This window comes from Mycobacterium sp. 1274761.0, assembly GCF_001668615.1.
Taxonomy (GTDB): Bacteria; Actinomycetota; Actinomycetes; order Mycobacteriales; family Mycobacteriaceae; genus Mycobacterium.
The window spans coordinates 1-57671 of the sequence record NZ_LZMC01000058.1 but is presented as its reverse complement, the minus strand read 5'-3'; the positions used below and the strand labels follow the sequence as shown (position 1 = coordinate 57671).

General features: G+C 65.1%; 46 protein-coding genes, 1 tRNA gene and 2 pseudogenes (1 of these 49 running past the window's edge). 21 read left to right on the top strand and 28 right to left on the bottom strand.

What is annotated here, in order from left to right; genetic code table 11:
• Nucleotides 1-758, top strand: the 3' portion of a protein-coding gene (locus A5651_RS11865; protein WP_066980138.1) for a phosphotransferase family protein. 376 nt of this gene lie to the left of the window's left edge; only the last 758 of its 1134 coding nucleotides appear in the window; its start codon lies off the left edge, out of view; the stop codon is at nt 756-758.
• A complete protein-coding gene (locus A5651_RS11860) occupies nt 758-1903 on the top strand; it encodes a hypothetical protein (RefSeq protein WP_066980135.1) in 1146 nt (381 codons plus the stop codon). Before A5651_RS11865 ends, A5651_RS11860 begins: the two co-directional genes overlap by 1 nt.
• An 83-nt stretch (nt 1904-1986) precedes the next feature.
• Here the strand turns inward: A5651_RS11860 and A5651_RS11855 are convergent, their stop codons facing one another.
• Genes A5651_RS11855 through A5651_RS11845 form a run of 3 tightly spaced genes read right to left on the bottom strand, consistent with a single transcriptional unit; the run spans nt 1987 to nt 4867 of the window.
• Nucleotides 1987-2352 (bottom strand): DUF4345 domain-containing protein, encoded by a 366-nt coding sequence (locus tag A5651_RS11855; protein ID WP_082943717.1) that lies wholly within the window; start codon nt 2350-2352, stop codon nt 1987-1989.
• A gap of 10 nt (nt 2353-2362) precedes the next feature.
• Entirely contained in the window at nt 2363-3847 is a 1485-nt protein-coding gene (locus A5651_RS11850; RefSeq protein WP_066980132.1) for an NAD(P)/FAD-dependent oxidoreductase, read from the bottom strand.
• A 39-nt stretch (nt 3848-3886) separates the two neighbouring features.
• On the bottom strand, nt 3887-4867 hold the full coding sequence (locus tag A5651_RS11845) for a TIGR03617 family F420-dependent LLM class oxidoreductase (RefSeq protein ID WP_066980336.1): 981 nt from the start codon (nt 4865-4867) through the stop codon (nt 3887-3889).
• 28 nt (nt 4868-4895) lie between these two features.
• Between A5651_RS11845 and A5651_RS11840 the strand changes: the two genes are divergently transcribed.
• The 3 genes from A5651_RS11840 to A5651_RS11830 all read left to right on the top strand — a co-directional run bounded on the left by A5651_RS11840 (nt 4896) and on the right by A5651_RS11830 (nt 8076).
• Nucleotides 4896-6257 (top strand): flavin monoamine oxidase family protein, encoded by a 1362-nt coding sequence (locus A5651_RS11840; protein ID WP_066980129.1) that lies wholly within the window; start codon nt 4896-4898, stop codon nt 6255-6257.
• Nucleotides 6258-6265: 8 nt separating this feature from the next.
• Entirely contained in the window at nt 6266-7237 is a 972-nt protein-coding gene (locus tag A5651_RS11835) for an NADPH:quinone oxidoreductase family protein (protein WP_066980125.1), read from the top strand.
• Between the two features lie 86 nt (nt 7238-7323).
• Nucleotides 7324-8076, top strand: a complete 753-nt coding sequence (locus A5651_RS11830; RefSeq protein WP_066980339.1) for an endonuclease/exonuclease/phosphatase family protein — start codon at nt 7324-7326, stop codon at nt 8074-8076.
• Here A5651_RS11830 and A5651_RS11825 read toward each other — a convergent pair.
• The 4 genes from A5651_RS11825 to A5651_RS11810 form a co-directional block, all read right to left on the bottom strand.
• A complete protein-coding gene (locus tag A5651_RS11825; protein ID WP_066980333.1) occupies nt 8057-8476 on the bottom strand; it encodes a hypothetical protein in 420 nt (139 codons plus the stop codon). The two genes, A5651_RS11830 and A5651_RS11825, sit on opposite strands and share 20 nt — an antisense overlap.
• Before the next feature lie 74 nt (nt 8477-8550).
• On the bottom strand, nt 8551-9303 hold the full coding sequence (locus A5651_RS11820) for a S9 family peptidase (RefSeq protein WP_066980120.1): 753 nt from the start codon (nt 9301-9303) through the stop codon (nt 8551-8553).
• 3 nt (nt 9304-9306) lie between these two features.
• Nucleotides 9307-10206: an NAD(P)-dependent oxidoreductase gene (locus A5651_RS11815; RefSeq protein WP_066980117.1), complete on the bottom strand. Its 900-nt coding sequence runs from the start codon at nt 10204-10206 to the stop codon at nt 9307-9309.
• Between the two features lie 20 nt (nt 10207-10226).
• Nucleotides 10227-11099 carry an alpha/beta fold hydrolase gene (locus A5651_RS11810; protein WP_066980112.1) on the bottom strand — a complete coding sequence of 291 codons (873 nt, stop codon included), beginning with the start codon at nt 11097-11099 and terminating at the stop codon, nt 10227-10229.
• Nucleotides 11100-11156: 57 nt separating this feature from the next.
• Between A5651_RS11810 and A5651_RS11805 the strand changes: the two genes are divergently transcribed.
• The 4 genes from A5651_RS11805 to A5651_RS11790 all read left to right on the top strand — a co-directional run bounded on the left by A5651_RS11805 (nt 11157) and on the right by A5651_RS11790 (nt 13657).
• On the top strand, nt 11157-11396 hold the full coding sequence (locus A5651_RS11805) for a DUF6480 family protein (RefSeq protein ID WP_066980109.1): 240 nt from the start codon (nt 11157-11159) through the stop codon (nt 11394-11396).
• A 53-nt stretch (nt 11397-11449) separates the two neighbouring features.
• On the top strand, nt 11450-11683 hold the full coding sequence (locus tag A5651_RS11800) for a CsbD family protein (RefSeq protein WP_066980326.1): 234 nt from the start codon (nt 11450-11452) through the stop codon (nt 11681-11683).
• Nucleotides 11640-12731, top strand: coding sequence for a M42 family metallopeptidase (locus tag A5651_RS11795; protein WP_231988661.1), 1092 nt, complete (start codon nt 11640-11642; stop codon nt 12729-12731). Before A5651_RS11800 ends, A5651_RS11795 begins: the two co-directional genes overlap by 44 nt.
• A 482-nt stretch (nt 12732-13213) precedes the next feature.
• A complete protein-coding gene (locus tag A5651_RS11790) occupies nt 13214-13657 on the top strand; it encodes an STAS domain-containing protein (protein ID WP_369803942.1) in 444 nt (147 codons plus the stop codon).
• A 7-nt stretch (nt 13658-13664) separates the two neighbouring features.
• Here A5651_RS11790 and htpG read toward each other — a convergent pair whose 3' ends face one another.
• The 8 genes from htpG to A5651_RS11745 form a co-directional block, all read right to left on the bottom strand.
• The gene (gene htpG / locus A5651_RS11785) at nt 13665-15593 is read right to left on the bottom strand and encodes a molecular chaperone HtpG (RefSeq protein WP_066980105.1); all 1929 of its coding nucleotides are present in this window, start codon (nt 15591-15593) and stop codon (nt 13665-13667) included.
• 185 nt (nt 15594-15778) lie between these two features.
• Complete coding sequence (locus A5651_RS11780; RefSeq protein WP_066980102.1) at nt 15779-16126, bottom strand: hemophore-related protein; 348 nt, start codon at nt 16124-16126, stop codon at nt 15779-15781.
• Between the two features lie 220 nt (nt 16127-16346).
• Entirely contained in the window at nt 16347-19289 is a 2943-nt protein-coding gene (locus A5651_RS11775) for an RND family transporter (protein WP_066980100.1), read from the bottom strand.
• A 10-nt stretch (nt 19290-19299) separates the two neighbouring features.
• Nucleotides 19300-22182, bottom strand: coding sequence for an RND family transporter (locus A5651_RS11770; protein WP_066980096.1), 2883 nt, complete (start codon nt 22180-22182; stop codon nt 19300-19302).
• Nucleotides 22179-22598 (bottom strand): MmpS family protein, encoded by a 420-nt coding sequence (locus tag A5651_RS11765; protein WP_066980094.1) that lies wholly within the window; start codon nt 22596-22598, stop codon nt 22179-22181. Before A5651_RS11765 ends, A5651_RS11770 begins: the two co-directional genes overlap by 4 nt.
• Before the next feature lie 944 nt (nt 22599-23542).
• Complete coding sequence (locus tag A5651_RS11760; RefSeq protein ID WP_066980091.1) at nt 23543-24331, bottom strand: alpha/beta fold hydrolase; 789 nt, start codon at nt 24329-24331, stop codon at nt 23543-23545.
• Between the two features lie 505 nt (nt 24332-24836).
• Nucleotides 24837-25556: an alpha/beta hydrolase fold domain-containing protein gene (locus tag A5651_RS11750; protein WP_231988660.1), complete on the bottom strand. Its 720-nt coding sequence runs from the start codon at nt 25554-25556 to the stop codon at nt 24837-24839.
• A 512-nt stretch (nt 25557-26068) separates the two neighbouring features.
• Nucleotides 26069-27256 (bottom strand): cytochrome P450, encoded by a 1188-nt coding sequence (locus tag A5651_RS11745; protein WP_066980081.1) that lies wholly within the window; start codon nt 27254-27256, stop codon nt 26069-26071.
• Nucleotides 27257-27435: 179 nt separating this feature from the next.
• On the opposite strand from A5651_RS11745, the gene A5651_RS11740 reads away from it, so the two are divergent.
• From A5651_RS11740 to A5651_RS11725, 4 genes and pseudogenes are all read left to right on the top strand, one after another.
• Nucleotides 27436-28206 (top strand): SDR family NAD(P)-dependent oxidoreductase, encoded by a 771-nt coding sequence (locus tag A5651_RS11740; RefSeq protein WP_066980078.1) that lies wholly within the window; start codon nt 27436-27438, stop codon nt 28204-28206.
• 91 nt (nt 28207-28297) lie between these two features.
• A complete protein-coding gene (locus tag A5651_RS11735) occupies nt 28298-29041 on the top strand; it encodes an SDR family NAD(P)-dependent oxidoreductase (protein WP_066980318.1) in 744 nt (247 codons plus the stop codon).
• A gap of 44 nt (nt 29042-29085) precedes the next feature.
• A pseudogene (locus tag A5651_RS26420) lies at nt 29086-29397 on the top strand (ferredoxin); the annotation flags it as partial.
• A gap of 22 nt (nt 29398-29419) precedes the next feature.
• Complete coding sequence (locus A5651_RS11725; RefSeq protein WP_066980073.1) at nt 29420-30283, top strand: SDR family NAD(P)-dependent oxidoreductase; 864 nt, start codon at nt 29420-29422, stop codon at nt 30281-30283.
• A 164-nt stretch (nt 30284-30447) separates the two neighbouring features.
• On the opposite strand, the gene A5651_RS11720 is transcribed toward A5651_RS11725, so the two are convergent.
• A complete protein-coding gene (locus A5651_RS11720) occupies nt 30448-31116 on the bottom strand; it encodes a TetR/AcrR family transcriptional regulator (RefSeq protein WP_066980070.1) in 669 nt (222 codons plus the stop codon).
• Between the two features lie 103 nt (nt 31117-31219).
• Between A5651_RS11720 and A5651_RS11715 the strand changes: the two genes are divergently transcribed.
• Nucleotides 31220-31783 (top strand): nuclear transport factor 2 family protein, encoded by a 564-nt coding sequence (locus A5651_RS11715; RefSeq protein ID WP_066980067.1) that lies wholly within the window; start codon nt 31220-31222, stop codon nt 31781-31783.
• A 242-nt stretch (nt 31784-32025) separates the two neighbouring features.
• Here A5651_RS11715 and A5651_RS11710 read toward each other — a convergent pair.
• From A5651_RS11710 to A5651_RS11695, 4 genes are all read right to left on the bottom strand, one after another.
• Nucleotides 32026-32102: transfer RNA gene (locus tag A5651_RS11710), tRNA-Met, on the bottom strand.
• 15 nt (nt 32103-32117) lie between these two features.
• Entirely contained in the window at nt 32118-36035 is a 3918-nt protein-coding gene (locus tag A5651_RS11705; protein WP_231988659.1) for a diguanylate cyclase domain-containing protein, read from the bottom strand.
• 58 nt (nt 36036-36093) lie between these two features.
• Nucleotides 36094-39102, bottom strand: a complete 3009-nt coding sequence (locus tag A5651_RS11700) for a UPF0182 family protein (protein WP_066980064.1) — start codon at nt 39100-39102, stop codon at nt 36094-36096.
• A 79-nt stretch (nt 39103-39181) separates the two neighbouring features.
• A complete protein-coding gene (locus A5651_RS11695) occupies nt 39182-40204 on the bottom strand; it encodes a PDZ domain-containing protein (protein WP_066980061.1) in 1023 nt (340 codons plus the stop codon).
• A 64-nt stretch (nt 40205-40268) separates the two neighbouring features.
• On the opposite strand from A5651_RS11695, the gene A5651_RS11690 reads away from it, so the two are divergent.
• The 3 genes from A5651_RS11690 to A5651_RS11680 are packed head-to-tail and all read left to right on the top strand — an operon-like array spanning nt 40269 to nt 43957.
• Nucleotides 40269-41660, top strand: coding sequence for a zinc-dependent metalloprotease (locus A5651_RS11690; RefSeq protein WP_369803941.1), 1392 nt, complete (start codon nt 40269-40271; stop codon nt 41658-41660).
• A 59-nt stretch (nt 41661-41719) separates the two neighbouring features.
• The gene (locus A5651_RS11685; RefSeq protein ID WP_066980058.1) at nt 41720-42574 is read left to right on the top strand and encodes a TOMM precursor leader peptide-binding protein; all 855 of its coding nucleotides are present in this window, start codon (nt 41720-41722) and stop codon (nt 42572-42574) included.
• Nucleotides 42575-42616: 42 nt separating this feature from the next.
• Complete coding sequence (locus A5651_RS11680) at nt 42617-43957, top strand: AarF/ABC1/UbiB kinase family protein (RefSeq protein WP_066980055.1); 1341 nt, start codon at nt 42617-42619, stop codon at nt 43955-43957.
• Nucleotides 43958-44065: 108 nt separating this feature from the next.
• Here A5651_RS11680 and A5651_RS11675 read toward each other — a convergent pair whose 3' ends face one another.
• The 3 genes from A5651_RS11675 to A5651_RS11665 all read right to left on the bottom strand — a co-directional run bounded on the left by A5651_RS11675 (nt 44066) and on the right by A5651_RS11665 (nt 46953).
• Nucleotides 44066-44341 carry a WhiB family transcriptional regulator gene (locus A5651_RS11675; RefSeq protein ID WP_066980052.1) on the bottom strand — a complete coding sequence of 92 codons (276 nt, stop codon included), beginning with the start codon at nt 44339-44341 and terminating at the stop codon, nt 44066-44068.
• A 144-nt stretch (nt 44342-44485) separates the two neighbouring features.
• Nucleotides 44486-44653, bottom strand: coding sequence for a hypothetical protein (locus tag A5651_RS11670; RefSeq protein ID WP_156662844.1), 168 nt, complete (start codon nt 44651-44653; stop codon nt 44486-44488).
• 104 nt (nt 44654-44757) lie between these two features.
• On the bottom strand, nt 44758-46953 hold the full coding sequence (locus tag A5651_RS11665) for an ATP-dependent DNA helicase UvrD2 (protein WP_082943714.1): 2196 nt from the start codon (nt 46951-46953) through the stop codon (nt 44758-44760).
• 99 nt (nt 46954-47052) lie between these two features.
• On the opposite strand from A5651_RS11665, the gene mrx1 reads away from it, so the two are divergent.
• Complete coding sequence (mrx1, locus tag A5651_RS11660; RefSeq protein WP_066980046.1) at nt 47053-47301, top strand: mycoredoxin Mrx1; 249 nt, start codon at nt 47053-47055, stop codon at nt 47299-47301.
• 32 nt (nt 47302-47333) lie between these two features.
• On the opposite strand, the gene nudC is transcribed toward mrx1, so the two are convergent.
• The gene (gene nudC, locus A5651_RS11655; protein ID WP_066980043.1) at nt 47334-48263 is read right to left on the bottom strand and encodes an NAD(+) diphosphatase; all 930 of its coding nucleotides are present in this window, start codon (nt 48261-48263) and stop codon (nt 47334-47336) included.
• An 8-nt stretch (nt 48264-48271) separates the two neighbouring features.
• Nucleotides 48272-49366: a TrkA family potassium uptake protein gene (locus A5651_RS11650; RefSeq protein WP_066980040.1), complete on the bottom strand. Its 1095-nt coding sequence runs from the start codon at nt 49364-49366 to the stop codon at nt 48272-48274.
• 46 nt (nt 49367-49412) lie between these two features.
• On the opposite strand from A5651_RS11650, the gene A5651_RS11645 reads away from it, so the two are divergent.
• Nucleotides 49413-49808, top strand: coding sequence for a hypothetical protein (locus A5651_RS11645; RefSeq protein ID WP_066980306.1), 396 nt, complete (start codon nt 49413-49415; stop codon nt 49806-49808).
• On the opposite strand, the gene A5651_RS11640 is transcribed toward A5651_RS11645, so the two are convergent.
• Both A5651_RS11640 and A5651_RS11635 read right to left on the bottom strand, forming a co-directional pair.
• Complete coding sequence (locus tag A5651_RS11640; RefSeq protein ID WP_066980037.1) at nt 49805-53068, bottom strand: ATP-dependent DNA helicase; 3264 nt, start codon at nt 53066-53068, stop codon at nt 49805-49807. The two genes, A5651_RS11645 and A5651_RS11640, sit on opposite strands and share 4 nt — an antisense overlap.
• Nucleotides 53065-56196, bottom strand: coding sequence for an ATP-dependent DNA helicase (locus A5651_RS11635; RefSeq protein WP_066980034.1), 3132 nt, complete (start codon nt 56194-56196; stop codon nt 53065-53067). The genes A5651_RS11640 and A5651_RS11635 overlap by 4 nt, the downstream gene beginning before the upstream one ends.
• Nucleotides 56197-56259: 63 nt before the next feature.
• Here A5651_RS11635 and A5651_RS11630 point away from each other — a divergent pair, with 63 nt between their 5' ends.
• Together A5651_RS11630 and A5651_RS11625 are read left to right on the top strand one after the other, a co-directional pair.
• A complete protein-coding gene (locus A5651_RS11630) occupies nt 56260-57057 on the top strand; it encodes an alpha/beta fold hydrolase (RefSeq protein ID WP_066980031.1) in 798 nt (265 codons plus the stop codon).
• 2 nt (nt 57058-57059) lie between these two features.
• The gene (locus A5651_RS11625) at nt 57060-57356 is read left to right on the top strand and encodes an MGMT family protein (RefSeq protein ID WP_066980028.1); all 297 of its coding nucleotides are present in this window, start codon (nt 57060-57062) and stop codon (nt 57354-57356) included.
• Nucleotides 57357-57439: 83 nt separating this feature from the next.
• On the opposite strand, the pseudogene A5651_RS11620 reads toward A5651_RS11625, so the two are convergent.
• Nucleotides 57440-57671: pseudogene (locus A5651_RS11620) on the bottom strand (TIGR02569 family protein); the annotation flags it as partial.

Below are 57671 nucleotides of genomic sequence, written 5' to 3'. Positions count from 1 at the left end.
TGGGCACTCCCTTTTTCCTGATGGACTACGTGTCCGGGGTGGTGCCACCCGACGTCATGCCCTACACCTTCGGCGGCAACTGGTTCGCCGACTCCCCCGCCGAATCGCGAAGGGCGTTACAGGACAACACGGTCGACGTGCTGGCGAAGCTGCACGCGATCCCCGACGCCGAAACCGTCTTCGGATTCCTCGGCGACGATGACGAGCCGAATGCGTTGCGCCGCAACCTGAACTGGCTGCAGTCATGGTATCGCTTCGCCGTGCCTGACATCGGGAGCTCCCCGCTCGTGGAGCAGGCGCTCGGTTGGCTGGAGGCGAACTGGCCCGCCGACGTGGCCGCGTCCAAGCCGGTGCTCATCTGGGGCGATTCACGGGTCGGCAACGTGCTCTACGAGGACCTCAAGCCGGTCGCCGTGCTCGACTGGGAGATGGCGACCCTCGGGCCCCGCGAGATGGACGCCGCGTGGATGATCTTCGCGCACATGGTGTTTCAGGAACTCGCCGGGCTGGCCGGGCTTCCAGGACTGCCCGACTTCATGCGGGAGGACGACGTAAAGGCCACCTACGCCGAGAAGACCGGTGTCGAACTGGGCGATCTGCACTGGTTCTACGTCTACTCCGGGGTGATCTGGGCCTGTGTGTTCATGCGGACCAGCGCCCGTCGCGTCCGCTTCGGCGAAATCGAGAAGCCCGACGACGTCGAATCGCTGTTCTATCACGGCGCCCTGCTGCGGCGCCTCATCGGAGGTGAAGTCTGATGCTGGGTCCCATGGACGAGTTTCCCGTCCACCAGATCCCCCAGCCTATCGCGTGGCCGAGCAGCTCGGACCGCAACTTCTACGACCGGTCCTACTTCAACGCGCACGACCGCACCGGCGACATCTTTTTGATCACCGGCATCGGTTACTACCCGAACCTGGGTGTGAAGGATGCGTTCGTGCTCGTGCGGCGTCGGAGCCGCGCTGGCGGCGACATCGAGCCAAGCGATGTGCAGACGGCAGTGCATCTTTCGGACGCCATCGATCAAGACCGGCTGAACCAGAACGTGCTCGGATACCGCGTGGAGGTCACCGAGCCGTTACACCAGTTGCGCATCGTCATGGACGAGACCGAGGACATGGCCGTCGACCTGACGTGGACCGGGCTGTACGAGGTCGTTCAGGAACAGCGCCACATTCTGCGGTCGGGCACCCGAATCACGTTGGATGCGCAGCGGTTTGCGCAAGTGGGTTCGTGGAGCGGCAGCATCACGATCGACGGCGAGGAGATCATCGTCGACCCGTCGGTGTGGATCGGCACGCGGGACCGCTCATGGGGCATAAGGCCCATCGGCGAGCCCGAACCGACGGGACGGCCGGCCGATCCCCCGTTCGAAGGCATGTGGTGGCTCTACGTCCCGATGGCGTTCGACGATTTCTCGATCGTGCTGATCATTCAGGAGGAGCCGAGCGGGTTCCGTTCGCTCAACGACTGCACGCGGGTATGGAAGGACGGCCGCGTCGAGCAGCTGGGCTGGCCGCGGGTGAAGATCCACTACACCTCCGGCACGCGCATTCCGACCGGCGCGACGATCGAGGCCACCGCAGCCGACGGCACGCCGGTCCGCTTTGACGTGGAATCGAAGCTGCCCGTGCCGATCCACGTGGGCGGCGGCTATGGCGGTGACTCGGACTGGATCCACGGCACGTGGAAGGGCGAGAAGTTCACCGAGCGGCTCACCTACGACATGACCGACCCCGCCATCGTCGGACGTGCAGGCTTCGGCGTCATCGACCATGTCGGCCGCGCCGTGTGCACCGAAGGCAACGGCACGCCTGTCGAGGGTTGGGGTCTGTTCGAGCACGGCGCGCTGGGCCGTCATGACCCGTCGGGTTTCGCCGACTGGCTCACCGTCGCGCCGTAACTCGCGAAAAACGACTTTTGCAGAGGTCTTCTCGCACTTTCTCTACAAAAGTCGGATCTCGGCGTCAGGTGTCATCGCTGGGGCTAGGCGAGTGCGACCAGCGCTCCTCCGCCAATCACCTCGATGAGAAAGTAGAACCAGTTCGGGTAGAACGGTGTGCGCGCATCGACGATCGCAGACACGATGCGGCCCAATGCCATTCCGACGAGTGCCACTCCGACGGCGAGCACAATGCCCTTCTGCACGTCGCCGTCGCGGAACCCCGCATATCCCAGCACTGCTGCCATCGCCAAGCCGAATCCACCGTAGACGGCCCGCACCTCCGATCGCGCCACCGGCGAATTCAGTGTTACACCGAACGGCCGAAACAGTGCGGCGGGTGCCGCCAGCGCATAGACACCCATGCCGAGGAAGAACACTGCGATCACCAGAAGGACCGCAACAGTCACAGCAGAACTCCTAAGCCGATTGGGCGGACTTGGCTTTGACGCGACCGAACACCATCGACTCCTCGATCCGGTCGAACCGGTGATCGATGGCGTCCAGCACGTAGTTGTGCCTCACATTCCATGGCCGCCGGGTTCCCGACTTCGGCAGCGCATGCAGGGAACGTTGAACGTAACCCGCGTTGATGTTCCACGCCGGCTTCTCCGCCATCGGCTTGTCCCCCAGGTGCGGATATGCGTGGGTGTAGCCGTGAGAATCCATGTAGGCCAACAGCTTCGCGACCGCCCGCGCGGTGAGGTCGGCCCGCAGCGTCCACGAAAGGTTGATGTAGCCGACGCACCATGCGGCGTTGGGTACGTCCTCGAGCAGGTGTTCCTTGAAGACGAACCGGTCCTGCGGTTTGACCTCTGATCCGTCGATCTTCAGCATGACACCACCCAACGCCTGTAACTGCAACCCGGTCGCGGTGATGATGACGTCAGCGTCGATTCGCTCGCCTGAGCGCAACACGATGCCGCCACTGTCGAAGTGGTCGATATGGTCGGTCACCACGTCGGCGCGGCCGGCGCTGATGGCTCCATAGACGTCATTGTCGAGAATCAGGCACATGCGCTGATCCCACGGGTCGTACTTCGGCTTGAAGTGGAGATCGACGGGATACCCGTCGGGAAGGTTGCTTTCGGCGTTTCTCCGCAGCATCCACCGAATCAATCCCGGCGTCTTGCGCGACAGTGCATACACGAGCATGACGAATCCGGCATTGAACCAACGCACGACTCGATAGGCAGCGGATGTTGGCAACACCCTTCGAATCCCTTGCACAATCGGATGTACCCGCGGCGACGACAACAGATATGTCGGCGAGCGCTGCAGCATCGTCACGTGGCCTGCCTTCTCCGTGAGCGATGGAATCATGCTCATCGCCGTGGCGCCGCTCCCAATCACCACTACCCTTTTGCCGGTGTAATCCAGTGATTCGGGCCAGAATTGGGGGTGTACCACCTCGCCCCTGAAGTCCTCAATGCCGGGAAACTCCGGCTTGTACGGCTCGTCGTAGTTGTAGTAGCCGGTGCCGAAGAACAGGAAGCGGCCGCGATAGGACTTCGCAGACCCGTCGGCCTCTACTTGCACCGTCCAGGTGTCGGAGCCCCAATCCCAGTCAGCCGACAGGACACGGGTGTTGAAACGGATATGCTCCTCGATCCCGTATTTGCGCGCAGCTTCGACCAGATACTCGCGGATGTCGGACCCGTCGGCGATGTTCTCGTCTCGGGTCCATGGCTCGAACGGGAAGCTGAGCGTGAAGATGTCGCTGTCGGACCGGATGCCCGGATATCGGAAAAGGTCCCAGGTCCCGCCGATGCGCGCCCGCCGCTCCAACACCGCATACGACAGGTTCGGGTTCTTCTCGTGGATGCGGTAGGCCGCGCCGATCCCGGAAATGCCCGCACCGATGATCAAGACGTCGAAATACTCTGCCTGCACGGCCTCGGACATCTGACCTCCTTTGGTCCGCCCGAGTACCACGATAGGCAATCAACTGCCGAGTGCGTCAACGATCTCCGACAACGCCTGCGGGGCGATGGGGCCTGGCTGGTAAAGGCAGGTTTGGTCCGATATGCCGGCCACTCGATCGCGGATATGAGCCGCCACCTCGGCCGCGCTGCCGCACGCTGCAATGGTGTGCAGCACGTCGTCGTCGATGAGTCTGCCCATCTCCGCCCAGCGGCCCTGTTTGGACAGGGCGTTGAGCTCCGACTGCAGCTCGCCCCACCCGTGGATCTCCAGCACCGGACGGTAGGCGGGCGTCGAACCGTAGAAGCCCAGCAGGCGGCGTGCAGCGGTGTGGTGTTGATCGTTTTCACCAATCGACACGATGATCTCCGGGATGACGGCGAATTCATTGAGCGACTTACCCGCCGCTGCCAGGCCTTTACGCACCGCGGGCATGGTCACCTCGTGCAGGAACTGCTTGCTGCCGAACGGCATGACCAGCAGGCCGTCGGCGTGCTCCGCGGTAGCGCGGGTGAGCCGCGGGCCCAGCGCGCCGACGTAGATCGGCGGCGGCCCGTAGGGGTTCTCGCCGGGGCTGAAGGTGGGCGTCATCAGCGTGTGGCGGTAGTACTCGCCACGAAAGTCGAGCCGCTCGCCGGTCTCCCAGGCCGAGAAAATGGCCCGCAGCGCGGCGACCAGTTCGGTCATCCTCGCCACCGGCTTGTCGAAGTCGGCACCGAACCGCTTCTCGATCTGCGCGCGGATCTGCGTGCCCAGCCCGAGCGCGAACCGGCCTTTGCTGAGCAGCTGGTGGTCGATCGCCTGATGGGCGAGGTGAATGGGGTTGCGGGGGAAGGCAATCGCGACGTTGGTCATCAGATCCAGGCCACCGACGGTCGACGCCAGGGTGAGCGGTGTGAAGACGTCGTTGGGACCTTCGAAGGTGAAGACCCCGCTGGCGCCGGCGTCGCGGAGGGCCCGCGCCTGCTCGATCGCACCGATGGGGCCGAACAGCGCTGTCATCACCCTCACGGCGTGAGAGCCTAGTCGCGTGACGCAGCCATCGAAGGCCGACATCGTGGTGGTCGGCGCGGGGTTCGCCGGGCTGACCGCGGCGCGCGAACTGCTTCGGCTCGGCTACGACGTCGTCGTGCTGGAGGGCCGCGACCGGGTGGGCGGCCGCTCGTCGACCACGACGATCGCCGGCGTGCCCGTCGACCTGGGCGGCACATTCGTCGGCCCGACGCAGGACGCCGTCACCGGCCTGGCACGCGAACTGGGCTGCGAGACGGTGCCCACCCACACGCGCGGCAAGAACCTGATCAAGTGGCGCGGCCGGATCCGCTCCTACCGCAGCACCATCCCCCGGCTGTCAATGCTCGAACTGTTCGACGTCTCGCGCATCCAGTGGCGCTTCGAAGGACTGTGCCGGCGGGTGTCGCTCGCGGAGCCGTGGACAAGCACCCACGCGCACAGCCTCGACGACCAGACGCTGGAGCGCTGGCTGCGGTCGCTGCACGCGAGCGCGTCGACGCGCGAATTGATGGCGATCATGTCGCGGGTCACCTGGGGTTGCGAACCCGATCAGGTGTCGTTGCTGCACGCTGTGCGCTACGTGAAGGCCGCGGGCGGGATCGGCCGAATGCTCGACGTGGACGGCGGCGCTCAGCAGGACCGCTTTCCCGGCGGCACCCAGCAGATCGCGCAGCGGATGGCCGACGAGCTTGCTGATCGGGTCCGGCTCGGCGCGATCGTCCGGCGCATCGAACGGCACCCTGCGGGCACCATCACGGTGGGGACCGACGACGGCCCCGCCGTCAAAGTCACCGTCAGGGCCGTCATCGTCGCCATTCCGCCCGCCCACCGCGCCGCCATCGAGTTTTCCCCCGGCCTGCCCGCCGAATACGACAAGCTCGCGCAGCACTGGCCGCAGGGCAACCTCAGCAAGGCCTACGCCGCCTACGAGACGCCGTTCTGGCGGGCCGACGGGTGCAGTGGCGAGGCGCTGTCCGACGAGGGCCCGGTGTTCATCACCTTCGACGTGAGCCCCGCAGGCGACGGCCCCGGCATCCTGCTGGGCTTCACCGACCCGAGGACATTTGACTCGCTGGCGCCGGCAGAGCGCCGGGAACGGGCGTTGGCCGGATTCGCCGACCTATACGGTAAACAGGCGTTGCAGCCTACCGACTACGTCGACCATTGCTGGGGCACTGAGGATTTCGCGCCCGGCGGCCCGACGGCCGCGGTGCCACCCGGTTCGTGGACGACCTACGGCCCCTGGCTGCGCAAGCCGGTGGACGGCATCTTTTGGGCGGGCACCGAAACCGCCGACGAGTGGACAGGCTTCCTCGACGGAGCCGTGCGGTCGGGTCGTCGTGCGGCCGCAGAGGTGCACGAGAGGCTGTCCGGTTAAATGGGACGATGCGCGCAATTCAGATCCCCAGTCTCGACGGCCCCTCGGCTGCGGAGCTCGTCGAGCTCGATGAGCCCACCGACGATAACGCCGTCATCGTCGAGGTGCACGCGGCCGGGGTGGCCTTCCCCGACGCCCTTCAGTCCCGCGGGCTCTACCAGTACAAGGCGGAGTTGCCGTTCGTGCCGGGCGCCGAGGTGGCGGGCGTGGTGCTCACTGCGCCGTCGGGCAGCGGCTTCAACAAGGGCGATCGCGTTGCCGGACTGACAATGCTGAACGGCGGCATGGCCGAAGTCGTTGCGCTGCAAGCCGAACGAGTGTTCAAGCTACCTGACAACGTCTCCTTCGAGGCTGGCGCGGGCCTGCTGTTCAACGATCTCACCATGCATCACGCGCTGCGCACCCGCGGCAGGCTGGCCGACGGCGAGACCGTGCTCGTGCACGGCGCAGCGGGCGGCATCGGCACGTCAACGCTGCGGTTGGCGCCCGCGTGGGGCGCCGCACGGACCATCGCGGTCGTCGGCTCCGAGGAGAAGAAGGCGATCGCCGAGGCCGCGGGCGCATCCGATGTGGTGCTGGCCGACGGCTTCAAGGACGCGGTCATGGGCCTGACGGACGGCAAAGGCGTGGATATCGTCGTCGATCCGGTTGGCGGTGACCGGTTCACCGATTCGCTGCGGTGCCTAGCGCCCGGCGGGCGATTGCTGGTGATCGGGTTCACCGGCGGTGAGATCCCCACCGTCAAGGTCAACCGCCTGCTGCTGAACAACGTCGACGCCGTCGGCGTCGGCTGGGGCGCGTGGACGTTCACCCATCCCAACTATCTACGCGAGCAGTGGGAGGAACTCGAACCCTTGCTCGCATCAGGGAAGGTGTCGGCGCCGCAACCCGAGGTTTACCCGCTGGAGCGTGCCGGGGAGGCCATCGCCTCTCTCGAAAACCGCAGCGCCAAGGGCAAAGTCGTCGTCACGCTGCGGTGAGGCTGCTTCCGCGACGACGTGACGTACCCGTCGAAACGTTTGATGCGGCAACGAGCCAATGGTCTGACGCAGACCGTGCCGGCTCCGTGGCGTGTGACGAGTTGACGCTGACGACGTACAACATCTGGAACGACAGCGCCTACGACAAAGAGCGGTATCTCGCAATCGCGCAACTACTTTCGCGGCGATCACCCGACGTCATGGTGTTTCAGGAGGTCACGTCGACTGCATCCGACGTGTTGTTGTCCCAGGATTGGATCCGCGCTTCGTATTCGTGTGCCGCGGTGGTCGGCGGCGAGGCGGGCGATTACGGGCTGTTGTTGTTGTCGCGGCTGCCGGTGTCGCGGGTCGCGTACGCGCGGTTGCCGTGGAGCGATTCACGCGGATTTCTGCAGGCGGAACTTCCGCTCAACGGCGCCACGACCGTCGTGTGCTGCCTGCATCTCGACAGCGGCAAGGCCTCGGCACGTCTGCGAGGGTGGCAGCTGCGCAGGATCTTTCGTGCGCTACGAGATGCGGACGAGGCCGTGGTACTCGGAGACTTCAACATGCGCGACGCCGAGAACGGACGCATCGGCGCGCCGTACCGGGACGTCTGGCCGATGCTGCGGCCAGACGAGGGCGGCTTCACCGAGGACACGTCGGCCAACCTGATGCTCGGCGACTTGAAGAACAAGCCACGTCACGTGAGGTTCGACCGTGTTCTGCTGAAAGGCGATCAGTGGAGGGCGGACGCAATCGAGTTGCTGGGTACCGAGCCGATCGCCGATGACTTGCCGCGCGTGTTTCCCTCCGACCACTTCGGCCTGGAATGCCGCCTTACACGCCGTAATCCATAGGCCGGCCCTGCCCACCGACTGCGGACTGATCGGCCACGGCGGTGGCGACGACCATGCCGCCCTGCCGTGTGCCGACCACGGTCACCTCATCGTCGACGGTGAACGACGTTGCCGGACTTGCGCTTCCACCACGGTCGGTGATGGCCGTGGTGTTCGGGGTGATGCTGTATGTCTGGATTGCCCCGTCGGCGCTCTGCGCCGTGAGGGAGTCTGCCGTGACGGCGATCAACCTGCCCTGCTGGGTAACCGGCTGTTGCGGCTGGACGGCTGAGTGGCTGGGCTCCTGCGGGGCGGCGAGCTCGACGATCGCAGCGGCAAGTACACTGCTGGCGCCAACGGATGCGGCGATGGAGCCGATTACCAGGTTGGAGCGCGACTTGGTGCGATGTTTTCCACTCATGACCTTTCTCCGCCACTCGACCATGTCTGTCGTTGTAAGGGGAGTTACCCCAGCAAACGCGCGCCGAAACTCGCTTACAGGTAGGGGTCAGCCCAGGCGCTGATGATCCGGGCCGCTCGGGCGGCCTGATTCTTGCCGGTGAGCAGGTGGTCCGCGCCTTCCAGCGACACGAAGCTGCGCGGGTGGCGGGCGGCGCGGAAGATCTCGCTCGCGTTGGCAATGCCGACGGTGTTGTCGGTGGGCGAATGCATGACCAGAAGTGCCCGGCGCAGGCCACGGATCTGCTCGCGGAGATCGGCGTTGCGCACGTCGGTGATGAAATGCCGCTTGAGGGTCAGCGCCTTGCCGCCGACCAAAAACGGGGCCTCGCCCTCGGCCTCGATGCGGGCCACCAGCGCGTCATAGCTGCGCTCGACGTGGCCGGGGTCGTACGGCGCGCCGATGCTGGCGACGGCCGCGACGGTCGGGCAGTCCTGCGCGGCGGCGATGACGGCGGCGCCGCCGAAGGAATGGCCGACCAGCAGGTGAACCTCGTGACCGGAGTCGTTCATGAACTCCACCGCACGGGCGGTGTCGGCGACCTTGTGGGAGAACGACCCGTCGCCCCAGTCGCCTTCGGAGTCGCCGAGACCGAGGTTGTCGAAACGCAGCATGCCGATGCCTTCGGCGGCGAGCTGCTTGCAGATCCGGCTCGCCGCCGGGCTGTCCTTGCCGAGTGTGAAGCCGTGCGCGAAGACGCCCCACCCCCGCACGTCACCGTCGGGCAGATCGATGATGCCCGCCAGCATGGGACCGCTGGTACTCGGGAAACTGACGCGCTCGCCCACCGACTACCCGACCAACTCGGGATGGAACGTCGCGACCATGCGGCGCATGCCGTCGCGCCAGTCGGCCGTGGTGCCGCCGATCAGCTCGCGCATCAGAGCCGGGTCAGTCGGGTTGCCGCGCAAGCACTGTGAGCTTTCCTCGAATACGGGTTCCTTGCCGATCAGCGAGCCGATGTAGGCGCACCACTCCTGAAGGCTGACGGTTTGTTCGCCGCACCAGTTGACGGTAGGAGCCGGAACCGCCGCTTTTTCGAGCAGTTTCGGGATCATCGCGATGATGTCGTCCTCGTGGATCGGGTTGTACAGGGCGGGGCCGCCCGGCGGCACGGGGATCGGAATACCGCCCAGCATCATCTCCATGTGGAAGAACGGCCAGCCCCCGCTGTCGCCGTAGGGCACGTTGAGGCGGGCGATGATCGCGGGCACCTCGAGTGCGCGTGACATGGTGTGCACGACGACCTCGCCGGCGATCTTCGAGATGGAATACGTTGGGAACAGCGGCTTGTGGTTGTCGCCGAGCGCAGCGCGCTCGGTTCGCGGCTCATCGCCGGGTGGGTCGTAGACCGCCGCCGTCGAACAATGCAGGAACGCCTTGGCCGTGCGGCAGTGCGCCATCAGCAGGCCGGCCGACTCGGCGTTGGCCGCGAGGTCCTTGTCCCACCGGCCGCTCTTGGCCACGGCCAGGTTGAGCACGTAGTCGAAGTCGGACGGCAGCTCGCTGAAGTCACCGGATGCGAGGTTGACGGTCTGGCAGCGCACCCCCTGGCTCTCCAGGCGCTGCCGCGCCGCCGCGTCTGTGAAACGCGCAATGCCCCACACCTCGTTGTCGGCGGCCAGCGCTCGGGCGATGGGGGCGGCCACCTGCCCGCTGGGACCGGTGATCAGAATCTTGGCTCCGCGCATGCGCTGATCGTAGGGAACGCTCAGCGTGCGGCGTGCCGGTTGAGGAAGTCGACGACGGCGTCGGCGAACAGATCGTTGCGGTCCCCCGCCACCATGTGTCCCGCACCCTGCACGTCGACGAACTCGAGCTGCGGGAAGCGGGCCAGGAACTCCTCGGCGCGGTCGGTGCTGACCAGGTCGCTGACCTGGCCGCGCACCAGCAGCACCGGGATGTCGTCGGCGAGGATCGCCTCGATGGCCTTGTTCATCCGGTCGGGGTCGGTGACCTCGATCGGCGGATACGCGGCGGTGCCGTCGATGAACTGGGGATCCCAGTGCCAGTACCAGCGGTCGCCGCGGCGGCGGAGGTTGGCGCGCAACCCATTCAGATCGGCGGGCCGCGGCCGGTGTGGGTTGTACCCGGCGATCATGTCGGCCACCTCGTCGAGCGAGGCGAAGCCTTCGACCATGCGGTCGGCCATGAAGTCGTGGATCCGCGCGGCCCCGGACGGGTTCATGTTCGGGACGATGTCGACGAGCACCACAGCGCTGGCGATGCCGGGCGACAGTTCACCGGCCAGCAGCATCGATGTAAAGCCGCCGAGCGAGGCGCCCACGAGCACGGGATCCGGCGGCAGTTGGCTCAGCACGGCGCGGACGTCTTCGGCGAAGGTGATGACGCGGTAGTCGCCTTCTCTGGACCAGTCGGATTCGCCGTGACCGCGGAAGTCGACGGTGACGGCCTGCCAGCCCCGCTCGGCGACGGCGGCCGCGGCGCGCGTCCATGAGCGCCTGGTCTGCCCGCCGCCGTGCAGGAAGACCACGGCGCGCGAGGCGGCGTCGCCGAGCCGGTCGCAGGCGATGCGGAGACCGCCGGGCACCTCGATCACGAACGGCTCGGGCGCTGCGGTCATGATCAGATCGTAGGGTGCGGCGCGTGTGAGACCGCTTCGGCGGGTATGCCACGTGCTATGACCGCGCAACCGCCCGATCCCGATCCAGCGGGCACGCCGAACCTCGAACCCGGCGGCGGGGTCAGCCCCGGCGATGTGCCACCCGATTCGGCGCAGACGTCCGGCGTCTCGGCGGCTCAGCCGCGTGCCCGCCGCAAGTACACCCCGGCGACCGTCGCCGGAATCGCCGCCGTGGTCATCTTTGTGCTGCTCTTCGTCGTCACTGCAGTGGTGCTGGTCATCAGCATGCTTGTTTGACATTCCGCGCGCCGGGAACACTGCGCCCGTCCGTCCGCGACGAAGGAGTACACATGGCTGACAACAGCGGCCCGCAAGAGGGCATCAAAGGCGCCGTCGAAGACGTCAAAGGCAAGGCCAAGGAAGCCGCAGGCACCGTCACCGGCCGCGACGACCTGACCGAAGAGGGCAAGGCCCAGCAGGACAAGGCCGACGCGCAGAAGGACGCCGCCAAGAAGGAAGCGGAAGCAGAATCGGCACGCGGTGGCGCCAAGGCGGCCGAGAAGCGACAACAGTCCCATCAGTAACGGGCTGCGCCGCGACCTGCTCCAGGAACTGTTGTGGGCTTGCGGCCCGTCCGGGCAGGAAAACGACGTTCGCGAAATCTGTCGCCGCGAACTCCAGGGTTCGGCCGACGAGGTGTGGGTCGACAAGGCCGGCAACCTCGTCGGCCTGATCCGCGGCGACTCCGCCGACGACCCCGTGCGCGTGATGGCGCACATGGACGAGCTGTCCATGATCATCAAGCGGATCGCCGCGGACGGCTCATTGCACCTGAGCCCGCTGGGCACGATGTATCCGGGTAATTTCGGCCTCGGTCCGGTGGCTGTGCTCGGCGATCGGGAGCGCTTGACGGGGGTGCTGTCGCTCGGGTCCGAGCACACCACCTCCGAAAGTCGACGGATCTGGGAGACCAAACCGGACGGTGGCGACAAAGCGATGGACTGGACCCACGTGTCGGTCTTCACCGGACGCAAAGCCGAAGAGCTCACGGATGCCGGCGTACGCGTAGGCACCCGCGTCTGTGTCGATCGAAGCAAGCGCACCCTCGTCGAGGTCGGCGATTATTTCGGCTGCTACTTCATGGACGACCGCGCCGCGCTGGTGGCTCTACTGGATGTCGCCGCGGCACTGAAGACTGCGGATCGTCGGCCCACGAACGACGTCTACGTCGTGTGCACCACTGACGAAGAGGTCGGCGGCGTCGGCGGCTCCTACGCCAGCCGCACGCTACCCGGCGATGTGACGCTGGCGTTGGAAGTGGGGCCGACGGAAGAGGAATATGCGACCACGGTCAGCGGCGGACCCATTGTGGCGTACAGCGATGCGCAGTGTGTGTACGACAAGGACATCGCCGACCGGCTCTACGGAATCGCCGAGAAGCTCGGAATGTCCCCGCAGGCGGCGGTATTGGGCGCATTCGAATCCGACTCGTCACACGCGCGGGCTTCCGGCTTGACGGCGCAGTCAGGACTGCTCTGCCTCCCGACGTTGAACACGCACGGCTACGAGGTGATTCATCAGGACGCCATCGGGGCCATGACCGAGGTCGTCGTCGGGTTCCTGTCGGACTGACTCGTCCATCGGGGCCCGTGCGGAATCAGTACTAGTGAACGCTGGTTCAAGCGGGCCGTGTTTGCCACCGCCAAACTTTCGTTCCCTGATGAAAACCACTGATGCCGTTGACCGCTCAGGGCATCGGCCTGTCGCGGCCTGTCTCACGGAGAATCGAAGCCGTGTAACTCGTCGCGGGTGTGCAAATATAGCAACTTAGAAGTGGCTAAGCTTTCGGATTTCGTTGCGCCGGTGCACCGTCGACAGTTACGCGCAGCCAAATTACGCAACTAAGAGATCCGAAAAGCGAAGAATCACAACGAGTATTAAAAGATTAGTAAGGTATGGGCCCATTCTGCGGAATCCGTAGTAGCCTCAAGTGCGGTTGAGCTTACAGCCGGTCGCGGAGCGAGAAACTCGCTGCACCGCATATCCGGTCTTCAGAATGCAGGGCCGTTCGAGTCGGCTCGAGCGCCCGTTGGGCGCTGGGAAGGGAGTTCAACGTGCCGGTCGCGAGCACAGTTGCGCTGCATGTCGATATGCCCGCCGCCGACGAGGTCTATCGGTGTGGCCGCGCCGTGTTCGCAGCGCAGGAGCTGTCCGATGCGCGGATGCTGATCACGGTCCAAGGTGAGGTCGACGCGACAAACCGCCAGGAACTCGGCCGCTTCATCCAGCGGCACACACGCGTTTCCAAGCAGCTGATCCTCGATCTGTCCGCCGTCGACTTCTTCGGCAGCCAAGGCTTTACTGCCCTTTACTACGTCAGTGTGCAGTGCGCCCGGCGCGATACGGACTGGATGGTGGTCGCCGGACGGACCGTGCAGCGGCTACTGAGTATCTGCGACCCGCATGGTGAGCTGCCCGTGGTCGGAGAATTAGGCCCTGCGCTGGCCCGCCTGGACCACGTGGCCAAGTGCCGCCACGCCGTCGCCTGGGGCGAGTGATCTTCGGCTAAACAGTCCGGGCCAACCGGTCCGCTAGCAGCCCGGCGAACTTGGCCGGATCCTCCGGTACGTCACCTTCGGCAAGAAGGGCTGTGCCGTAGAGCAGCTCCGCTGTTTCGATCAGCGACGAGTCTTCGGCGCCGCGCGCCGAGCGCGCCTCTTGGATGCTCGTGACCAGCGGATGCTTCGGATTGAGTTCGAGAATCCGCTTCGAGACGGGAACTGCCTGTCCCGAGGCCCGGTACATGCGCGCGAGGGCCGGTGTGAAGCCAAAGGTGGGCGTTATCAGGCAGGCCGGCGACTCGGTCAGGCGCTTGGACAGTCGCACCTCCGACACATGATCGCTCAAAGTCTCCTTCAGCCAGTCGAGCAAGTCTGCAAATTCCTTCTGCTGCTCTTCGCGCTCCGCCTCGCTGCTTTCGTCCTCGGAGTCGAGGTCGATCTCGCCTCTGGCGACGGATTGAAGCGGTTTCCCGTCGAACTCGGTTACCGACCCCACCCAGATCTCGTCGACCGGGTCGGTCAGCAGTAGTACCTCATAACCCTTGGCTTTGAACGCTTCGAGATGGGGCGACTTGAGGAGTTGCTCACGCGACTGGCCCGTGGCATAGAAGATCTGCTCCTGACTGTCTTTCATGCGCTCGACGTAGTCGGCCAATGTCGTGAGTTCTTCGTCGCTATGGGTTGACGAGAACGACGAGATACGCAGAAGAGTGTCCTGATTGTCATGGTCGGACATCAACCCTTCTTTGAGGACCGCGCCGAACTGAGACCACAATGTGCGGTAGTCCTCGGGCCGCTCGGACTGCAGATTCTTGATCGTCGACAGCACCTTCTTGGTCAGGCGACGACGGATCGCGGTGAGCTGCCGATCCTGCTGCAGGATCTCGCGAGAAACGTTGAGCGACATGTCCTCTGCATCGACGACACCTTTGACGAAGCGAAGGTATCGCGGCACGAGCTGGTCGCAGTCGCCCATGACGAAGACGCGCTTCACGTACAGCTGCACGCCGGTCGGCGCGTCCCGGGTGAACAGATCGAACGGCGCATGCGAGGGAATGAACAACAACGCCTGGTACTCGAAGGTGCCTTCGGCCTTCATCGTGATGACCTCGAGCGGGTTGTCCCAGGCGTGCGCAATGTGCTTATAGAACTCGGTGTATTCCTCGTCGGACACCTCGTCCTTGGGCCTGGTCCACAGGGCCTTCATCGAGTTGAGGGTCTGGGTCTCGATGGTGATGGTCTCTTCGCCACCCTCTTCGGCCGCCGGGGTGCGCCGCTCGACCTGCATCCGGATGGGCCAGGAGATGAAGTCCGAGTACTTCTTGACCAGTTCGCGGATCTTCCACTCCGAGGAGTAATCGTGCAGCTGGTCCTCTTTGTCCTCGGGCTTGAGGTGCAGCGTGACCGAGGTTCCCTGCGGAGCGTCATCGACCGATTCGACGGTGTAGGTGCCGTCGCCGCTGGACACCCATCGGGTGGCGGTGCTCTCGCCGGCCTTGCGCGTCAGCAACTCCACTCTGTCAGCCACCATGAACGTCGAGTAGAAGCCGATGCCGAACTGGCCGATCAATTCCTCGGAGGCGGCGGCGTTCTTCGCCTCACGCAGCTTCCGACGCACTTCGGCGGTACCTGACTTGGCGAGGGTTCCGATCAGGTCCACGACCTCGTCGCGCGTCATGCCGATGCCGTTGTCGCGAACGGTCAACGTCCGCGCGTCCTTGTCGGCGTCGATCTCGATATGAAGATCGGAGGTGTCGACGTCGAGGTCTTTGTTGCGCAGCGATTCGAGCCGCAACTTGTCGAGCGCATCGGACGCGTTGGAGATCAGCTCACGCAGGAAGGAATCCTTGTTGGAGTACACGGAGTGGACCATCAGATCCAGAAGTTGGCGAGCCTCCGCCTGAAACTCCATCTGCTCGACCTGTGCCGTCATTTCCCCTCCCCAGCGATCCGGACGCGGACTTCAGAAAATAATAGCGAGGGCGATTTCGAACCAATCCCTGGAGTTGAGCGGATATCCCGGCTGCCGCAGCGACGACGGCGATCCGCCTCTCAGCAGTCGCATGGCGCGCTAAACCGGGGCAGGCGCGCAGGCCTACCCCGGTCTAGAGGTTTGGGTCAGGGCTGAAAGTTATTGCAGGTCAGAAATGCGTTTTCGATCGTTCCAAGGTACGGGCCGAACTGCGGCGAACTGACGAGTTCCTCAGCTATTTCCTGACGCTTCTCCGGGCCCGACGCAACGAAAAGCTGCAAGCCGGCTTTCAGCTGTGGAGACTGGTTGAAAGCCGCGCTGACTTGCGGATTCCCCTGTGCATCCAGCGCTGATGTCAGCTGCCGATAATTACACGTGGTGTTCACAACGGGACCCAGATCGGGAGTTGCGGACGCAACACCCGCACTAGCCACGAGTGCCAATGCCGAACCGCCGATAGCCACCGCGAGCTTGTTCGATGACAACTTCTTCATGTATGGAGCCTCCCCTTATTCGTAACGACCCTAAACCGTTTGCGCGGATCCCGGACTAATACTTCCCAACAGCCGAGCTACCACCATCTCGCTAGTACCCAAACCTACCGAGATGTACTAGTTACATCGCGCGGCAGCCTTCTACGTTACGCCCCTGACAGGTACGACACAGCTGCCCACCTTCCGTAGGTCAGGACTAGCGGGAGGCGCATGCCGCAGGCTAGCGCGACGGGATCCGGATCGGTGCCGTGACCGGATCCTCGTCATCGCGGCCCTGGCCGAGGAGATAACGCCGTGCGGCCCACCGAGGCGCGAGTGGCTCCAGAAGGAAACTAGCCGGGCGTGGGCGCACACGTTGCGGCCACCAGAACCAGCGGCCCAGGAGCGCGGCGATCGACGGCGTCATGAAGGAGCGCACGATCAACGTGTCGAACAACAAGCCCAGTGCGATCGTCGTGCCAATTTGGCCGATGATCAAGAGATCGCTGGCCGCCATTGATGCCATGGTGAGCGCGAACACTACACCCGCTGTTGTCACGACCTTGCCGGTGCCACCCATCGAGCGGATGATGCCGGTGTTGATCCCGGCACTTATTTCTTCCCTCATTCTGGACACGAGGAGCAGGTTGTAGTCGGATCCGACAGCCAAGAGGATGATCACCGACATCGCGAGCACCATCCAGTGCAGATTGATGCCCAGTATGTATTGCCACAGCAGGACCGACACTCCAAACGATGCGCCAAGCGATAGCGCAACGGTGCCAACGATCACCAAAGAAGCGATGAGCCCGCGAGTGATGATGAGCATGATGACGAAGATCAGGCACAGCGCCGCGACGCCTGCGATCCACAAGTCGTAGGTCGACCCGTCGTGCCAATCCTTCGCGGTCGACGCCGCGCCGGCGATTTGCACCTTGGCGTTTACCAGCGGCGTCCCTTTGAGAGCTTCCTCAGCCGCGGTCTTTATTTGATTGATTCGAGCGATGCCTTCGGGTGTTGCCGGCGCCCCGCGATGCGAAATGATGAATCGAGCCGCTTTTCCATCCGGGGAAAGGAAATTATCCATCGCGCGCTTGAAATCTTCGTTCTGGAACGTCTCAGGCGGTAGAAAGAAAGACTCATCGCTATGACTCTCGTCGAATGCCTGGCCCATCGCCGTGACGTTGTCTTGCGCCTCGTTCATCGTGCCGATCATGCCTGACATGGTGCTATGCATGGTGAGCATCATCGTCCGCATGCTCTGCATGGTTGCTATCATCGGCGGAAGCTGCGCCGCCAGTTGCGGCATGATCACATCAATTTTGTCGAGAGGGACCAGGAGTTCCTGGAACTTATCGGTGATGGCATCTATTCCGTCGAGCGTATCGAAAATGGCTCTCAGCGAATTGCAGATGGGAATGTCGTAGCAGTGCTGCTCCCAGTAGAAGTAATTGCGGATCGGCCGGAACCAGTCGTCGAATTCGGCGATATTGTCCCGAACGTCATCGATGGTGATTTTAAGGTCGTGCGTTACCTGCACCATTTTATGAGTGATGTCGTTCATTTGCCGCAACAGCCGGTACTGGTCTTGCATGATCCTGATCATGGTGGCCAGATCCTCGGCCTGCTTGAGCATGTCGTTGGACCTGGCTTCCTGAAACTTCATCATCTGCACCTGGCTGGCGCTTTGCAGGCTGAGAAGGAACGGAATGGAAGTGTGGCCGATTGGCGTTCCCTCGGGCCTTGTGATGCCCTGCACCCGTGAGACTCCCTTGACCTGGAAAATTGCCTTCGCCAATTTGTTCAAGACAAGAAAATCGGCTGGGTTGCGCAGGTCGTGGTCAGCTTCGACCAGCAGAATATCCGGCGACAGTCGTGCTTGGGAGAAGTGGCGCTCAGCGGCTGCATAACCCAAATTGGCCGGGATGTCGCCGGGTATGTACTCGCGATCGTTGTAGCTGGTTTTATACCCGGGCAACGTCGCCAGACCGACTAGTGCCAGCGCGAGTGACGCGATCAGAATGGGGACGGGCCATCGGACAATAGCCGTGCCGATCCCTCGCCACCGCTGCGCTCGCAGACTGCGTTTGGGCTCCAAGAGTCCGAATCGGCTCGCTATATGCACCACTGCTGGAACAAGGGTTACCGCGACCGCGACTGAGACAAGCATGCCTATCGCGCACGGGATGGCCATGCTGTGGAAGTACGGCAGGCGAGCGAAGCTCAAGCAGAAGATTGCACCCGCGATCGTCAAGCCGGATGCCAACACAACCGGCGCTACCCCTCGATACATGTTGTAGTACGCCGTTTCCGGGTCTTCTCCCGCTTGGCGCGCCTCTTGATAGCGACCGAAAAAGAAGATGCCGTAATCGGTTCCGGCCGCGATGCTGAGAAAGACCAACATGTTGACGGCGAACGTCGACAGCACCAGGACATCGGAATAGCCAAGGAAGGCAACAATGCCGCGCGCAGCGGCCAATTCGATGCCGACTGTGAGCAGCAGAAGGATCACTGTGACTATCGACCGGTAAACCAAGAGCAATACCGTGAAGATGACCACTACGGTCACCAAGGTGATCTTCAGGACGGATTTGTTCCCGCTGTGTTGCATATCCGACGCGAGCGGTGCGGCGCCTGTAACGTAGGCCTTTACGCCGGCCGGCGGATGTGACCGAGCAACGATGTCGCGGACCGCGGCGACGGATTGGTCTCCTAACGCGGTCCCTTGATTGCCGACCAGATTCACCTGTACGTATGTGGCTTTGCCGTCAGGGCTCTGGACGCTCGACGATGTGAGTCGGTCCCCCCACAGGTCCTGCACATGCTCGACATGCTTCGAGTCATTTCTCAGGTCACGGATCAAGCCGTCGTAATACTGGTGCGCGTCCTCGCCGAGCGGCTGCTGACCCTCCAGCACAATCATTGCGGAGCTGTCCGAGCTGGACTCCTTGAAAACTTGGCCCATGCGGTTCATCGCCAGTACAGACGGCGCATCCCTGGGCATCAGGGAAACGGAATGCCTTTCCGCGACATGCTCCAGCGCCGGGATTGCAGAAGCCCATCGCCAGTTGACCGACACAAGTGTCGAAATCAGCAACACCGCCAGCCAAGCCAAAATGACCAGCAGCGACAACCGACGTATGGTCCGCGCCACGAAGGGGTGCCGACGATGTCCTGAGCTCATGCGGCGTTCGCTAGTTCCTCAGCAACAGGGAGCGCACCAGTGGGCGCGGCCCCGTCGAGCGAAGCAGACCACTCGCGGGCCGTGTACGCACGCGTTGTGGCCACCAGAACCAGCGTCCCAGCAGCGCCGCGATGGCTGGCGTCATCAGTGCGCGCACGACCAACGTGTCGAACAGCAACCCCAAGGCGATGGTGGCGCCTACCTGGCCGAGTGTCAGTAGGTCGCTGACGAGCATTGACGCCATGGTCGCCGCGAATATCAGTCCGGCCCAAGTGACTACCCGGCCGGTCCCGCCCATTGCGCGAATGATCCCGGTATTGATCCCGGCTGCTACTTCCTCCTTCATTCGCGAGACCAGCAGCAGGTTGTAGTCGGATCCAACCGCCAAGAGAACGATGACGGACATCGCCAGCACCATCCAGTGAATCTGTATGCCGAGGACGTTTTGCCAGACGAGGACCGACAACCCGAACGATGCGCCGAGCGACAGCGCCACCGTCCCGACGATGACCAGCGCGGCGACGAAACTTCGCGTCATGATGAGCATGACGATGAAGATCAGGCAGAGGGCAGAGATCCCCGCGATCAGGAGGTCGTATGTGGATCCGTCAATGAGATCCTTCACCGTCGCCGCAGTGCCAGCGAGATAGATCTTGCTGGTCTCCAAGGGGGTGCCCTTGAGTGCCTCTTCAGCGGCATCCTTGATCGGATCAACGCGCGAGACGCCTTCGGGTGAGGAAGGATCGCCCCTCTGTGAGATCAACAGGCGAGCGGCCTTGCCATCCGGCGACAGGAAGATCTTGAGGACGCGCTTGAAGTCCTCGTTCTTGAACACATCCGGAGGCAGATAGAAGGATTCGTCGTTACCCGCGGCATCGAACGCTTTGCCCATCGCCGTCGCGTTGTCGCTCGCCTCCTCCATCGAATTGATGGTGCCCGCCATGGTGCTGTGCATCGTGAGCATCATCGTGCGGGTGCTCTCCATGGTCGCAATCATCGGCGGGAATTGGACGAGTATCTGCGGGAGAAGCACATCAAGCTGATCGAGGTTCTTGATGAGCTCGTCCATTTTCTCGGTGATTTCGTCGATACCGTCGAGCGCATCGAACAATGACCTGATCGAATAACAAATAGGAATGTCGTAGCAGTGCTGCTCCCAATAGAGGTAGTTGATGAGCGGCCGCCAGAAGTCCTGGAAATCACCGAGGTGATCCCTCAACTCATTGGTGACGTCTTGCAGTTCGTGCGTGGTTGCAACCATGCGGTGGGTCGCGTCGACCATCTGCTGCATCAGGCCGTACATGCGCTGCATGATGCCGATCGTCGTCGTCATTTCGTCGGCCTGCTTGAGCATGTCTTCCATGCGAGCTTTCTGGAAAGGCATGCCCATTAGTTGGCCGGCGTTCTGCATACTGATCGAGTACGGGATGGTCGTATGCGCGATCTGTTTCCCCTCGGGACGAGTGATCGACTGGACGGTGGCAACCCCGGGAACAGCGAAGATGGCCTTCGCGAGTTTGTTGAGCACCAACATATCGGCGGAATTCCGCATATCGTGGTCGGACTCGATCATCAACAGGTCGGGCGTCGTCATCTTCGACGCTGGAAAATGACGTGTTGCGGCCGCATACCCCATGTTCGCGGGAATATCTGTAGGGAGAGTCTTCTGGTCGTTGTAGCTGGGGTTATATCCCGGCAGCGTCAATAATCCGATCAGCGAAAGCGCGGTGGTAGCGATAATTATCGGCAGGGGCCACCGGACTACTGCTGTGCCTACCCGACGCCAGCGGCGGGTGTGAATCTGCCGCCTGGGGTCGAACAATCCGAAACGGCTTCCCAACGCCAGAGTGGCGGGAAGCAGCGTCAGCGCCACCGCGACGGCGACCAGAATGCCCAACGCTCCAGGGATACCCAGCGGTTGGAAAAACGGCAGCCGCGTGAAGGTCATGCAGAAGATAGCGCCCGCGATCGTAGCACCAGAGGCGAGCACGACTTTGGTCACTCCGCAAAAGGTGATGTAGTAGGACGTCTCGCGGTCCTCGCCGTTTGCTCGCGCCTCTTTGTACCGCCCGAAGTAGAAGACGCCGTAGTCCGTTCCCGCCGCGATACCGATGGATACCAATAGGTTCACGACGAAAGTGGTGAGGCCGACGACGCCGTGCATCCCGAGGAACGCGATGATTCCGCGGGCCACCTGGAGTTCGATGCCGACCGAGAGCAAGATGACGATGGTGGTGATCACTGAACGGAATGCCAATAACAACATCACGAAGATCACCGTGAGGCTGACCACCGTGATCAAGATGACGGTTCTGTTCCCGCTCTCCCCCATGTCGGCGACGATCGCCGCAGGTCCGGTGACGTAAGCCTTAACCCCCACAGGCGCAGGAGTGCGATTCACGATGTCTTGAACAGCTTTGACTGAATCGTTTCCCTGGGCTTGGCCAGCCTGACCGACGAGTACCACCTGGACGTATGTGGCTTTGCCGTCGCCGCTTTCCGCGGCCCCGGCGGTGAGCGGATCCCCCCAGAAATCCTGGACGTGCTGAACGTGGGCCGAATCGGCTCTCAGCTGCCTGACCAGATCGTCGTAGTACCGGTGAGCGTCGGTCCCAAGGCGCTGCTCACCCTCCAGGACGATAACGGCCAGCGCATCTGAGGTGGATTCGTCAAAGGCCTCGCCGATGCGCTCTGCTGCCCTGAACGACGGCGCGTCCGGGGCCGACAGCGCCACCGCATGCTCCCGTTCGACCTGCTCCAGCGGAGGGACGGCGAGGGTCAGTATGACCGTGAGCGCTATCCACGCCAAGATGATGAGCAACGAGAAACGATGTATCGCCCGAGCCATTCTCGAGCGCTTGACGCGGTTCTGGAGGGTGGCCTGATCGCTCATGCGGACTTCAAAAGGCAGGAAGTGAAAGCGTTCACTTGGTTGGAGACCTTCTCGGTTTTGACCTCGTTGTCCACCAGAATGCGGCAGCCGATGCTGCCACTGTCACCTTGAGCCATAATGCTCCCTGGACCCGCCGTTTCAGTGATCTCGAAGGTCAGCGACCAGGGAAGGCTCGCTCCTTGGACGAATGTCGGCTCGGCGTTCGCGTCGAAGTAACTGATGTCCGCGACGGTCCCGGCGGCACCGAACACCTCATAGGTCAGATGCTTGGGGTTGAAGGGCTTTGAGTCGTTCACCTTCGTGTCGGCGTAGGACGGTCGCTTTTCAGAGCCGAAGATGCCGTGCAGACGCGACACGGTGAACGCCCCGGCGCCGACCACGACCAGCACCAGGAGCGGTATCCACAACCGTCTCAGAACCCTAAAAATCCTCGAACCCCTCCCCTACGGTGACGCCCGGCACATGCTATCTGCTCGTCCATGTCCATTCTCGTCGGCGGTCATACTCCGCGGAGCACCACCCGGCAGGCGGCGAAGTCGCCTGCTAGCTTGCGGCAGTCGCCTCAAACAACGGCGGCCTCGGGCAGCATGACCAGTAGACAGTAGACCACGTAGACGACCTTCCTATGGCGTCGTTTCCAAGACGATATGCGATGGTAATTACATCGATTGCCGTGGCGGCATCTAAACACAGTCTGGGATCGTGCGCAAAATGTTCGAGACATAGAAATCTTGGCGCGTGCGCGAGCACTTGAGTACTGCAACCCGATCGTTCGCGACAGCCGCCCATGGCGGTGAAGTCGCGGATTCAGAACCGGATACTCACACGAGGACGGTCAGCGGAATGCGCGGTTCATCGCCGGAAACCTAGAAGGGTTGGCACTGAGGCCTCCGTTGGCCGGATCGGAAGAATCACTGTGCCAACGGGTTTGAAGTTATCTTGTAAGCACCATGATGGTGTTGCTGTCGAGGAAGGCCGAGCCGCAGTCGCCTGATCGCAGTGACGCTCGTTGGACATGAAATTTCCTGTCGATTCGCGCGTCTGGGGGTTTCCCGGTATGTCGACTTGGGGGTTTTCCAGTATGCCCACGCCATAACATCAATTATTGGGCAGCTAAGTGTCATGGCGATCGCTTACAGAACGTAATTCGTAGTTGCCGTCTAGTCATTAGGAATTTTCGGGGAAAGGGCCGGGATAAACTATCAGCTACCGTCCTCGTATCAGCGTAGCGGCGCCTAATTTTCGTTTGGCTAATCCGCGCCGCAGGAAGTAATACCCGGTTTGATGGGAAAAACGCTGATAGCTAAAACTCTGGCAAACTAAGCTGGCCCAGCTCGACTTTTTTCCTGCACACACGTACCTATTCACTCCCGCTGCTGAAGAATTTCAGTATCGCGCTGTTCACCGCATCCGGCCGTTCCAGGAATCCGTGATGCCCGGCGTCGGCGATCTCGACATACCGCCCGTTGGGCAGGACTTGGGCGACCTCGGCGCCAAGATGCGGCGGTACGGCGATGTCGTCAGCGAAACCGATCACCAGAACCGGTGTGGCGATCGCCTTATATGCAGGTCGTCGGTCGCTTTGCGGGGCGATGTCGAACTGGGCCCGCGATCCCGGCGTCCAGGTCGTGGGCCACATGGTAAACACGTCTATCCAATCTGCGACTGCGGCGTCATCGTTCAATGTCTTCCGCGAGAAGCCCTCGATCAGGCGCAATTTCGCGTCGTAGCTGGCGGGGAGTTGTATTCCGGCATCTGCGAACTCCCTTTCAGCCTCATGGAAGAAGGCGCGCGCACTGTCGTGTCGTGCGCGCGTGGCCATCAAGGCCGCCTGCCTGACCAATCCGGGACGAGCCAGCATCAGCTCCTGGGCTATGTAGGAGCCCATCGACGTGGCGACGACTCGGACGGGAGCGAGGTCCAGTTCGTCGATCAGCTCCGCCGTGTCGGCCACCATCGTCGCCGTGGTGAATCCGGAAGCGTCCTGGGTTGCGCCAACGCCCCGGTTGTCGAATGTGACCACGCGGTACCCGACGTCTAGGAATGCGGGCACTTGATGGACCTGCCACGTTCGTCCGACGACACCATGGCCGGCAATGAAGAGCACGGGGTCGCCGTGGCCGCGGTCGTCGTAGGCCAAGTTCACCACGCTGGGACCGTACTACGTGGACTGGCGTCCGCCTGGCGCGACCGACCGCGACGGCTTTGGTGAATCGGATGCCGTCCTTCCTGAGCGCGTCCGACTCTGCCGCATCGACCAGCGGCAGGAACGCCACTTCCGCATCGCCGAGGTTCCAGTCGCCACCGCCTCGCCGGGTTGGACAATGGTGCCTGCAACGTCGACGCTCGGGGGCATTGCGAAAGTTGACCTGGTAGACCTTTGCCCGGCAGCCGCCGCGTATGCCGGCGTCGACCGGGTAGCGCAAACATCGCTGCTGCATACTCGTGGTGGCGAACTGCTTTCGTCGTGTCGTTGACAAGGTGCTTTGAATTCGCAGCAATCAATCGAGAGATCGCGGGAAAGTAAACGCCCCGGAGTCTATTTCGCTCAACATGACGTGCTTCGAAACGGTCGAAGAGCGTTATCGCTTTCTTCGGATACAGATGCGACAGCGTCGCGCTTAGTCCGACCAAATAGCGGTAACCGCGACTGATCAACGATGATCGCTCAGAACTACATCGGAAGCCATGCGAAGCGAGGTGCGAGCTTCCGGAATCCACGGAGCACCGACATATATGTGGAACCCGCCGGGTACTACGGTAAGGGTGCTTGCACCGCCCGCCTGACGGACTAGTCGATCGAGAAGTTGTACGTCGGGAAGGAACAAGTCGTGATCGCCTTGAAAGACGTGTAGCGGCGGCAGACCTGCGAGATTTCCGAGTAGAGGGCTGACGGCCGGGTCTGTAGGTTCTCGCCGACCCGCCCACCAGGTGCCGCATGTCTTCAGCTGCTGGCGGTTCAGGATGGGGTCATCAGCTTCGTACCGAGCGATGTCGGGGTTTTGCATCGTGACGTCGACCCATGGCGAAAACAACACTATTGCGTCGGCCTGTCGTTGCAATTGCTCATCGCGCTGGCGGATCGCATAGGAAAGCGCCAGACCGCCACCCGCTGAATCACCCATGTATAGAAGACGCTTGCCCTTGGGAATTTCGAGAGATCGCGTCACAGCGTCGAGGAATGGTAGCGCGTCGTCGATAGTATGTTCAGGGGCAAGGGGATACAACGGTAGCGTGACTGCTGACTCGGTGCGCTTGAGTAGGGCGGCTACGATGCTCCAGTGCAGTTGCACAAGCGATGAGGTGTAAGACCCGCCGTGGAGATAAAGCACGTGCGCCCGGGACTCGGCCCGGCTACGCGGGCGGACAGTCATTACTTCATGACCGTTAATAGCTTGAGAGTCAACCACATATCGGTGGCTGATTGATCGCGGTATAGGCGCCGGAGACCTTGGGCCACTTATTCGCTGGCGCAGTGCCTCGGGTGATTGCAAAGCGCTTGGCCGCAACCGCAGGGCGAATCGTGTAGCCGCCATGGCAAGAGACACGCCACTGAGCCTAGCTTCCGGTGGCGTGCCGCCGAACGACGAAACGGCTCGCGAACGTTGGCGAACTGATAGGCGTTGCTACGCTGTGTCGGTCGTCGGTGAGACAGCACGTGACGACGTAGCCGCTAGGTCAGGGCGCATGACAAGATGATCGCTCAAACGCTCCTGCGCTCGTGCCACACGTCCGACCACGTTGGCTGCGAACGCATCCTGTCCATCCTGCGTCCCACACTGAGCGATTTCGTATGACTGTTCGCGACACCGGGATGCTGAGACGTGCGGCGCTCGATGCTCCTGGCTGAGCACGACGGCCACCACCCCGTCATCGGTGGTTATCTTCAGCCCACGACTGCCGGCATGCTGTCCCAACCGCGGACCGTGGAGGTACGTGAGCGTCGGGCACCGGCCATGTCGATTTCCCACTCGGGCCAGCGCTTCAGAACCTCTTCGAGGGCGACGCGGCCCTCCAGCCGGGCTAGTGGGGCGCCGACGCAGAAGTGTGCTCCGCGACCAAACGTGAGGTGGCCACCCGGCTTTCGGTGAATGTCAAACTTGTCGGGATTATCGAAGTGACGCTCGTCGCGGTTCGCGGAGGCCAGCATAATCAGCAACGCACTACCCGCCGGTATGACCTGACCCTGGTAGCTCACCTCTTCTGAGGCCACGTAGCGCGCGACGTGCGGACCCGGCGGCTCGAAGCGAAGAAGCTCCTCGATCGCAGCGGGAATCAACGCGCTGTCTTCAACCAATTCCTTGCGCTGGTCGGGGTGTTCGCCCAACACCTTGCCCATCCAGCCGAACAGTCGACCCGTGGTTTCCACGCCGGCTCCAGCAACAACAGCGAGAAAGACGATCAGTTCCTGCTTGTCAAGGTTGCGCGTTGTTCCCGTTTCATCTTCGAACTCGACATTGAGCAGTTCGGTGATCAGATCGTCAGAAGGATTCTTCTCACGCCACTCGACATACTCGCCGAACATTTGACCGGTGAAGTAGTGATCCTTTTTGATGTCCATCGGTTTACCGGGTTCGTTGTGCAGCACTTGATTGGCATGTGCACGCACCGCGGGCTGCTCGGCGTCCGGAATGCCGGCAAGCATGCCGATCGTGCGCATCGGGAGCTCTGCCCCGAGGTCTGCCACGAAGTCGAAGTGGTTTCCGCCGACAAGCGGATCGAGACACGCGACGCAGAAGGCGCGGACCTTGTCCTCGATCGCGCGCATCTTTTTGGGAGTGAAGGCCCGGGACACGATAGCGCGGTGGATCGTGTGCAGCGGGGGGTCCTCGTTGATGAAGATTCCCGGCGGCATCACAGGGTCAGCCATGACCACTTCCAGGATGTCACCCTTCGCGGAGCTGAGCCGGGCCGTATCTTTCAACGCCGCGTCCACATCTGCGTAGCGGCTGATACCCCAGAAGTCATGACGGTCGTTGTAGTAGACCGGCGACTCGTCGCGCAGACGGCAATAGGTCGGGTATGGATCCAGGTCAATATCGAAGTCCCAGGGGTCGTAGTACAAGTCGCTCAAGGTCGGCTCCTTCGATGCGGAACAGCAGCTTGGCCACCAGCCAGGCTGCTGTACGACTGTATAGGAGACGCTGTAGGCGAGCAAGATCGACTACTTCGCAAAACACCGATACTGCTATACGCTCGTACAATGCCGGTCGGTGCCCTGGTGCCCGCACCGCTACGAGCACAAGGAGCGCAATGACCAGTCGATTCTCGATGGACGGTCGGGTGGCCGTGATCACTGGCGGGGGAACCGGCATCGGACGCGGTGCGGCTCTCGTCCTGGCAGAGCACGGAGCCGACGTCGTGCTGGCCGGCCGCCGACCCGATCCCCTGGAATCCACAGCCAAAGAAGTCATGGCCATGGGGCGGCGCGCCCTGGCGGTACCGACCGATGTCACCACCGCCGACGTGTGTCGCGAGCTGGTCGACACGACTCTCTCCGAGTTCGGACGACTCGACGTGCTCGTCAACTGCGCCGGCGGCGCGGAAACCAAGTCCATCCTCGAGTGGCCCGACGACGACTTCGAGAACGTGCTGGCCCTGAACTTCAAAGCCGTGTGGCACTTGTCGAAAGCAGCGGCCAAGCCGATGATGTCGCAAGGCGGTGGCGCCATCGTCAACATCAGCTCCGGCGCCAGCCTGTTGGCGATGCCGCAGGCGGCCCCGTACGGCGCCGCCAAGGCTGCCGTGAATAACCTCACCGGATCCATGGCGGCGGCATGGGCCAAGAAAGGGATTCGGGTCAACGCCATTGCTGTCGGCGCGGTTCGGGCCGCCACACTGACCGACGACGCGGCCCGCTACGGTCTCGATCCCGAGGCCATCGCAATGTCAAATGGATTGGGCCGCCTCGGTGAACCCGACGAGATCGGCTACGGGGTACTGTTTTTCGCCTCCGACGCATCGAGCTTTTGCTCAGGCCAGACCCTGTACATGCACGGAGCCCCCGGGCCGGCAGGCGTATGACGGCTGAGTCTGCTTGTTTTCCGACGGAGCTATTCACTATACACTCGTACAGCGCATTCAACGCGAGTAACCGCAGTCAGGAGTTATGAAGATGCGCCGAACAGCGGTGGTGACCGGTGGGGGATCAGGCTTGGGTAAGGCGATCAGCATCAAGCTCGCCGCTGACGGTCATGCGGTTGCGGTGATGGACGTCAACGGCGAAGCCGCGGAGAAGGTTGCCGCCGAGATTCAGGCAGCCGGAGGCCGCGGCTTAGCGCTCGGTGTCGACGTATCCGATGAGGCCGCAGTCGATTCAGCCTTCGCGACGGTGCGTGACGCGCTCGGGCCTGCACAGATCCTTGTAACCAGTGCGGCCATCGCCGGCTTCACGCGGTTCGACAAGATCACCCTCGACGAGTGGAACCGCTACCTGGCGATCAACCTCACCGGAACATTCCTATGCATTCGAGCCGTACTACCAGAGATGGTCGACGCGGGTTGGGGCCGAATTATCACCATATCTTCGGCCGCCGGTCAGCAGGGTGCGCCGCGACAGGGCCACTATTCGGCCACCAAAGGTGGAGTCATCGCCATGACCAAGACCGTCGCGCTCGACTACGCCCGCAAGGGCATCACCGCTAATACCGTGCCGCCCTTCGTCATCGACTCGCCGATGCTGCGGCAGCAGCAAGCCGAGGGCAAACTTCCTGGCACAGAAGTACTCACACAAGCCATCCCGGCCGGTCGGCTCGGCGCCGGCGAGGAAGTGGCGGCGGTGTGCTCGTTCTTGTGCTCGGAGCAGGCGGGATACGTCAACGGTCAGGTAATCGGAGTCAATGGCGGAGCCGTCGTCTGATTCGAGCCGCCCGACACGCCGAACCGGACAATTGAGGAGAAGTAGTGCGCGTCCAAGTTGATTCGACGAGGTGTCAGGGCCACACCCTGTGCACCATGATCGTTCCGGAAACCTTCGAACTCGACGATGTCGACGGTCACGCCACCGCCATTGCGCAAGAGGTCCCGAAAGCGCAGCGCCCAACATATGACGGCCACTGGGTGGCCGCGGGAAGTCGCGAGGTGTTCCAAATCGCGCGGTGCCCACACGTCTCTCATGATCACGACGTGCACATCGAACGCCGCGGATACAAAGGCATTTCCATACCGCTGACGGTCGAGGCCGAGAACTTCCGCGGCGGCATGCTCGAAATGGAACTGAAGGAATCGGCCAGAATCGATGTCTGATCACAACATCATCGCCGTAGTCACCGGGGCGAGCCGCGGCGCCGGGGCCGGCATTGCCCACGCCCTGGGCAGCCACGGCTGCACCGTTTATGTCACCGGCCGTACCCGCGGCTCGAGCGCCTCGTCGGCGCCGAGCACCATCGACGAGACGGCGGCGCGTGTGACCGCGGCCGGCGGTACCGGTATCGCTGTCGCCGTGGACCATAGCGACGACGCTCAGGTCAAAGCGCTATTCGACCGAATTCGCGAACAGCAGGGGCGCGTCGACATCCTGGTCAACAACGCCGCGCTCATCCGAGACCAGATGATGGGTCGAACGAAATTCTGGCAGGAGCCCATCAACGTCATCGACACCCTGAACGTCGGTCTGCGCAGCAGCTATGTCGCGACAGTGTATGCAGCGCCGCTGATGATCACACAGGGCAACGGGCTGGTCGCATTCTCGTCTTCTTCGGGGGCGGTTCACTACGCGTTCGGTCCGGCCTATGGAGTGCCCAAGGCCGGTACCGACAAAATGGCCGCCGACATGGCCGTCGATTTCCGCGAGTTCAACGTCGCGTCCGTGTCGATCTGGATGGGCTCGTTGCTGACCGACCGGGTTCGCAAGATCATCGCGAGCAACCCCGCAAAATTTGGACACATCCTCGACAGCGCCGAAACCCCGGAGCTGACCGGACACGTCATCTGGGCCCTCTACAACGACCCCGATCTGATGGCGCTGAGCGGCCAGACGCTCATCGGAGCGGAGCTCGCCAAGAAGTACGGCATCGCCGACGAGGATGGCCGCCAGCCCCCGTCTTACCGTGACATGTTCGACGTACACCCACACCGTCAGTACGCACACACGATGCGTTAGACGCACACGCTGTAAGCCGGTGCCCAATGCTGTTGCCTGCCGTATTTCTGCTCTACAGTCGTATAGCAATACGGTCGTACAGCGGCCGACCGCCAGAACCGCGAGACGAGGTCCACGATGTCCAAGCCTCTGATACCGCAGAATGTTCTCCGGCGATTGAGTGTCTAGCGGCCGCGGCGCGCCTTGGTCTTCGGCGCGGATGCGGCCTTCCGTGCCGCGGGTTTGCGCTTCGGCATGCCGGAGGCGCGGGGCTCGACCGAATCCAAGTACCGCTCGAAGGCTTCGGTGACTTCCGCATGCGCCGACTTGACGCCGACGCCCTTCTCGAGGTTGAGGAACTTGGGCATGCCTGACATCAACAGTTGCAAGGCGGGAAGGGAGAAGTCGCCGATTGGCTTGGCATCCTTGCCGAACTTCGCGGTGAGCGCAGCCAACTGCATCTTTCGGACAGCCTCGGTTACCGCGGCGATCTCGTTGGCGATCGATTTGCGGTGATTTCCCAGGGCCATGAACTCGGTCATCAAGGCACCTGTGGCCTCGTCCCACGAGTACTCCCACACCGCCCGAAGCGGATCATCGGTACGGCGCTCGAGCTCTCGCTTCAAATGGGCAAGCCCACGCTCGGAATACCGTTTGATCGCTGCGACGAAGATGTCGTCGACGTTTGGAAAGTAGTACTGAACCAAGCTGGGCGTGACGCCGGCCCTCGCGGCAAGCGCTCGGTAGCTCACGCTCGCATAGCCTTCTTCCAGCATCATCTTCTCGACGCAATCGAGAAGCACGTCACGAGTCTTCGAAGTCTCTGCGCCGACGCGTCGCGCTGCAGTCGCCATGGCTGCTCCGTTCGATCGAGTTAGGCCTATTCTGCTATACGCTTGTGCTGTACAGTCGTATAGTGTTGCACCGGAACCAAGGGTCGTGACCGCTAGGAGAACGATGACCGTCGACACCGACATGAGCACGCTGCAACGCGACGTGAGGTACCTCATGGATCGGACCGAGATCCTCGACTGCATCAACCGCCACGCCCGCGGCCACGACCGCCATGACGTCGACCTACTCACGTCGGCATACCATCGCGACGGCGTCGATGAGCACGGCGATGCGATCAATCCCGGCCCCGAGTACGCCGAATGGGCGAACAAAACCCACGCCGCGACGTCGCGCGTACACACGCACAACATCACTACCCACACCTGCGACATCGACGGGGACACCGCGCACGCCGAAAGCTACGTGATTGTCGTCCTCATCGGACCCGACACAAAGAGCGCGCAATTCATCACCGGCCGCTACATCGATCGTCTCGAACGACAAGATGGACAGTGGCGCATCTCAGTTCGTCGATCAACGGTCGAAGGGATGTTCATCGCTGACGCTCGAGTCCTTCAATCACCCTTCTTCACCGAAAAGGGCTATTCGGTTGGTACTAGGGATCGCAGCGACCTGTCCTATCAACGCCCCTTGACCATCGATACGCCGGCGCCCGCCCGCTGGTAAATCGTTCAACGGAGCAGTCCGGTAGACCGCCGTTGGCGGGGCGCAACCTCCACTGAGCTCTCTTTGGCCGCTCGACTGTGTCGATCAGGTGTGGGGCGTTTGACGGCGGTGAACTCGCCCGCAAGCTAACACTGGACCCCACCAGGGACTACCAACCCGCCGACGCATGAAAGGCCCCCAAATGGAAAAGTTCCGAACCTAAGGCGGGTTCGGAACAATTCCGATGCCGTGAGACATCACATTGGTAGCGGGGACAGGATTCGAACCTGCGACCTCTGGGTTATGAGCCCAGCGAGCTACCGAGCTGCTCCACCCCGCGTCGGTGAACGCAAGGTTACCGAAGGTCGGGGTGCAGAGCCAAATCGCCTGCCGGGACCTGCGGCGCGCAGCGGGCGATCCAGCGCAGCAGCTCGCTGGCCGGCAGGGGCGGGGTGTGCACGAAGCCCTGCGTGAGGTTGCAGCCGTACCGGCGCAGCGCCGCCAACGTCGACTCGTCCTCGACGCCTTCGGCGACCAGGTCCGCACCCAGGCTGTGCGCCAACGCGACTGTCGAGCGCACGATCGCGATCGATCGCGGGTCGGCGGCCAGCCGCGAGACGAAGATCCGATCGAGCTTCAGTTCGTCGACCGACAAATCCTGGAGGCGCGCCAGCGACGACCACCCGGTGCCGTAGTCGTCCAACGAGATCCGGACGCCGAGCCGCCGCAGCGCGGCCACCGTCTTGCGTGACCGCGACGAATCGTTGGCGAAGGTGCTCTCGGTGATCTCGAGGATCAACGTCTCCGGCGGTACCCCGTGGGTGGTCAACAGCCGGTCCACGGTATCGACCAGGTCGAGGTCCAGCAGGTTCACCATGGACAGGTTGACCGCCACCGTCATCCGCACGCCCTCATCACGCCAGGCCCGCACCTGACCTAACGCGATGTTCACTCCGCAATTGGCGACCTGGCGCATCAGGCCGGCCCGCTCCGCAGCGGGCAAAAACTCCTCGGGCATCAACAGACCGCGACGCGGGTGCCGCCACCGCAACAACGCCTCGACGCTGTGCACCCGGCCGTCTTCAGCGCGGATCTTCGGCTGGTAGAAACACGTCATCTGGTCGGTGGCCAAGGCGTCACGCAATTCGTCGACGAGGTAGTCGCCGCTGTCCTTGGCCCTGCTGGCGTCGTAGACCACGACCTTGCTCGGCGCCGCCTTGGCATGCGGCATCGTGGTCTGGACGCAGTTGAGCAAGTCATGGGGATGCTCACAGTGGTCGGGGCACAACGCAATTGAGACGCTCGCGTCGATCTGAAGGGTAATCGGGTCGAGCTCGAAGGGCACGCGCAGCGCCTCAAGAATCGCCCCCGCACGGGCCCGCGTGCTGGTGATGTCGGCGCCGTCGGCGAACAGGATCGCGAACTCGTCGCTGCCGGTGCGGGCGACGACGTCGTCGGGACGTACGGTCCGCTTCAGCCGCGCCGCAACACGTTTCAGCAACTGGTCCCCCACGCTGCGACCGGCGAAGTAGTTGACCTCGCGGAACTGGTCGATGTCGAGCAGGATCAGCGCTCTGCTTGCCCGCGTCCGGAACGCCGAGGGCTGTTGGACGGTCACGGCCGTCAACGTCGTCGCCAACGACATCCGGTTGGGCAACCCCGTCAGCTCGTCGGTCGTGGCCCGCCGATGAGCCTCTGCGGTAGCGCTGACATCGCGGAACGTGACGGCGAAGCGCCAGGCCACCGCGATGAGCGTGAATGCGGCAAGGGCCACGGCGCCGCGACTCTGGTTGGCCAACACCGCCACTATCAGCGCCACCCCGGCACACACGACGACCGGAATGTAGGACGTCAGAGTCGGTTTCGGCCGCGGGATAACGCGCGAGGCCGGCAACCAACCCACGACGACGATCAGCAGCGACCCGATCGGCCAGCACGCGTCGATCCAGGTGCCCTGCCGATAGGTACCGTCCGCCAACTGGAACAGATAGACGGTGTCGGCGATGGCGTAGATCATGAACGCGACAATCAGCAGGCCCCAACGCATTTCGGCCCGCCAGCCCAGAAGCGGCAGCATTCCCGCCGTCAGGGCCAACAAGAACAGGTCGCCCACCGGATAGGCCAGCCCGATCAGCACCGTCCCCGGTTGGCCGTGTAACGCCGCCTCGATCGGACCTGTTGCCACGGCGACGGCCACCGCACCGAGGGTCAAGGCGCAGATCAGCGAATCGAGTCGCAAGGCGGTCGGCACGCGCTTGAGCCTCTGACGCAGCAGCACCAATAGGCCGGCATAGACCAGCGGATAGAATGCGAGATAGAACACGTCGGCCACCGAAATCATCTGGCCCTCAGACACTGAGGCGGCATACACCACGTCGGCGACCGCCAGGCTGGCCATGCCTATGCCGATCAGAAGGCAGGGCACGCGCTCTTCGCGCGTGCTGACGACCCGCCAAAAGACGATCGCCGCCGCCGCGATGCTCATCGCCGGATACAGAAAATTGTCGAATGCCACGATGGTGCCGACATCACCGCGGAGAAGGACCGAGGCGGTGAAGATCACCACCCCGAAGGCCAGTACGCCGATCGCGGCACGAACGCCGATGGGCGCCCACCCACCGTCGCGGTGGACGTGGGTGACGACGTCACGGCCGTTGCGCTGCTGCAGGTCGCCCATCGAGGGTGCTGGCTCGTCGGAATTCCCCTGCAATACATCAGCATCGGGAACCTGGTCGAGTTCCCAGGGGACCGGCAGGTCGGGCACGAAGCTGCGGACACAGCCGCCGCCGTCGCGCTTGGCCGCATACATAGCCAGGTCCGCATTCAACAGCAGGTCGTCGGAGGTCTGCTCTGAGCTGGCCGCGGCGATGGTCAAGCCGACGCTCGGACGGACGGTCTGCGGGATGCCTTCGATGGCGATCGGCGCGGCGAACGCGTCGAGCACGCTGTTGGCCGCGGCCAGCGCGTCGAGGTGCCCCTCGCCCAACGCGGCGAACTCGTCGCCGCCCAGGCGCGCGATGATCCACGGGCTGCGGAGCGTGCCGCGGAGGCGTTCGGCGACCCGAATCAACAGTTCGTCGCCGGCCGGGTGGCCGAGCGCGTCGTTGACCGCCTTGAAGTTGTCGAGATCGAGGCACAGCACCGCGACCGGTTCGCCGCCACGCCGGCGCCGCGCCATCGCGCGCTCCATGGCGTCGAGGAAATTCGCCCGGTTCGCCAACCCGGTGAGGTTGTCGTGAAACGCCTCACGGGCAACGTCTGCAAGGAGCTGCCGGTTCTCGTGCAGGACCAGGAACTGGCGGGCCAGCACGGCCGCGACGAGCACCGCTTCGGCGACCAGGAGCGTGCGGTGGTCGTGGCGGACGAATTCATAGCCGACACTGACGATGCCAGCACCCAGCAGCGGTATATACGGCAGCCATATCCGCACACCGGGTTGAAGCTCGAGCGCCGACTTGTCGACCGGCTGCTCGCCGACGCTGAGCAGAGCGGCGAACGCCACCATCCCGAAACCGACGACCCGCACCAGATCGACCGGGCCGCCATTGTGGTAGCCGCCGACTCCGGACACGTAGACGCTGGCTATGTCGCCGATCATGAGCGTTGCGACGCCCGCGGCCAGGAGGCTGACACTGTGCCGTCGCAGCGTCCGCGACCACACCAGGATCGCGAGCGTGATGAGGGTCACGTCGGCGGTGACGTGGACCACGGTCACGAACGGCGCCATACCTTCACCGCCCAGCCGGTCGAGCACACCGACCCAGGAGATGATGAACAGCGACGACAACACGATGACGCCGTCCAGCACCAGCCGTCGCAGCGGCGCCTGGTTGAGATCGGACAGCACACGCAACGACACGTAGGCACAAATCGGGATCAACAGCAGCACGAACTCTGTCAACCTGGGATGCCACGGCTGGGAGTCCAGGCGTACTTCCTCGAACATGGCGATGACCTCGCCGACGGTCCACGCTGCCAGCGCAACGACAAATACCGACCAGCCGAGGCGGTAGCGCCCGCGCGCCGCGGCGGCCGCTCGGCCGGCGCACCCCATCGCGAACGCCAAACAGACCACGTAAGCGACCTCGTCAACGGGTCGGGTTCGTAGCGCGTCCTCCCACGACCAGATTCCCCACGCCGACACGACCACAGAGGCGCCGGCGAACACTGCGGCACCGATCCGGCCGACCGCCCCGAGGCGCGCGAATCGGAGCCACGCGTTGCGCAGCCGGTCCTTCAGCGACGCCGCCGCCCCATGGTCAACCGTGCCCAAGGGGCCGATTGTGCCAGATTGCGTCCTCGATTACAGCGGGTAGCAAACGACAAGTGCGTTACTTTGCGTCGTCGTACTTCCTCATGGCGTCGTCAAGACGCTGCAGCGCGGTGCCGAACTGCTCGAAATTGCCGCTTTGCTGTGCCTGTCGCAGTTCACCCATAGCCGACTGCACGTCGGCGAGCGCGGCCGCTTTCGCCGCAGACAACTGGCTCGGGCCCGGTGCCGGCACCGCGGCCACCGGCGACGGCACCTCCGGGGCCCTGCCCTGCTCCGCAGGCGGGCCCGCCGCTGCCTGGCCGTCCGCCACCGGCGCTGACGCCGGACGCCCGCCGGGCGCGTTCGCGGGCGCGGGACCGGTCGCAGTGGCGTCGGCTCCCGGCCCGAACAACTCGGTCAGCGCGTCACGCACCGTCGGCCCGTAGCCGACCCGGTCCTCGTACATCATCGCCACCCGAATCAACCGCGGATACGACGACGCCGCGTCGCTGGCGCCCGGCGAGGCGTACACCGGTGCCACGTACAGCAGACCGCCGTCGGCCACCGGCAGCGTCAGCAGGTTGCCCCAGCGGATCCGGTTCTGGTTGTCCCGGCCGATCACACCGAGGTCCTGGCTGACCGCGGTGTCGGTACTGATGGCGTTGAACGCCAACTTGGGACCGTTGACCTGACCCGGAATCGTCAGCACCGTGATCTTGCCGTAAGTGTCGGGGTCGGAACTGGCGGTGATGTAGGCGGCCAGGAAGTCACGCTGGAAGCGGTTCATCGCGCTGGTCAACTGAAACGATGCCGATTTGTCGTCTTTGGCAAGGTCTTTCGCGACGATGTAGTACGGCGGTTGGTAGCTACTGGCGGTCGGGTTCGGGTCCTGGGGCACATTCCAGAAGTCCGACGTTGAGAAGAACGTGACCGGGTCGTTGACGTGATACTTGGCCAGCAGCGCCCGCTGCACCTTGAACAGATCCTCGGGATAGCGCAAATGCGACTGCAGTTCGGGGGTGATGTCAGCCTTCGGCTTGACCACGCCGGGAAAGATCTTCATCCAGGCCTGTAGGACGGGATCCTGTTCGTCCTGTGCATACAGCGTCACCGTGCCGTCGTAGGCGTCGACGGTGGCCTTCACCGAGTTGCGGATGTAGGACACCTGCTTGTCGGGTGCCAGCCGGTTGAACGCCACCTCGTTGGAGTCGGCGGTGACGCTGGACAGCGACGTCAGCTCCGAATACGGGTAGTTGTCCAGCGTGGTGTAGCCGTCGACGATCCACACCATCCGCTTGTTGACGATCGCCGGGTACACGCTGGTGTCAGTGGTCAGCCATGGCGCGACCGCCTCTACCCGCTCGGCGGGATCACGGTTGAACAGGATCCGGCTGTCGGGCCCAATCGGGTTGGGGAACACCAACTTTCGCTCCGAGAACTTGGCCGCGAACACCGCTCTGGCCAACCAGTTGCCGATCGGCACGCCGCCCTTGCCGGTGTAGGTGTAGTTTTTGGTCTCGGTATTGGTCTCGTAGTCGTATTCGCGGTCGTTGCCGTTCTTCCCGACGATCGCGTAGTCGGCGGACGTGCCCGCGATGACCGGGCCGAAGTAGATGCGCGGCTGGTCCAGCGGTGCGGGTCCCGGCGAGATGACGCTGCCGTTGGCGCCGACGACACTGGACAGGAATTCGGGATAGCCGCCGTTCTGGTTGGGGTCGTTAGCCACTCCGCGTACGGTGTTGGCCGGCGAGGCGATGAAACCGTTGCCGTGGGTGTAGACGAAGTGCCGGTTGATCCAGTCTCGCTGGTTGTCGATCAGGCGGTCGGGGTTGAGTTCTCGCGCGGCGACCACGAAGTCGCGCAGGTTCCCGTCGGGCCCGTTGTAGCGGTCGATCGACAGTTGATCAGGGAAGTAGTAGAAGTTCTTGCCCTGCTGGAACTGCGTGAACGCCGGACTGACAATCGTCGGGTCGAGCAACCGGATGTTCGACGTGGTGGCGCGGTCGGCGGCCACCTGTTGCGCGGTTGCGGGCGCATTGCCCGGATAGTCACGGTAGGTGACCGTTTTGTCCGTCAGCCCATACGCGTCGCGTGTCGCGGTGATGCTGCGGCTGATGTATTCGCTTTCCTTTTGCGCCGCATTGGGTTTAACGCTGATCTGCTCGACCACCAGCGGCCAGCCCGCGCCCACGATCAGGCTCGACAACAGGAGCAGCACCAAGCCGATCGCCGGGATGCGCAGGTCGCGCAGGACGATCGCCGAGAACACTGCCACCGCACAGATCAACGCGATGGCCAACATGATCAACTTGGCGGGCAGCACGGCGTTGATGTCGGTGTAGCCGGCGCCGGTGAACGGCTTGCCGCTGCGGGTATTCGACAACAAGGCATAGCGGTCGAACCAGTAGGCGATCGCCTTCAGCAGCACCAGCGTGCCCACCAGGCTGATCAGCTGGATACGCGCCGACCGGCTCAACGCACCGGTGCGGCCCGTCAGCCTGATGCCGCCGAAGAGATAGTGGCCCATCAGGTTTGCGATCAACGCCAGGAACGTGGCGACGAACAAATAGCCGAGCACCAGCCGGTAGAACGGCAGATCGAACGCATAGAACCCGAGGTCCATGCCGAACTGCGGATCGGCGATGCCGAATTCGCCGCCATGCAGGAACAGCTGAATGCGCTCCCAGTAGGTCTGCGCGACGATGCCTGCGAAGAACCCGATGACCGCGGGGATGCCGATGCCCACCAGCTTCAGCCGCGTCATAATCGCAGTGCGGTACCGAGCGACCGGGTCATTGGGTCCGTTGGTCGGAACGAATACCGGCCGCGTGCGATACGCGAGCGCCAGCGCGCCGAACACGATGGCGCCGACCAACGCCCACACCACGAGGAACACGACGAGCTTGGTCAGCAGCTGCGTGGTGAAAACTGAGCGGTAGCCGAGCTCGCCGAACCACAGCCAGTCCACGTAGGCGTCGACGAGGCGCGGGCCGACCAGCAACAGCAGCACGACCACCAAGGCGATCGAGATCAGCACTCGGCTACGTCGCGTCAGCTTCGGCATCTTGGCCGCGGGCCGCATACCCACTCGTCAACTCCCGGTCTTCGCCCATGCACGTCGTGATCGACGTGTCCCAACTCTACGCATCGGCTACCTGGCACCCGATCTAACAACGGGGCGCTTCGCCACCAGCAGAAAGCGCCTTCAGCGCGTCCACCGCACCGCCGAGATTTTCGACCCTGACCAGATCGATGCCGTCCTCGCGTGCCGACTTGGCCTCGTCGCAGTTATCGGCCGGAACCAGAAACACCGACGCGCCAGCCTCACGGGCGGAGAAGATCTTGTGGGTGATGCCGCCGATGGGCCCCACCTTGCCGTCGACGTCGATAGTGCCGGTGCCCGCGACGAACTTCGAACCGCTCAGATCACCGGTCGTCAACTTGTCGATCACGGCCAGGCTGAACACCAGGCCCGCCGACGGGCCACCGATGTTGGCCAGGTTGAAGTCGATGGTGAACGGCGCCCACGGCGCTTCGACGACGCCGATGCCGAGCACGCCCTGCTCCTTATCCGGAGCCGAGCCGAGCTTGATCGTCGTGACGCCGGGCGCGGCGTTCTTGCGGCGGAAGTCGAGCACCACCTCATCCCCCGGACGCGTTTTGCTCATCAGCTCCTGGAACTGCTTGAGGTTGTCGACCGGGGTGCCGTTCACCGCGTCGATCGCGTCACCCTCCTCGAGCCTGCCCTTCGATGCGCCGTCGTTGTTCACCGTGTCCACGGTGACCGCGGGCGCGTACTTCAGAAATCCGAGCGCCGCGGCGGCCGCGGCATCCTCGGACCGTTTGAACTCCTGGTTGTTGGACTTGTCGATCTCGTCCTTGGACTTGTCGGGCGGATAGACGAGGTCGCGCGGGATTAGCTGCTGATTGCCTGACATCCATAGCGTCAGCGCCTCCCACAGTGTGAGGTGGTCGCGCTGCGACACCGTCGTCATGTTCAGGTGTCCGGTGGTGGGATGAACGTCGGTGCCCTCGATGGCGACGACCTGTTTGCCGTCGATCTCGCCGAGCGTGTCGAACGTCGGGCCGGGCCCCAGTGAGACGTAGGGCACAGTCACCAACACCAACAGCAGCCCGAACGCGAGGATCGGCACCAAGGCCACCAGCAGCGTGGCAATCCGCCTGTTCACGCCAGCAACAGTAGACGGCGGTTCACTGAGAGCGTGACGGCGGCAAGCGCGCCGCCCGCGCACGATGAGTACCGTTGTGGGCATGGCTGACCTGCCCTTCGGCTTTTCGTCCGGAGAAGACCCTGAGCGCGACAAGCGCAAGAAGGACCCCGAGTCGGGGTCCGGCGCCGGGCAGGATCCGTTCGGCTCCGGTTTCGGGGCCGGCGAGTTCGGCGGCGAGTTCGATATGTCCCAGCTCGGGCAGATCTTCACCCGGCTCGGCGAGATGTTCAGCGGCGCGGGCAACGTGATGGGCGGCGGTAAACAGTCCGGCCCGGTGAACTACGACCTCGCCCGCCAGCTGGCGTCCAGCTCGATCGGCTTCGTCGCGCCCATCCCGGAGACCACGAACTCCGCGATCGGTGACGCGGTCCGTCTAGCCGAGACCTGGCTGGACGGCGCGACCGCGCTGCCCGCGGGCACCACAAGGGCCGTCGCGTGGACGCCGACCGACTGGATCGACAACACGCTTGACACGTGGAAGCGGCTGTGTGATCCCGTGGCCGAACAGATTTCGACGGTGTGGGCCTCGGCGCTGCCGGAGGAGGCCCGTGCGATGGCCGGGCCGCTGCTGTCGATGATGACCCAGATGGGCGGCATGGCGTTCGGCTCGCAGCTCGGGCAGGCTTTGGGCAAGCTCAGCCGCGAGGTGCTGACCTCCACCGACATCGGGCTGCCGCTGGGCCCCAAGGGGGTCGCCGCGCTGATGCCCGAGGCCGTCGAGTCGCTCTCCGAAGGCCTCGAGCAGCCGCGGAGCGAGATCTTGACGTTCCTCGCCGCGCGGGAAGCCGCACACCATCGACTGTTCAGCCATGTGCCGTGGCTGGCCAGCCAGCTGCTCAACGCCGTGGAAGCCTTCGCCAAGGGCATGAAGATCGACATGACCGGCATCGAGGAGTTCGCGGCCGGCTTCAACCCCGCCTCGCTGACCGACCCGTCGCAGATGGAGCAATTGCTCAACGAGGGCATCTTCGAACCGAAGGCCACCCCGGAGCAGAGCGCCGCACTGGAACGGTTGGAGACCCTGCTGGCGCTCATCGAGGGCTGGGTGCAGACCGTGGTCAATGACGCGCTCGGCGAACGCATCCCCGGCGCGGCCGCATTGGCCGAGACGCTGCGAAGGCGGCGGGCAACCGGCGGACCAGCCGAGCAGACGTTCGCGACGCTGGTCGGTCTGGAGCTGCGGCCCCGCAAGATGCGTGAGGCCGCCGCGCTGTGGGACAGGCTGACGCAGGCCGCCGGTGTCGACGCCCGCGATGCCGTCTGGAATCACCCCGACCTGCTGCCGTCATCGGGCGACCTCGACGAGCCGGCGGCCTTCATCGACAGGGTGATCGGCGGGGACACCAGCGACTTCGACACCGCGATCGAGAACGCGTTGAAGGACGTGCGCGACGAGGGTTCCGACGAGGACTGAGTCTTTGGCGGCCTGTGGATAACTCCTGGCCGGGGTGAGCCGCGTGGCAGAGTCGATCCATGACGCGCTATGCGCTGAACCCGGCCATGCCGGTGTTGTCGCGTCCCGACGGGATGGTTCAGGTGGGCTGGGACCCGCGGCGCGCGGTGCTGGTGCGCCCGCCGGCGGGGATGGCGAGTGCGGACCTGCGCGCTGTGCTGCGGGCGTTACACGCCGGCGCCACGGTTGACCAGGTGCAGGCGTTGGCCGTCAATGCGGACCCGCCCGCGGTGGCCGGTCTGGTCGCGGCGTTGGTGGACGCCGGGGTGGTGAAGCCGGTGCCGCGGCCGCGCACACGTTCGGCGTCGATCCGCATTCACGGCCGGGGGCCGCTGTCGGATCTGCTGGTCGGGGCGCTGCGCTGCTCGGGCGCCAGGATCAAACAGAGCAGCCAGTCCCACGCCGGTGTCGCGGTCGACGGCGCCGACCTCGTGGTGTTGGCGGATTCGCTGGTCGCCGATCCGCGGCTGCTGCGCGACCTACACGTTGCTGCGATACCTCATCTGCCGGTGCGGGTCCGCGACGGGTCAGGTTTGGTGGGGCCGCTGGTGGTGCCCGGCATGACCAGCTGCCTGCGCTGCGCAGACCTGCACCGCAGCGAACGCGATGCGGGCTGGCCGGCCGTCGCTGCGCAACTGCGCGACACCGTGGGTTCCGCCGACCGGGCGACCGTGCTGGGCACCGCGGCGCTGGCGCTCAACCAGATCGACCGCGTCATCGCCGCGGTGCGCGGCGGCGTTGGTTTCGGCGATGCTTCGCAGCCGCCGTCGACCCTGGACACCACCTTGGAATTCGATGTCCACACCGGCTCGACCGTCGCGCGTAGGTGGGCGCGGCATCCCCACTGCACGCAGTGCAGCGCTCGCTTGGCGTGACAATGATTGTTGCCACACGGACGTCATACCGTCAGATTCGTCATGGATGATGGACCCGTGAGCGACATCAAACGCGGTGGAGCATCGCGCAACGCCAAGCTCGCCGGCCTCGGCGCCGGAATGGCGGGGCGGGCGGCGCTCGGATTCGGCAAGCGGCTGACCGGAAAGTCCAAGGACGAGGTCAATGCGGAGCTGATGGACAAGGCGGCCCAGCAGTTGTTCACCGTGCTCGGTGAGCTCAAGGGCGGCGCGATGAAGGTCGGCCAGGCGTTGTCGGTCATGGAGGCCGCCATTCCCGAGCAGTACGGCAAGCCCTACCGCGAGGCGTTGACCAAGCTGCAGCGTGAGGCCCCGCCGTTGCCCGCCGCCAAGGTGCACCGGGTGCTGGACTCGCAGCTGGGTACCAAATGGCGCGAACGGTTCTCGTCGTTCTCCGACACTCCGGTCGCGTCGGCCAGCATCGGGCAAGTGCACAAGGCCGTCTGGTCCGACGGTCGCGAGGTTGCCGTCAAGATCCAGTACCCCGGCGCCGACGAGGCATTGCGGGCCGACCTGAAGACCATGCAGCGCATGGTCAAGGTGCTCAAGCAGCTCTCCCCCGGCGCCGACGTGCAGGGCGTCGTCGACGAGCTCGTCGAACGCACGGAGATGGAGCTCGATTACCGGCTGGAGGCCGACAACCAGCGCGCGTTCGCGAAAGCCTATGCGGGACATCCCCATTTCGTCGTCCCGCGCATCGTGGCTAGTGCGCCCAAAGTGGTGATCCAGGAGTGGATCGAGGGCATTCCGATGTCGGTCATCATCCGCGAGGGCACACAGGAACAGCGAGACCTGATGGGCACCAGGCTCTTCGAGCTCACCTATGACTCGCCGCGGCGGCTGGAGATGATGCACGGCGACGCGCACCCGGGCAATTTCATGCTATTGCCCGACAACAAAATGGGCGTCATCGACTTCGGCGCGGTCGCACCGCTGCCCGGCGGGATCCCCGAAGACATCGGGTTGGCGACGCGCTATGCACTGGAGGACGATTACGAAAACCTGCAGGCTGCCATGCAGAGGATCGGGTTCATCCAAAAAGGCGAAGTGGTGTCCCACCGCGAGATGGACGAGATGATGCGGCAGTACGTCGAGCCGCTCGAAGTCGATGTCTTCCACTACACCCGCAAGTGGCTGCAGAAGTTGACCGCCGCGAATATGAAACCCGAGCGCGCGGCGGGCCAGCTCAAGGCCGCCCGACAGATGGACATCCCGGCTCGGCTGGCGATACCGATGCGGGTAATCGCATCCAACGTCGCGATCGCCTGCCAGCTCAATGCCCACGTTCCGGCGAGAAGGCTTGCCACCGAACTGATTCCGGGCTTCGCCAAAGAAGTGGCGTAAGTTTCGGCCGGATGTGCGTTGAGTTCTGCGCCAAGGCTTCTTTACGCGGCTGGATACGACCCCAGTGCAGATCTCGACGACATCAGCGCCGAAAGCCCGGCGCCGCTGTCATGCGGCTGCCGGGCTTTCCTTGCGGGGACGGCCCCGCGGACGCTTGCGCGCAACGATCGTGCCGCGGTCGAGGATCTCGCCTCCCCACACGCCCCACGGCTCGCCCCGCTCGAGCGCGGCCGCCAGGCATTCCGGCCGAATCGGGCACTCGGCGCACAGGGTTTTCGCGCGCTCGAGGTCGTTGGGGCTTTCGGCGAACCACAAGTCGGGATCACCGACATGACACGGCACGGCCGGTAGCGTCTTGTTGCGGCATGTCTGGAGCCCGGACATGTCCGTTCACCTGCTTCCTGGTCGTTGATCTCTTCGGTTTTGTTTCCTTGGATCTGTGACCAGGTGTTCGGGGATCTCCCAAAAACTATGGCCACGGATCCGGGTGATTTCGGGTCCGTGGCCATTTCGGCGTTCTGGGCTCTGTTAGATAGTGCCCCGATTCACGGACGCGACAATCGCGGTGGCGGTACGCGGCTTACGCGGCGTAATCACGGCGGCGGGATGGGCCGCAGCGGCGATCGCCTGGGCAGCACGGAGGGCTCGCGCCATGCCGGACACGCCTACGCCGTTGAACGCATTGATGATCGCCATGATCGGAAGCACCCTCCTCTCGTCCGCTCGGGTGTGGCTTCGAGGCTAAGAGTAGCAGGCGAGGAACACAACCGATTTTCTGACCAGCGGTTTTGGCGCGATCTTTACTGCGATTGGCGGTCCTTGACCAGCGCCAGCACGTCCGCGCCGAACTGTTCCAGCTTTCGGGCGCCGATGCCGGGAATGGCCACCAGCGCGGCGTCGTCGGTCGGCAGCGTCTCGGCGATCGCGATCAGGGTGTTGTCGGTGAACACCACGTACGCCGGCACGCTCATGTCTTTCGACGTGCGGGTGCGCCAGTCCTTGAGGTCGGCGAGCAGCTGTTCGTCGATGTCGGACGGGCAGGTTTCGCAGCGGCGCAGCATGACCGCCGCCGGGGTGGTCAGCGTGTTGTTGCAGACCCGGCACCGCGGCGTCGGGCCTCGTTTGCGTGGCCTGCTCGGGGTGTCGGCGTGCGAGTTCGGTGCGATGCCGTTGAGGAAACGTGACGGGCGTCGGCCCTGCCTGCCGCCCGGGTTACGCGCCAACGCCCAGCTGAGCGCCAAATGCACACGCGCCCTTGTGATTCCGACATAGAGCAGACGGCGTTCTTCCTCGACGGCCTCGCTGTCGGGGCCATGGGCCAGCGCGTGCGAGATGGGAAGGGTGCCGTCGGCCAGGCCGACGAGGAACACCGCGTCCCACTCCAAACCCTTGGCGGCATGCAGTGACGCCAGGGTGACGCCCTGCACGACAGGTGGATGACGGGCGTCGGCGCGTTGCCGGAGTTCATTTACCATCGCCCGCATGTCGAACGAAGGGCGTTGCGCCACTTCGTCATCGACGAGTTCGGCGAGTGCCGTCAGCGCCTCCCACCGGTCCCGGGCACGCGTGCCCGACGGCGCCTCGGCGGTCAACCCGAGCGGCTCGAGCAGTTGGCGGACGACCGGCGCGAGCTCGGGGCCTGCGGCGTCGGCGCCGCGTTCGGCCGCGCGCTGCAGCGCCACCAGCGCCTGACGGATCTCCTGACGGCTGAAAAAGCCTTCACCGCCGCGCACCTGGAAAGCGATGCCCGCCTCAGTCAGCGCCTCCTCGTACACTTCGGACTGGGCGTTGATCCGGTACAGCACAGCGATTTCCGACGCCGGCGTACCCGACTCGATGAGGCGGCCGATCTTCTTGGCGACCGCAGTGGCCTCGGCGACTTCGTCGGGGTGCTCGACGAACGTCGGCTTGGGCCCCGGATCGCGTTGGCCCACCAGGTGCAGCTTGCTGCCCGCCACCCGTCCGCGGGCCGCGGCGATCACCTGGTTGGCGAGCGACACCACCTGCGGCGTCGACCGGTAGTCGCGTTCCAGCCGTACGACGGCGGCCTCGGGGAAGCGCCGCGAGAAATTCAGCAGATAGTGCGGCGTCGCGCCGGTGAACGAATAGATGGTCTGGTTGGCGTCGCCGACCACGGTCAGGTCGTCGCGGTCGCCGAGCCAGGCGTCGAGGACACGCTGCTGCAGCGGGGTGACGTCCTGGTATTCGTCGACGACGAAGCACCGGTAGCGGTCGCGGAACTCCTCTGCGACCGCTGGGTCGTTCTCGATCGCGGCCGCGGTGTGCAGCAAAAGGTCGTCGAAGTCGAGCAGCGTGGTGCCGTCGACGCGCGCCTTGAGCGTCTCGTAGCCCGCGTAGACCGCCGACACCTTGGCCGCGTCGAGCGGAATGTCGCGGCCGGCCTTGGCGACGGCGGCGCCGTAGGCCTCCGGGGTGATCAGTGACGACTTCGCCCATTCGATTTCGCCGGCGAGGTCGCGCACGTCGTCGGTGCTGACGTGCAGTCCCGTCCGACTGGCGGCCTGCGCGACGACCGAGAACTTGCTGTCCAGCAGCTGCCATCCGGTGTCACCGACGACCCGCGGCCAGAAGTACTGCAGTTGTCGACGGGCCGCGGCGTGAAACGTCATCGCCTGCACGGCGCCGGTGCCCGACCCGTCGTCGAGCGCACGCAGCCTGCTGCGCATCTCCCCTGCCGCGCGCTGGGTGAACGTCACCGCCAATACCTGGCCTGCGGCGACGTGGCCGGCCGTCACCAAATGGGCGATGCGGCGGGTGATGGTGCGGGTTTTGCCGGTGCCCGCCCCCGCCAGCACGCACACCGGGCCGCGGGCCGCCAGCACCGCTTCGCGCTGCTCGTCGTCCAGTTCGCCGAGATGGGTGTTGGGGACGCTCCTCGCGTGCGCGGGGTCTATCTCGCTCCTCGCGTGCGCGGGGTCTATCTCGCTCCTCGCGTGCGCGGGGTCTATCTCGCTCCTCGCGTGCGCGGCCGACATGGGCTACATCATGTCAGGGCGAACCGACATCGCCGGGAGGCGCGAACCGCGTGGCCCAGTTAGGAGAATTTTGCGGGGCTGGGCTACGTTGAGGGCGTTATGACAGTCAGCGACGCCCCGATCACCATGTACACCACGTCGTGGTGCGGCTACTGCTTCCGACTCAAGACGGCCCTGAAATCCGAGGGCATTCCTTACGCCGAGATCGACATCGAAAGCGATCCCGCCGCTGCGGAATTCGTGATGTCAGTCAACGGCGGCAACCAGACGGTGCCCACGGTGAAGTTCGCCGACGGCTCCACGCTGACCAATCCGAGCATTCGCGACGTCCGCAAGAAGCTGGCCTAGCTTCGGAGCCCGCTTCCACCTGGGCGCTGAAGTCAATCCTGGGCGGCCCAGGATTCAATGATTTCCCTGGCGATCGAGATCGAGCCGGGCAGCAGCAGGCGTGCACCCGAATCGCTACTCCAGTCGCCGTGGGCCAACGCTTCGCGGATCTCGTCGCGGGTGAACCAGGCTGCCTCGGCGATCTCGCCGTCATGGAAGACGAACTCCTGCTCGGGGTCGGCGATGGCGTGGAAGCCCACCATCAGCGACCGCGGAAACGGCCACGGCTGACTCCCCAGATAGGTGACGTCGCGGACCGTCAACCCGATCTCCTCGGCGATCTCGCGGGCGACGCACGCCTCGAACGATTCGCCGGCCTCGACGAACCCGGCCAGCAGCGAGAACAACCGCTCGGGCCACATGGTCTGGCGCGCCAGCACCGCGCGATCGTGGCCGTCGTGAATCAAGCAGATCACGGCAGGGTCGATCCGCGGGTAGTCCTCGTGGCCGTTGAGCGGGTTGACCCGTGCCCAGCCGGCCTTGACCGGCTTGGTCGGTGACCCGTCGACGGTGCTGAAGCGAGCCCTGTCGTGCCAGTTCAGCAGCGCGGTCGCGGTAGCCACCAGTTGCGCGCTGACATCGTCGAAGATGTGTCCGGCCCGGCGCAGATCCAGCACTTCCGTGTCGCCGCCGGCCGAGTTCTCCGGGGCGACCAACGCGCTGCGCACTGCCCACACATGCCTGCCGTCCGTCAGCCGGCCGAGAAATACCGCGTGATCGGGCGGCTTGTCCCCCAGCGCGCTCGCCTTGCCGAGCACCGCCCGCCCGTCGGCAATCAGGACCTGGTTGCGCGAATCAACCCGCAGCAGAAGGGCTTCCGGCCAGCCGGCCACCGCCGCGTCGATGTCGGTGCGCACCGCATCCGCTCGGTCGGCACCGACCCGCGACAGCAGCGGCACATTCCGCAGCCGCAACGACGTCATTCGCTGGCTCACCGTTCGGGTTCGGCGCTGCGGATGTAGAGCAGCCGGTCACCGAGTTCGAGGGCATCGACCTGTGGATCGTCGACGCGCAGTAGCTTCCCGCCGCGCACCACACCGAGCACGATGTCCGGGTTGTGCCGCGGTGAGCCGCCGACTTCCTTGGTCTCCACCTCGCGTTCGGCGATGGCGAACCCAGCGTCGGGCGTCAACAGATCTTCCATCATCTCGACAACGCTGGGGGTCTGCACCGCTATGCCCAGCAGCCGGCCCGCTGTCTCGGACGTCACAACCGTCGAATCCGCGCCGGACTGCTCCAGAAGGTGCTGGTTCTCGGCTTCGCGGACGGCCGCGATGATCTTGGCGTTGGGCGCGAGCTCACGCGCGGTGAGCGTGACGAGTACGGCAGCGTCGTCGCGGTTGGTGGCCACGATGATGGCTTTGGCGTGCTGGGCGCTGGCCAGCCGCAGCACTTCCGAATCGGTCGCGCTGCCGCGGACGGTGACCAGGCCCGCACTCTTGGCGCGCTCGAGGGCGGCTGGGTCTTCGTCGACGACGACGATGTCGGCGGGTGCGACCTCGTCGCCGACCATCGCTGCGACCGCCGTCCTGCCCTTGGTGCCGTAGCCGACGACGATGGTGTGGTTGCGCACTCTGCTCCTCCATCGCTGGATCTTCAGTGCCTGGCGCGACTGCGTGGTCAGGGTCTCGACCGTGGTTCCAATCAGCACGATCAGGAAAGCCACCCGCAGCGGGGTGATCACCAGAACATTGACCAGCCGCGCCGACGGCGTGACCGGGGTGATGTCGCCGTAGCCGGTGGTCGACAACGACACCGTGGCGTAATAGAAACAGTCGAGGAACGACAGCGGGTCGCTGGCATTCGGGGCGCTTTCGATGTCGCGGTAGCCGTGCCGGTCCAGGTACACGATGATCACGGCGGCGAACAGCGCCGTAGCCGCGTAGATGAGGCGGCGGATGATGCGCTGGGTCGGGCTGACGAACGGCTCGGGAATGCGCAGCACGTCGACGAGGTCGGCGTCGGGACGCGCGGTCAGGTTCTGGTCGATGGCGGCCAGCCGCCGACGCAACCTACCTTTGGCCACGTGAATCCGTCATCGTGTGGGTCTGCCGCACCAGCACAATGTAATCATGACCTCCCCTCCGTCTGAACTGCAGCAGATCTCCAACCCCTCGCGCGCGTCGCGCATGGGCGGGTGGCTCGTGGGCATGGGGGTGCTGCATTTTGCGGCCCCCAAACCATTCGACTCGATCGTTCCCGTCGAACTGCCGGGATCCCCGCGGTTCTACACCCACGCCTCGGGCGTCGCCGAGATGGTCACCGGCGGGCTTCTGCTGGCGCCGCGGACCCGCAGACTGGGCGCGCTGGCCGCGGTGGCGCTGTTCGTGTCGGTGTTTCCGGCCAACGTCAACATGGTGCGGCTGTGGAAGAACAAGCCGCTGTGGATGCGGATCGGCGCGCTCGCCCGGCTGCCGATGCAGATCCCGATGATTACGCAGGCCCTGAAGATCTACCGCGAGTCCTAGGCGGCCGGGAATGCCAGCAGCGCCGCCAGGTCCGCCTCGTGGGGCAGCGATTCGGGGATGACGGTTTCTCCGGAGCGCACGTAATGGAAGGCCGCGCGGACACTGTCGACCGGCACGCCGCGCATCGCCGCCCACGCCAGCCGGTAGACCGCGAGCTGAACGGCCGCGTGCCGCTTGGCCTCGGGCGTCTCCGGTGGGTCGCCGGTCTTCCAGTCGACGACGGTCGTGCCGTCATCGTCGACGAACACGGCGTCGATGCGGCCCCGCACCACCGTGCCGCCGATGACCATGTCGAAAGGCACTTCGACGTCGACGGGCGTGCGGGCCGCCCACGGTGACGACATGAACGCGGTCTGCAGTTCGGCGAGCCGGTCGGCATCCTCACGCGCCAGCTGTCCATCGGCTGCACCGGGTAGGTCTTCGAGGTCGAACAGCCGCTCGGCGCCGTAGAACCGCTGCACCCAGTCGTGAAAAGCGGTGCCGAGCAATGCATGTGGGTCGGGGCGGACCGGCAACCTGCGGTTCAGCCGACGCAACGCCGCCTCGTGGTCGCGGCCGAGTTCCACCAGGCTGCTCACCGACAGCGCTGCGGGCAGCGTGGTGGGCCGCTGCGGCGCCGTGCGGGTGCGCTCGGCGAGCAGCGCGTCGACATCGGCGACCCAGCCGTCGACATCGTCGACGTCGTCGTCATCGTCGGGTGGCGCGTCGAGGCTATCCGTCATCGCCTGTTGGACCAGACCGGCCCCGCGGACGATGTCTGCGCGCCGCCCTCCGGTGGGATCAGCCGGCCACACGGCCTCGATAACCTTGTCCCGCAGCGGGTTCGGGTCGCCGTCTGCAGGGGTGGGCGCCCACTGCTCGATCTCGCCGCACGGTTGGCCCGCCGCTGCCGACTGCTCGATGATCTCCTCGAGCTCGAGGAGAAACTCCGACGGTCCCCTCGGTTTGCCCTCCGATGCGCCCCAATGATGGCCGGACAGCAGCAGCGTGTCCTCCGCGCGGGTCAGGGCCACATACAGCAGCCGGCGTTCCTCGTCGACGCGTCGCTGGTCGAGCCGGCGCTTGTGCTCGGCGATCTTGTCCGACAACCGTTTCCGGTCGTTGACGTCCGATGTGTCGAGTATCGGCACGCCGTGGGTACCCGCAGTGGCCCGGTCGCCGCGCAGCAATGGCGGCAGGTCGCCAGGATCGGTGAGCCAGGTCCGCATCGTCGCCGTCGACGGGAAGACGCGTCCGCTCAAGTGCGGCACGGCCACGATCTGCCATTCCAGGCCTTTGGCGGCGTGCACGGTGAGGATCTGCACCCGGTCATGGGCGACGGTGACTTCCGCAGGCGCCAGGCCGTTTTCCACCACCATTGCGGCGTCGAGGTAGCCGAGCAGGTCTAACACCGTCGCACCCGGACGTGCCGCCGAGTAGTCGGCCACCACATCGGCGAACCGGTCGAGGTTCTCGGCGCCCGACCATGCCGCCGACGGCTGACGGGCCGCGCGGGCCTCGGCGTCGACACCGATCACCCGGCGCACCTCGGCGATGAGGTCAGGCAACGGATGCGTGAGACGTGCACGCAGGGCCGCCAGTTCCTGCGCCAGCGCGGTGATGCGTCGAAAACCCTCCGCTGAGTACGCGTCGGCGGCCCCCGGGTCGCTGATGGCGTCGGCCAGGCAGGCGGCATCGGCATCCGCGCCGGCCTGCGCCACGATCTCGTCGAGCGACGAGCGCTGCCCGCCGGTATCGCCGAGTTCGACGGCGCGGCGCCACAGCGCGGCGATATCGCGGCCGCCCAGCTGCCAACGCGGCCCGGTCAACACGCGCATCGCGGCCGCACCCGCCGCCGGGTCGGCGACCAGCCGCAGCATGGCCACCACGTCGGCGACCTCCGTGACGACCAGCAGACCGGCCAGACCCACGACCTCCACGGGCAGACCTCGGGCGGTCAACGCGTCGGCCATCGGCGCGGCGTCGGCGTTGCGCCGCACCAACACCGCGGCTGTCGGGATGGCCTCGCCCGCCTCGCGGGCGCCGTAATAGCGCCGCGCCAGATGGTCAGCGACCCACTCGCGTTCGGCCTCCACGTCGTTCAGCAGCGCGCAGCGGATCGTGCCCGGCTCGGCGTCCGGCCGCGGGCGCAGCGGCTGCACCGCGACCGACCGTCGCCTGGCTTCCGCTGACACCGCGTTGGCCAGGTACAGGGCCCGCGGCGGATTGCGCCAACTGGTCCGCAGCTCCAGTGTGGGAGCCGGGGTGCCATCGGAAAGCGGGAAATCGGTGGTGAACCGAGGCAGGTTCGTGGCCGATGCGCCTCGCCAGCCGTAGATCGATTGAATGGGGTCGCCGACGGCGGTCAACGCCAGCTCGTCGTCGACACCGCCGCCGAACAAGGAGGACAAGGCGATCCGCTGCGCGTGTCCGGTGTCCTGGTACTCGTCGAGCAGCACGACACGGAACCGCTTCCGCAGTTGTTCGCCGACTTGCGGGAACGACGACGCCAGCCGGGCCGCCGAGGCCATCTGCATGCCGAAGTCCACCACCTTCTCGGCTTTCATGCGCCGGTGCAGCGCGTCGATCAACGGCACCAGCTGGGCGCGCTCGGTCTGCGTGGCCAGCATCCGCAGCAGCCACTGGCTGGGCCCGCGGTCGCGTTGATATGAACCCCCGGGCAGCGTGCGCACGAGCCTTTCCAGCTCGACATGGGTGTCGGTCAGCTGCTCGGTGTCGACGAGGTGTTCGGCCAGCGCAGCTGCCAGTCGCAGCACCATAGTGGTGACGGCGGCCGGAGTCTTATCCGTTTCGAGGCCACCCCGATGGTCGGCGACCACGCGAAAAGCCAACTGCCACAGCTCGGTTTCGCTGATCAGCCGGGCGTCGGGCTCGACCGGCAAAAGCAGGCCGTGCTCGCGCAACAACGTTCCGGCGAACGCGTGGTAGGTGCTGACCGTCGCCGGGTCGTCGGCGGCGTCCAGCCCGCCGGGAACGATGCCGGTGCCCGCTAGCCGGGCCAGCCGGGACCGCACGCGCCGCAACAGCTGTCCCGCGGCCTTGCGGGTGAACGTCAGGCCGAGGACCTGACCGGGTGTGGCGTAGCCGTTGGCCACCAGCCACACCACCCGCGCCGCCATGGTCTCGGTCTTGCCCGCGCCGGCGCCCGCGATCACCACCAGGGGGCCCGGCGGCGCGGCGATGACCGCCGCCTGTTCATCGGTCGGCGCGAAAAGCCCCAGGGCAGAGGCCAGTTCGGCGGGACTGTAGCGCGGCGTCATGATGACGGCTTTCCATCGGACGCGTGTTGGGCGGGGCAGCTTTGACGGACCGGGCAGTGCGCGCAGCCGTCGTTGATGCGGGCGAGGAACTGGGGACCCCGCGTCGCCGCCGCCGCTTGACCTACCAGGTCCCGCCACTGGTCGCACGCATCCGGTGTGAGCGGATCCTGCTGCCGCTCGGTCGCCCCGCACGTGCCGGTCTTTCCGAGGTAGATCAGACGACCACCACCGGGTGTATCCCCCTGCAGCAGAAGGCCTTCGGCGATGGCCAACTGATACATCGCCAGCTGGGCGTGTCGCTGGGCGTCGTCCTTGCTCACGGGTGACTTGCCGGTTTTGATGTCGACGACCACCAGGCGGCCCGCCTCGTCGCGTTCCAGCCGATCGAGCCGACCGCGCACCCGCACGGCCGTGCCGTCGCAATCGATGACACCGTCGACGTCGACCTCGGTGCCGACCTCGGTGACCTCGCGGCGGGTCTGCTCGCGCCACTGCACGAACGTCGACAGCATCGACTGGTGCCGTGCCAGCTCATTGTCGGCGTACCAGGTCGAATCGAACGGCAGCTTCTCCCAGAGCCGTTCGAGTTCTGCGGTCATCTGCCGCTCGCTCATGCCAGGGTCTGCGACCAGGGCATGCACCAGTGAGCCGACGGCCGAGCAGACGTCGCGACCGTCGCTGCCGCCGTGGCGCTCGAGCAGCCACCGCAGCGGGCAGTCGGCCAGCGTCTGCAGCGTCGACGGCGACAACCGCACCACGTGGTCCTCGCCGGACCACAGCGGTTCGTCGGTGCTCGGCGCCGTCATGCCGTACCACTGCCTGGGATCGGCGCCGGGAACGCCGGCTGCGGCGAGCCGGGCCAACTGTGCCGCAGCGCAGGCTCTTACGGTATCAGCGACGGCGCCGTCGGGCGCGCAGACGACGGCCCGCAGCCGGCCGACCAACGGCGCCGGAGCCAGCACTCGGGGCGCCGACACCGGCGCGGCGGCCTCGGTATCGCTGTCGGTCGCGAACTTCTGAAGCTCGAAGAAGAAGGGTGACGGCAGCATCGAGTCGTCGCCCCATTCGCTGTCGACCGCGGTGACCAGCAGGCTGCGCCGGGCGCGGCCCATCGCGGCGAGCAGCAGCCGGCGTTCCTCGGCGAGCAGCGGCGCCCGGCTGGACACGCCTGCGCTGTCGGTGGCGACGCCGTCGATGACGTCGACCAGGTGCTGGGTGCCGAGCACGCCGCCTCGGGGAGTGGTGTTGGGCCACAACCCTTCCTGCAGGCCCGCGATCACGACGACGTCCCACTGCCCGCCGACCGCGGCGTGCGCGCTCAGCAGTGCGACCCCGTCCTTGTCGGGCCGTGAGTCGCCCGGTGCGGGCAGCGGGCCCAGCGCGCGCACGTGTTCGACCAGACCGCCAAGCGATGCCCCGGCCGTCCGGCTCACGTACTGCTCGGCTACGTCGAACAATGCGGTGACAGCGTCGAGGTCGTTGTCGGCGTTGGCGCCCGCCACGCCGCCGCGCTCGCTGGCTGCCAGCCAACGCTTCTGCAGACCGGAGCGGTGCCACGCCTGCCACAGCGTGTGGCGGGGGTCAGCGCCGTCGGCCTCACTGCGCCGCGCGGCCGCCAGCACTGCCCGCACGCGCTGGATGGGCCGGGCTAGATCGCCTGTGATGCTGAGCTTTTCGGACTGCAACGCCTCAACGAGAAGATCGCCGATGTCGCGCGGTGGTTGGCTGCGGTCGGCGCGGCGCAGCGCCCTCCGCAGTTGGCGCAGCGACACTGGGTCGACCCGACCGATAGGTCCGGTGACCAGCTGCTCGGCGCGGTCGGGGTCGAGGCCCTCGGCGACGGCCTCCAGCACGGTCAGCATCGCCCGCGACGCCGGCTGCTGGGTGATCGGCACCCCTGCCGCCGGGATGAGCACCGGCACGCCGGCCGCGGCGAGGGCACGCGACACCGCCGCGCCGCTGTGGCGCACCGACCGGACGATCACGGCCATCTGCGACCACGCCACCCCGTCGACCAGGTGGGCTCTGCGCAGCACGTCGGCGATCAAAGCGGCTTCGGCGTGCGGGGACGCGGCCACCCGCACCGACACCGAGCCCGGCGCGTCGCCCGCGCCGACAAGGTCACGCGCCTGCGCGGCGCCGGGCAACCGCTGCGCGAGGCCGGTGACGGCGCGGGCCACCGCGGGTGCACACCGGTGCGACACGGTCAGCGTGATCACCTGATCGTCGTCGTCGCCCTCCAGCAGGGCCGGGTCGGCGCCGCGGTAGGAGAACACGGATTGGTTGGGGTCACCCGCGATGACCGTCAGCTCGGCGCTGGCCGCCAGCAGCCGTACCAGCCGGGCGGCCTGCGGGTCGAGGTGCTGGGCGTCGTCGACGAGAAGCAGCCTGACCCGGGCGCGTTCGGCGGCGAGCAGGTCGGCGTCGACGGCGAACGCTTCCAGCGCGGCGCCGACGAGCCCGGCGGCGCCCAGCGCGGGCACGGTGGCCTGCGCTGCGGCCATGCCGACGGCCGACCGGAGCAGCATCGTCTGCTCGTACTGCTGCGCGAACTGCCCCGCCGCCAGCCACTCCTGACGGTCGCAGGAGCGGCCAAGGCGTTGCAGCGCAAGAGGATCCACCCCGCGTTCGGTGCAGCGGGCCAGCAGATCACGCAGCTCGTTGGCGAACCCGGCGGTGGTGAGCGCGGGCCGCAGCTGGCGGGGCCACGCAGCGGCCGCATTGTCGCCGTCCTCGAGGTCTCCCGCGAGCAGCTCGCGGATGATGCCGTCCTGCTCGGCGGTGGTGATGAGCCGGGGCGGCGGATCGCCGTTGCGCTGCGCCGCCACCCGCAGCACCGCGAACGCATACGAGTGCACGGTGCGCACCAGCGGCTCACGCACGACGGCGCGGCTGCCCGCCTGCAGCAACGCCGACGTGATGGCGGCGCGCGCCTGCGTGCCCAGCCGCGCCGAACCCGTCAGCAGCAGAACCGATTCCGGCTCGGCGCCAGCGGCGATGTGCGCGATCGCCGTGTCGATCAGCGCGCGCGTCTTGCCGGTGCCGGGCCCGCCGAGCACCCGGACCACGCCACGGATGCCGGTTTCGGTCAACGCCGTCGGGGTGAGCGCGATGTGCGGTGCGGACATGAGGGCATGACACCACGAGGGTCTGACATGAGGCGTTTACCCCGATGCGCCTAGCATCGGACCGTGGTAGGCAACACCCATTTCCTCAACATCCATCGCTTCGGTCCGGAAGAGCCCGCACAGATCCTGGCCATCCATGGGCTCACCGGCCACGGGCTGCGCTGGCGGAATCTTGCGACCCAGCACCTGCCCGGCTGCTCGGTGCTGGCGCCGGACCTGATCGGCCATGGCCGGTCGTCGTGGGAAGCGCCGTGGACGTTGGACGCCAACGTCGCCGCGCTGGCCGATCTACTGGTCGCGCAGACCACCCGGCCTGTGGTGGTGGTCGGACACTCGTTCGGCGGTGCCGTCGCGCTGAAACTCGCTGTCGCGCGCCCGGATCTGGTGGCGTCGCTAGTGCTGCTCGATCCGGCCGTCGGTCTGGACGGTGCCTGGATGGCCAACATCGCCGACGACATGATGGCCTCGCCGTATTACCTCGACCGGGACGAGGCGCGCAACGAGAAGGCGTCGGGTTCGTGGGCTGACGTGGATCCCGCCGAGTTGGACGCCGAACTCGACGAGCATCTCGTCGAGCGGCCCGATGGCCGCTGCGGGTGGCGGATCAGCATCCCGGCGATGATGTCCTACTGGAGCGAGTTGGCGCGCGATTTCGTCGTGCCGCACAAGGGAATTCGTACGACGCTGGTGCGCGCCGCGCGCACGCAGCCGCCGTATGTCAGCGACGAGCTCATCAGCGCGCTGTCCGAGACGCTCGGGCCTCGATTCTCGTTCGTCGAATTCGACTGCGACCACATGGTGGCCCACGCCAAGCCAGCGGAGACGGCTGCGGTGATCCGCGAGCGGCTCGACCAGGTCTAGTCATGGCGGCGGTCACAGACCAGCAGGTCGAGACGGTACGCGCGCTGGTCGCGTCGATACCGCGTGGGCGGGTCTCGACCTACGGCGATATCGCCTCAGCGGCAAGGCTTTCCAGCCCACGCATCGTCGCTTGGATCATGCGGACGGATTCGTCGGACCTGCCGTGGCACCGCGTGATCCGAGCCTCTGGCCGACCCGCGCCGCACCTGGCCACCCGGCAGTTGGAGCTGCTGCGCGCTGAAGGGGTGCTGGCCGACGACGGGCGAGTGCCGCTCACCGAGGTTCGGCACGCGTTTTGATTCGTCGTCCCGCGATTCGGGCGTGATACCCCGCGCTGGGCGCCGGTTTTCACGCCGAAATCGCCGAGGGGCGCGAAGAGCCGCTACAGCACCAGGCGGACCAAAGCCGCGGTCCGCGCCAGGCCCGGGAACGCGGCGGCCGTCGACCGCGGATGCAGCGCATGGACCGCGAGCCGGAACATCAACGCCCGCAACAACATCTGCGGCCACTCCGGTAGCGGCGCCCAGCGCTCCACCAGCCCGTCGTCGGCCTCACCCCAGGACAGCGCGTCGACCACGGCCACGCCGGCCGCCCACGACGCGGGTCGCCAGTAC

Bases quoted from the DNA above. Each gene is read 5' to 3' on its own strand.
- A5651_RS11860 (WP_066980135.1), top strand. From the start codon at position 758: ATGCTGGGTCCCATGGACGAGTTTCCCGTCCACCAGATCCCCCAGCCT.
- A5651_RS11850 (WP_066980132.1), bottom strand. From the start codon at position 3,847: ATGTCCGAGGCCGTGCAGGCAGAGTATTTCGACGTCTTGATCATCGGT.
- A5651_RS11845 (WP_066980336.1), bottom strand. From the start codon at position 4,867: ATGACAGCGCTGTTCGGCCCCATCGGTGCGATCGAGCAGGCGCGGGCC.
- A5651_RS11835 (WP_066980125.1), top strand. From the start codon at position 6,266: ATGCGCGCAATTCAGATCCCCAGTCTCGACGGCCCCTCGGCTGCGGAG.
- A5651_RS11825 (WP_066980333.1), bottom strand. From the start codon at position 8,476: ATGAGTGGAAAACATCGCACCAAGTCGCGCTCCAACCTGGTAATCGGC.
- A5651_RS11815 (WP_066980117.1), bottom strand. From the start codon at position 10,206: ATGCGCGGAGCCAAGATTCTGATCACCGGTCCCAGCGGGCAGGTGGCC.
- A5651_RS11810 (WP_066980112.1), bottom strand. From the start codon at position 11,099: ATGACCGCAGCGCCCGAGCCGTTCGTGATCGAGGTGCCCGGCGGTCTC.
- A5651_RS11805 (WP_066980109.1), top strand. From the start codon at position 11,157: ATGACCGCGCAACCGCCCGATCCCGATCCAGCGGGCACGCCGAACCTC.
- A5651_RS11800 (WP_066980326.1), top strand. From the start codon at position 11,450: ATGGCTGACAACAGCGGCCCGCAAGAGGGCATCAAAGGCGCCGTCGAA.
- htpG (WP_066980105.1), bottom strand. From the start codon at position 15,593: ATGACGGCACAGGTCGAGCAGATGGAGTTTCAGGCGGAGGCTCGCCAA.
- A5651_RS11780 (WP_066980102.1), bottom strand. From the start codon at position 16,126: ATGAAGAAGTTGTCATCGAACAAGCTCGCGGTGGCTATCGGCGGTTCG.
- A5651_RS11775 (WP_066980100.1), bottom strand. From the start codon at position 19,289: ATGAGCTCAGGACATCGTCGGCACCCCTTCGTGGCGCGGACCATACGT.
- A5651_RS11770 (WP_066980096.1), bottom strand. From the start codon at position 22,182: ATGAGCGATCAGGCCACCCTCCAGAACCGCGTCAAGCGCTCGAGAATG.
- A5651_RS11750 (WP_231988660.1), bottom strand. From the start codon at position 25,556: ATGACTGTCCGCCCGCGTAGCCGGGCCGAGTCCCGGGCGCACGTGCTT.
- A5651_RS11740 (WP_066980078.1), top strand. From the start codon at position 27,436: ATGACCAGTCGATTCTCGATGGACGGTCGGGTGGCCGTGATCACTGGC.
- A5651_RS11735 (WP_066980318.1), top strand. From the start codon at position 28,298: ATGCGCCGAACAGCGGTGGTGACCGGTGGGGGATCAGGCTTGGGTAAG.
- A5651_RS11725 (WP_066980073.1), top strand. From the start codon at position 29,420: ATGTCTGATCACAACATCATCGCCGTAGTCACCGGGGCGAGCCGCGGC.
- A5651_RS11720 (WP_066980070.1), bottom strand. From the start codon at position 31,116: ATGGCGACTGCAGCGCGACGCGTCGGCGCAGAGACTTCGAAGACTCGT.
- A5651_RS11715 (WP_066980067.1), top strand. From the start codon at position 31,220: ATGACCGTCGACACCGACATGAGCACGCTGCAACGCGACGTGAGGTAC.
- A5651_RS11690 (WP_369803941.1), top strand. From the start codon at position 40,269: ATGAGTACCGTTGTGGGCATGGCTGACCTGCCCTTCGGCTTTTCGTCC.
- A5651_RS11685 (WP_066980058.1), top strand. From the start codon at position 41,720: ATGACGCGCTATGCGCTGAACCCGGCCATGCCGGTGTTGTCGCGTCCC.
- A5651_RS11680 (WP_066980055.1), top strand. From the start codon at position 42,617: ATGGATGATGGACCCGTGAGCGACATCAAACGCGGTGGAGCATCGCGC.
- A5651_RS11675 (WP_066980052.1), bottom strand. From the start codon at position 44,341: ATGTCCGGGCTCCAGACATGCCGCAACAAGACGCTACCGGCCGTGCCG.
- A5651_RS11670 (WP_156662844.1), bottom strand. From the start codon at position 44,653: ATGGCGATCATCAATGCGTTCAACGGCGTAGGCGTGTCCGGCATGGCG.
- A5651_RS11665 (WP_082943714.1), bottom strand. From the start codon at position 46,953: ATGTCGGCCGCGCACGCGAGGAGCGAGATAGACCCCGCGCACGCGAGG.
- mrx1 (WP_066980046.1), top strand. From the start codon at position 47,053: ATGACAGTCAGCGACGCCCCGATCACCATGTACACCACGTCGTGGTGC.
- nudC (WP_066980043.1), bottom strand. From the start codon at position 48,263: ATGACGTCGTTGCGGCTGCGGAATGTGCCGCTGCTGTCGCGGGTCGGT.
- A5651_RS11645 (WP_066980306.1), top strand. From the start codon at position 49,413: ATGACCTCCCCTCCGTCTGAACTGCAGCAGATCTCCAACCCCTCGCGC.
- A5651_RS11640 (WP_066980037.1), bottom strand. From the start codon at position 53,068: ATGACGCCGCGCTACAGTCCCGCCGAACTGGCCTCTGCCCTGGGGCTT.
- A5651_RS11635 (WP_066980034.1), bottom strand. From the start codon at position 56,196: ATGTCCGCACCGCACATCGCGCTCACCCCGACGGCGTTGACCGAAACC.
- A5651_RS11625 (WP_066980028.1), top strand. From the start codon at position 57,060: ATGGCGGCGGTCACAGACCAGCAGGTCGAGACGGTACGCGCGCTGGTC.